Origin of the sequence: Rhizobium sp. FKL33 (assembly GCF_005222915.1) — a bacterium.
Classification (GTDB): Bacteria; Pseudomonadota; Alphaproteobacteria; order Rhizobiales; family Rhizobiaceae; genus Rhizobium_E.
This window is the reverse complement of the sequence record NZ_STFX01000028.1, coordinates 169,320-221,124: the sequence shown is the minus strand read 5'-3', so window position 1 is coordinate 221,124 and position 51,805 is coordinate 169,320. Positions and strand designations below refer to the sequence as shown.

Below are 51,805 nucleotides of genomic sequence, written 5' to 3'. Positions count from 1 at the left end.
AATAGCCAGATCGACGAACTGTTGCCGTGGGCATACGCCGCAAACGGCGAAATCAAAGCCGTGGCCTGAGAACATCGCTTACCGTATTTCGGCGGAACGGGACAGTCGGTTCACTAAATCGTGGACAGCAGTTTCACTAATTCCGGGACAGCCTGGTGTTGCCGATTTTCGCCTGCCTGGTTGATGTCATGCGTGTGTTTCGGCGTGGTATTTGACCCCACTATAGGCGTCGAACGGTGACCCCCAGGCGTTCTAAAGAAAAACAAAGTCACTCAGCATGTTAGTCTGCAACAACCGGGGTCATTCTTCCGCGCCGAAAGGGGTCAAAGTTCCGCGCTTGATCACAGCCGATTTTGCAAATGCGCCCGGCAAGCCAGCCTCCCTGGCATCTTTGACCCACTTGCGCAAAAGGTTCGCGTTGACACCATGCGCAAGCGCAAGGCCCGATATCGACACACCAGGCTCAAGGCAAGCCGCCACCAGCCGCGCCTTTGATTCCGGATCGTAACGGCGGCGACCGTCGCGCCCCACACGCCGCACACGCAGCTTTTGATCATCATCACTCATATTTGGTGTCCACCTATTTTAAATGGACATCTTCATGCCGCAGAGGCATCACCGAGAAGAGGCGCATGGAAATAAGCGCTTACAAGCCAAACTCAAAATTCCGACCACCCGTAGCGATGTAACGGGGGAACCTGGCGTCGCATCACCGCGCTGCGCTACACATCATCTCATCATCTCGCAGACAATATCGGCAGACGCTGAGTGTCATCGCCGGACGGCGCGATGGTTCTTAGCATCTCGTCAGCTAGACGACGGGTCGTTTTTGAAGGTCTCTCTATTCATTCTTTCCATACCGCCCGGAAATGGCCAATTTAAACTTAAAAAGATTCTGCCTTCATAACACCCGTATGATGGGCTGAGTTAGAATGGAAAAGTTTACCCATTCACAGAGCGTCTAAAATCCGGCTAACGCTCAAAGTCGGCACATATAGGCTTTTTCTCGCCGTTCATCCCGTCGAGACTCGGAGAGCTAGGCGACTTGAGATGCCCTGAGACTAGCTCATGAGGCCCGAAGCGGAAGATTGAAAAAGCTCTTTGCACTGGCCCGCAAACCACGCCTGATCATAGTTTAGCTCGGCGCGCAACAGCACGGTTAGTCGCCGCTCTGCCCTGTATTCATGGATAGAATGTGCCATGTCGGCAACGGAGCCCGAATTCCGAGCGAAGTCAGCAAGTTTTTGCCACCCGTTTTCGTCGACAGCTACAAGTGTCGTTGGCTCTTTGCCCTGCATGCTTTCGGGCAGAACGCTTAAGATGATATCCTCAGCCGGTATTCCTGACATATCGGCGATCTTCTGTTCCAACCGACTGCGTGCTCTCGCCTCATCGGCACTGTCGTGAGACCCTTCAAAGATTTTGAAGTTATCTGGAATCCTCATCTCGAATGCAGCTTGAAATAGCTTGCCTGTTGTCAGTTGGCTCATGATATTGCGGCAAGCGGGCTGATTTTCAACATTGGAAAGAAAGTCGTCGTCCCCCAGACAAGTAAGCTCGGAATAGGCGCCGAAGATGTTCAACTCAGACCCCTCCTCCTCAAGAACCCTTAATGCCTTATCCAGCATGGCATCGGCAGCGCGTTTCTTTATAGAGTAGGATCCAAACAAGATTACCTCAAGACGCGCACGGTAAAGCGATGTGAGTTGATAAAGCGCCCGCTTGCCGGAGCCGCCATTGTCCCGACAATCGATACCGTAACGATAGACAGGAAATGTGCTCGGGACGCGCTCTGGATATTCGGGGGAGCCTTTTTCAGCACGAAGTACCGCTCCGGACAGCAAAAGCAGGTCAACATTGACGGGATGTCCTCCGATCGCTGCCAAATCCCTCGCCGACCAATCGAACAAATCTGCCGCGCAAACACCATGCACCAGATCATGCACAAACATCAGGACTGGCAGCATTTTATTGAATTCGGCCTCCCCGATGATGTCATTGAATAGGAGCCCAGTCCTAGAGGCGTTTTGATCTAGCAGACGCGGCGCGAAAGCTGCCGCCTCTGCTAGCGCCAAGTGGAATTTTAAGCACGCAATTTTCGCTTTGGACGCTGTAGTTCCGTCAAGGTCCTGGCAGATACGACGAACCGAAAGTTGAAAGCACTTTTCGAAAGCGTTAGGCTCGAGTCGTTCAAGCTGGATGCGAAGTGTATGTCCGAGAGGCGGCAACCCAGCATCATGGACAAGAGCATATAGTCGGACAATCAGCTCCAGCGAGACTGTCGGACCAAGTGCCACGCCCATTGCGCGCAACATTTTTTGATTTGCTCTGAGTAACTCCCCAGAGGACATCTCCAGCCCCCTCAGCATCCTCGTCGCCCAATAGGCCGTCCCTAAGCTGTGCACCAATCTCGAATGCTCTGCCAGAGGATACTCGAAATAAGCCAAGCCCATCTGCCGAAGGCGTCGCATTCGCTGCATAACGCCTGTGGCGACAACGAGCTGTTCCGCGAGACATGTTTGATGAACGTGTCCGGGCAGTATCAACACCGAACTCGAAGGTGCGAGCAACTCCGAAGGATTCATTGGTTTTTCCTGTGCGCCTAGATTGATCTGGCTCTTGAGAATAAGCTTGACGGTCTGAGGTTTGCTTGCATAAGGATTACGACGACAACAGGTCGAGATCGCGTCTCGTCGGCGACCACTACGTCAATACAGTCTTCTGCGAGCAGCGGAGGTCTATCCTTCTTCGAACAATCTAAGACACAGAGGACCGATATCTTCCGACCGAGAGAGGAAGCGTAGCTTAATGTTTGATCGACATATTTTTTACAGTCCCTAAGCCCCAAGGTTTTATCGGCTAGGCATTTTAGCTCAATTGGAATTCCATTTACCAGGAGATCGGCTATACCGGCGCCAACATGGGGATGCTCCAGGAGTGTTTCCCCAATACCAGGATGCATCCGAAGAAACTGTCGCAACTGTGATTGGAACATTTCCTCGGAAATTGACCTGTCGATTAGGTTGTCCGAGAGGAGCTGGCCCGCAAAATTCAAAAGAGGAGACAAGACTTGCATAGCGTTGGAAATTTCCAGCGCGCTGAGATTGGGCTCCTCGTACAAACGATCCCGTATCTTTCGCAGTTTTAGGTCAAAGTCGGCAAAGCCGACCGGCGGGAGGTATCGCCTGGTAATAAGCGCTGATTGCCAGGTATCGCGGAACACGCCATTCGACGTAGCAGCTGAAAATGCCGCTTGCATCATCCACCTAGCGCCCTCGGTATAATGCGCTTTGGCGGATGGCAGCCTGAAAATTCCAGGCAGAGCGCCAGCGTACATGTATCGGGATATAAGCAAACTGGTCGCAGATCTGAGGGACTGCACCTTGTCCTGATCCACATTTGTCACTGAAAGCTCCGCCTTCGCCTGCGCAAAACAGGCCGCTATGAACGCATGAAGAGTCTCAACGAATAACCAGTGCTCATCGGAGTAATATTCCTGAAACAGCTCCTCTGGACGGTAATCGACCGTGACGGGTCTTGCTGAGAAGCCGAGTGCATTGAGGAACTGTGTGAGAACGGGGAGGTCGTAATGTGGGAAGAGCGATAAATCCTGTACGATAGCCTGCATTCCGGGGACACCAGTCATAGTGGCGGTGTGATTGTGATAACAGTAATGCTGATAATATAAAGAAGACAATACCCTCCTACCCGCTTGAATAAAATCATGACCAAAAGAGCTTAATTCGCCTAAGGATAACAAATTCTCGACAGTAATGGCGGCGTCTTTATTTTTAAATACTATTCCTTGCACTTGATCAATATCTAAAATAAAACTTCTTTTATCACCTTCAAGAGCCATTATGGCAAATTCCGATAAATTTCGCCCCGAAAATCCAAAAATGTCACTGCGGATACGGTCAGTCATGGAAAATGTGTTTGTCTTATGGACCTTGAACTTGAGGGTCGCTTCGACGTCACGAAAGAACATCGGAACTGAATCTTTAGACGCCGCATACATTTTCTGTCGACTGTGAACGAACGCTGCAGTGTCTGTATCACTGCTTGTGTTCAGCAGGATGTTATGGTCATTCAACTTCTCGACGAACAGGGCGAGTTCGGCTCGGCCAGAGAGGTACATCGTCAGCGGATGAAGGTTGATAGACATGCCGGCGACATGCCCGACCACCAACGTTTGCAGTATCCACCTATCGACATGTTCGGGCCTGCTGCCATCGCTCGATCTATCGATCTCTCGGTCGATGAAATTGAGAAAAACGGGCCGCGCAATTCGTTGCAAGTCGGTCATGACAATCTCGATCGAAACAGGACGCTAGAGTAGAGGAGATGGCGATATCGATGGCTATTATTAGGGTACAGACACTCTCCGCACAACTATTGATCCTCAGCACTCAGCTCGTCACGAATAACGTTCAGAACTGTCCAAACCAGTACGGTAGCCATGGATGCGTGTCTCAGTCGCTGGCGATCGTGGGATAATGTTCTTTAGAAAGGGATCTTCCGTCATTTCTCTCCGAATCAGTGTGTTTCGGCGTGGTCTTTGACCCCACTATAGGCGTCGAACGGTGCCCCCCCAGGCGTTCTAAAGAAAAACAAAGTCACTCAGCATGTTAGTCTGCAGCAACCGGGGTCATTCTTCCGCGCCGAAAGGGGTCAAAGTTCCGCGCTTAATCACAGATCTCCGCCGCGCCGCCAAGGTCGCCTCCCTCGCGGAGGCGTGGATCGAAACACGTAAGGAGAGCCGCGACATGCAATGCAAAAAAGTCGTCTCCCTCGTGGAGGCGTGGATCGAAACCGCGTCAGGGAGACATCGGTGTTGTCTAAACTACGCAAAATGTGGGAGCTGTTGCGAGGGAAGGTAATGTCCATATAATCATCCACAGTAAAATTTCGGATTGGATCTTGGGGCGAATCTACTTTGAATTGCATTCATCTCTAAAGTCGGTTTTGAAGTGGTTTTGAAGCCCCTTAAAGCAGCTGTTGAAACCAGCTGCAGTTTCAGAATTTCCGGCGCGCACGAGTTGAACGGATGGTCTCGCGGGCAATTGATCGCGACCCCGACTTCGCAAATCATTGGTGTCTGATTTGCTGATGTCTTGCGAGGTTAATCTGAATGAACATGCATTCGCCTTCGATTGAACTGCTGCCGGTCGGATCTTTGCGACCCTATGCCGGAAATGCCCGCACCCATTCCAGGAAGCAGATCGGCCAGATTGCCGAGAGCATCCGGCGGTTTGGATTCACCAATCCCGTTTTGATCGGCGATGACGGCGAGATCCTGGCGGGCCATGGCCGGGTGAGGGCGGCCAAGGAGTTGGGACTGACTGACGTGCCAGTGGTGCGGCTGTCGCATCTGACGCCGGCCGAGCGGCGCGCCTATGTGCTGGCGGACAACAAGCTGGCGCTGAATGCCGGCTGGGACAGCGAGGTGCTGGCCATAGAGCTGCAGGGGCTCATCGATCTCGACTTCGATGTGACGCTCACCGGTTTCTCGCTGGCGGAAGTCGATTTTGCGCTCGACCACGCGCGTGAGGCGTCTCCGGCGACGGTGGATGATGACGCCGATCGCATCGTTGCGCCATCGTCCGGGCCGGCGGTCAGCCGGACGGGTGATCTCTGGCGGCTGGGCCGGCATCGGCTGCTCTGCGGCGACGCCCGTTTGGGCGAGGATGTCGACCGGCTGGTCGGTGGAGAAAAGATCGATCTGATCTTCACCGATCCGCCTTACAATGTGGCGATCGACGGCAATGTCGGCGGACTGGGCTCTGTGCGCCATCGCGAATTCGCCTTTGCCTCCGGTGAGATGAGCAGGGAGGAGTTCACCCACTTCCTGACTGTCACTTTGAGCAACGCCGCCCGTGTCGCCAGGGACGGCGCGATCGCCTTTGTCTGCATGGACTGGCGTCACATGCGCGAGATGCTCGACGCCGGCGAGGCGGCGTTCACGGAGTTGAAGAACCTCTGCGTCTGGAACAAGACCAATGGCGGCATGGGCACCTTCTATCGCTCCAAGCATGAGTTGGTCTTCGTGTTCAAGGTTGGCTCTCAGCCGCACACCAACAGCTTTGGTCTGGGCGACAGCGGCCGCTATCGCACCAATGTCTGGGACTATGCCGGCATCAGCAGTCTCGGGGCCAAGCGCATGGAGGATCTGGCCATGCATCCCACCGTCAAGCCGGTGGCGCTGGTGGCGGACGCCATCAAGGATTGCTCGCGGCGCGGTGAAACGGTTCTGGATCTCTTTGGCGGCTCCGGCTCGACGTTGATCGCCGCCGAGCAATGCGGCCGCGCCGCTCGTCTCATCGAATATGATCCGCTCTATTGCGACACGATCATCGAGCGCTGGCAGCGCTATACCGGCAAGCAGGCGGCGCTGCAGGGCAGGGGAGATCAGGCGAGCTTCGAGAGAATGCGAGAAGAGCGGCTGGAGGGGCAGCCCCACAGCGGCGCCGGCGATAACACGCCCCATCGACCAACGACCATGTCACATCGCCAGCCGGCCGCCACAACAGTCAGCGCCCGCAAGCCCAGGAGCCGCCGCCATGGATGAAGAGGCCATCAAGCGGCAGATCCTGTTCGGCGAGGACAGGGAGCCCAAGCGCCCGTCCAATCGCGGCCAGTTCCAGAAGGGGCAGTCTGGCAATCCCAAGGGGCGGCCGAAGAAGGCCGTTACCGATCATTCGCTGTTCGACCAGCCGATGCTGTCGGCGGCCCTCAGTCTTGCCGATAGCCATGTGCCGGTGCGGGAGGGAGGGGAAACCCATTCAATGTCCTGGCGCGAGGCGATCATGCGCTCGATCTTCACCAATGCCGCCAAAGGCAATGCCCGCTCTCAAACGCTGGCCGTGCACACCATCATGCGCGCCGACGCGGAAAGGGCGCGCAAACGCGCCGAGGAGATCGCCTTCTGGCGGGACTACCAGCAGAAGACCTGGGCGGAGATCGAGACCGCCAAGAGGAAGGGGTTGCCGCCGCCAACGCCTTTGCCTCATCCCGACGATATCATTCTGGATGTCGAGGAGGGCGTCCGCTTCATCGGTCCTGTCGATCAATTCTGGCAGGCAAAGCTGGAAGAGACCATTCGCTACCGGGATGCTCTGATCATGCAAGACGCCCTCGACCAGCGCAGCGACAGCCGTCTCGACGGCGAGCCGATGCGCGACGCGGGAGCCGCCGGTCTGTGCGCCCATCTCCTGGAGAAGGGCATTCCGCCGCGGTTGAGGCTCACCGACACGGAATGGGTGCTGCGGATGATGAAATATGACGGCATGCCGAAGCGGGCGCTGAAGAAGGAGCTCTTCGCGGCCTGGCGCAGCCTCGGCAAAGACCTGCCGCGTGGCTATGTCTTTCCGGAGCGGACGGTCATGGTTGAGAACATGGAGATGGTCATGAACCAGGTCCATGAGATCCTCGCCGCCGAGGCATGATCGTTGCGCCGGCGGGGCGGGTGCGGAAACGAAAAGTTTTTCGCGCAGCAATGCAGGCTGTGCTGTCCCTACAGCCCGCGCCGCCGGCCCCGCCTCGCCACGAGGAGGCAGATGTTGGTCGGCTGAGGAATGAGCGAACTTCCCGCTCAGCTGACTGGACTTCACCTGCAAAGGAAGCATTGCTGTGCGGGCGGAGAGGAACTCGCCTCCGCCTGCCTACGCCCGCCACAACTATGCGGGCTTTCGTCAGTGCAAGCGCTGGATGGTCCGGCGCATGAACTCCGACGGAGGCCTAGATGTCGATCATCACCCATATCCGCAAATCGGTTCGCTCCCATATCGCTGGCGCAAGAGCTGCGCAGATGACGGCGCCGGAAGAAAAGCTCGTCTTATCATCCGGCGCTCCGATGGCGTCTGTAGAGGCCGACACGCCGCCATCTGCACCCCGGAAGGCCGGTAGGAAGCCGAAGAGACCCGCAAAGGACACCGCCGCCATCAGCGGCCAGGACCCCGCTCAAGAAATATTGGCGCCATCCGATGCCAGAACCGATGCCCAGGCAACTCAGGCAGCCCATGCAGACGGCGCCTCAGGGCTCAAAGCCCGCAAGACCGATCTCGTTCTCGACCTCCTCCATCGTGGCGCCGGCGCCTCGATCGCTGACCTGATGGCGGCAACCCAATGGCAGGCCCATTCGGTGCGCGCCTTCCTCTCCAGCGTCATCCGCAAGAAGCTCCAGCATCAGGTGATCACAGAGAAAGGGGAGAATGGCGTCAGCCGCTATCGGCTGGTTCGCGAAACTGCTGAAGGTGACGATGGTGACGCAGCCGAAGTTGATGGGGTTGCGTTGAGGGGAGACGCGAAGGCTGCGGCTGCCAAGACTGCGACTGCCAAGGCCGTGCAGGACACCGCCACGATCGAGGCCGTCTGACATGGCCAAGCGCAAGCCAATGCTGGAACACCAGCTGCAAGCCCTCGATCGCCTTTCCCGCGCCGATCTCATCGATCTCTGGCGTAAACGCTATGGCGCGCCCCCGCCGTCAGGCGTGCGTCAACCTTTGTTGATACGTTCGGCGGCATGGCGCATCCAGGAAGATATGCTCGGCGGACTGTCCGTCAGCGCTACGCGGCTTTTGAAAGCAGCCATCAGAGCTGCCGAGGCCAAGCTTGCCGCCCGACCGGCTGCTGCTTCGGTTGCGGTGACGTCTCCGGAACCTGAAGACGGTGCCTCTGCTGTTCTTGTCTCCGATTCTTCCGAGCGTCCGCCTCACATCCGATCCATTCCTGTCCCCGGCGCGCGGCTGATCCGCGAGTGGAATGGCAAGCGCTATGTCGTCGATGTCTTGCCGGAGGGATATCTGCTGGATGGCACGATCCACCGCTCACTGACGGCCATCGCCTATGCGATCACCGGGGCGAAGTGGTCTGGTCCGAGGTTCTTCGGGCTATGAGCGAAAAGGGCCGACTGCGCTGCGCCATCTACACCCGCAAATCGAGCGAGGAGGGGCTTGATCAGAGTTTTAACTCGCTCGACGCCCAGCGCGAAGCCTGCGCCGCCTTCATCACCTCGCAGGCCAGCCTGGGATGGCGTCTGATCCCGGAATTCTACGACGATGGCGGCATCTCCGGCGGCACGCTGGAGAGGCCGGCCATCCAGCGCCTGCTCCAGCATATCCGCGAAGGGCGGATCGACATCGTCGTCGTCTACAAGATCGACCGTCTGACCCGATCGCTGATGGACTTTTCCAAACTCGTCGATGTCTTCGACCGCCATTCCGTCTCCTTCGTTTCGGTCACCCAGCAGTTCAACACCACGACGTCGATGGGTCGCCTGACGCTCAATGTCCTTCTGTCCTTCGCCCAGTTCGAGCGCGAGGTCACCGCCGAACGCATCCGCGACAAGATCGCCGCCTCCAAACAGAAGGGCATGTTCATGGGCGGCCGCGTGCCGCTCGGCTACCGTCTCGACAATCGCAAGCTGGAGGTCGATGAAGACGACGCCGATTATGTCCGCCATCTCTTTCGTCGCGTGGTTGAGCTCAAATCGGTGAGCGCGGTCAAGCACGAGATCGACGCCGCCTGCAAATCCTATGCGAAGGGCAATACCGAGATGGAGACGCCGCGTCGCTGGCGAGCCATGACCCATGGCCAGCTGCGCTATCTTCTCTCCAACCCGACCTATATCGGCAAGATCACCCATAAGGGACGCATCCATGACGGGGAGCAGCAGGCGATTGTCTCCCAGGACCTCTTCGATGCGGTCCAGGCCGAGATCACCGAGATCCGCACCGCTGGCCGTCGCGGACGCGGGGCGCCTGACATCCATCTGCTCAACGGCATTGCCTTTGACGAAACCGGCGATCGCCTCAGTCCCTCAAGCGCTGCAAAGGGTTTGAGACGCTATCGCTATTATCTCTCCCATCGCCTGCAAAAGAGCTCGAGGGGCAGAAAAGACGGATGGAGACTTCCGGCCGATGAGTTCGAGCGCATCGCGCTCAGCCAGGCCAACGCCGTTGTTGAGAACGCCAACATAATCTCGACCTGGCTGGAACAGGCGGGAGCCGGAAACGCCATCGCCGCCGCACTGGACCGGCTCAACGGTCTCAAGGACGACCTCGCTTCGCCCGATCCGTTCCGTCGTCGGGATAGCTTCCGTCTGATCTTCAAGGCGATCACGATCTCTCCCAGCGACATCCGATTCGACGTCAACCGCGACGCGCTGATCAAGGCCTTGATTCCCGACGATCAACATGGCGCCGCAAAACCAACAGACTCCACCGACAACAACCATGATGATGACGAAACCTCCATCATCACAGTTCCGATGACCATGAAACGCCGCGGCGTCGAGATGCGCATGGTGGTATCGGCAGGCAATGGGCGAGAGCCGGATCAGGCGCTGATCGATCTCATCGCCAGGGCGCACATCTATCTCAACCGCCTCACCAACGGCTCGGCATCATCGATCGCCGAACTTGCCGATCAGCTCGGCGTGCATCGCGCCGATATCAGCCGCATTCTGCCGCTGGCCTTTCTGTCGCCGCAGCTGACCGAATCGATTCTCTCCGGTCGTCAGCCTGCCGATCTCACCGTCCGCACCCTCTCACGGCTGGTGGATATTCCCGCGAGCTGGACAGAGCAGGCCGCGCTGCTCGGCGGGTAAAAATACCAAGACACTGTCCCCAACGATCCTCCACAGTCCGTGTCGTCCTGGCGCGGGCTTTCTTCATTGCCGGCGGACGTATCCAGGCCACCACGCCCACCCGGCAAAATTAGTGGACGCAGGTGAGGGCCGACAGAGACTGCGGCCGGGAAAGGGCGGAAAGAGAGGAGATAACGCCAGGCGTCTGGGGGAGAAATAGAGACCGTAGGCGCTAACCCACGGGAATGTCGGGTCTCTTTGGAGCAGTGCAGTTTCGGGGAGTTCTGGGAAGAAAATTTGGTGGAGCTAAGCGGGATCGAACCGCTGACCTCTTGCATGCCATGCAAGCGCTCTCCCAGCTGAGCTATAGCCCCATCCTTGCCGTGTCCGGCGGGTGGTCCCGACCCCGTTTCCGTGTCGGTGGCCGCTGTATATTGTCGCTTATTCGGATTGGCAAGCGATAAAATGAATTCGGGCCGATTTTTTTTATCGGCCCGGAAAAGTCAGCAAAATCAAACTTCGTCTTCGTCCGAGCCGACGCCGATCAGGCCGGTCATGTCGTCTTCGTCCTCATCCTCGTCCTGTTCGAGGAAGGTGTCGTCGTCATCGTCGCCGATATCCACGTCGTCGTCGCCGAGATCCGGAATTTCCTCGGTGCCGGCTGCTTCGTCGTCGGCTTCCTCGAGCGAGACGAGCTCGACTTCCGTGGATTCGGTGTCGACTTCCGCCACATCCTCTTCCTCGTCCTTCTCCAGAACCTTGGCCACGGAATGCTCTTCGAAGAAGGAGAGCGGATAGGACTTGCCGGTATAGGGCGAGACGACCGGATCGCGGTTCAGGTCGTAAAATTTCTTGCCCGTTTCCGGGTCGATGCGCTTGGTTCCGAGTTCGGGTTTTGCCACGTCTAGACCTCTTGAGTGGTAAGCTTGAAAAGAAGCCGTCCGAAATGCCGGAAACGGCGGGCGCCATAGCGGCGATGGTCATTTTCAGGGATCACGCCCTTATCTTTCTTGGGCGCGTCTGTCAAAGCCTAATCGCCCCGCGAATCAGCGGCGCGCGCCGATTATGGCCGAAACACGGTTTGCGCGGATATGGCTTTGTCGTCGCCTGGAAAAGCTTTTCGTTGGAACGGCGGCTCTTGCCGAACGCTGCGGGTCGCGGGATAACGGAACCCCGTCCATCGCGAAAGCTGACCATGCTGAAACTCTTCTATGCTCCCGGCACCTGCGCGCTCGCCACCCGCATCGTTCTCGAAGAAATCGGGGCGCCCTACGAGCTTATACGGGTCGACTTCGCCAAGCAGGAGCAGACGTCGCCGGATTATCTCGCCATCAATCCGAAGGGTCGGGTGCCGGCGCTCGTCACCGAACGCGGTGTTCTCTCCGAAACGCCTGCTCTGCTCGCCTATCTGGCGCAGATGTTTCCGCAGGCCGGGCTCGCGCCGCTGGACGATCCCTTCGCCTTCGCCGAATTGCAGGCTTTCAATGCCTATCTGGCCGCCACGGTCCATGTCGCGCATGCGCATGGCCGGCGCGGATCGCGCTGGGCGTCAGAACCCGCTTCGTTCGACGACATGAAGCGCAAGGTGCCGGAGACCATGGCCGCCTGCATGGAATTGATCGAAAGAGAACTCTTTCGCGGCCCCTGGGTGATGGGCGAGATCTATACGGTGGCCGATGCCTATCTCTTCACCATCGAGACCTGGTTGGAAGGCGACGGCGTCGAGATCGGTGATTTTCCTGGCATCGCCGAGCATTTCGGTCGAATGGGGGAGCGAAAGGCCGTTCGCCAGGCGCTTGCGTGATGCGAAGAAGCGTCGCATCTAGGTAAAGTTTTGTAAGTCTTGGGACTTCGCCTTTGACGCGACCCATTGCTCTGCCTACATCGGTCTCATGACAGCTGCGGCGTCCCGTTCGGTCATGTCTTCGTGATGCTGCCTGCGGTCGAGCCCGCACGGCAGCCGGAGAGGCCTGGGAGCGACGCCAAACCGTTTGGAGTGAGACGATAATGAAGAGATGGGCGGGCTGGTTGACGCTGGCGATCCTGCTGGTCGCCGGGGCAGGCGGCTATATATGGCAGAGCCGGACGAAGGCCGATGATCCCCTCGCCAATGTCATCACTGCCAAGGCGACGCGGGGAGACATCGAGGTGGCCGTCCTGGCGACGGGAACGGTGCGTCCGTCGCAACTGGTCGCGGTCGGCGCGCAGGCGTCGGGCCGCATCACGGATCTCCATGTCAAGCTCGGCCAGAAAGTCTCGGAAGGCGATCTGATCGCTGAGATCGACAGTCTCACCCAGCAGAATGCGCTGAAGACGGCGCAGGCTGCGCTCGCCAATGTGAAGGCGCAGCGCGATGAAAAACGTGCCACGCTGACCTATGTCGAATCGGCGCTCCAGCGATCGCGGCAGGGGCTTTCCAGCCGCGCCACATCCCAGGATGCATTCGAAAGCGCCGAGACGAGCGTGGCGACCACCCGTGCGCAAATCGCCGCCCTCGACGCGCAGATCGCCGAGGCTGAAGTGGCTGTGGAAAACGCCAAGGTCGATCTCGGCTACACACGGATCACCGCGCCGATGGACGGGACCGTGTTGCTGATCGTGGCGCAGCAGGGGCAGACTGTGAATGCTGCCCAGACCGCCCCGACCATCGTTGTTCTCGGTCAGATCGACCGGATGCTGGTTCAGGCCGAGATCTCGGAGGCGGATGTCGTCAACGTCAAGCCCGGCCAGGACGTCTATTTCACCGTGCTGGGCGACGGCGCGCGCCGCTGGGACGCCCGGCTCGATTCGATCGACCCTGCTCCCGATAGCCTGCGCTCGGATTCGGAGATTGCGACCTCCAGTTCGTCGAGCAGCGCCAGCAGCACCTCGTCGACGTCGGAAGCCATCTACTATTACGGCCGTTTCACGACGCCCAACGCCGATGGCGTGCTCAAGACCTATATGACGGCGCAGGTGCACATCGTGCTGGGCCGCGCCGAGAACGTGATTCTCGTTCCCGCCTCCGCGATCCGTCCGCCAGCCGAGCCGGGCGGCAAGAGCCGCGTCGACGTGATCGGACCGAATAGGACGATCGTCACCCGCGAGGTCGAGACCGGCCTGAGCGACAGGTTGCGCACAGAAATCAAGTCTGGCCTGGAGGAAGGCGATGTCGTCGTGACGAGCCGCGGTTCGACTTCGGCCGCTGTCTCCAATGACTTCGGCCCCCCGCCGATGAGGCTGTGACCATGGCCGATCCGCTCATCTCGCTTCAGAAGGTCCGCAGGGAATTCCCGGCCGGCGAAGACGTGATCGCCGTTCTCAAAGATATCGACCTCGACATCGCCGCCGGTGAATTCGTCGCGATCATCGGTCCTTCGGGATCGGGCAAATCCACCCTGATGAACATCCTCGGATGTCTCGACCGGCCGAGCGCCGGCGACTACCGTATCGGCGGCCGGCTGACGTCGGATCTCGATCCGGATGAACTCGCCCAACTCCGCCGCGAGCATTTCGGCTTCATTTTCCAGCGCTATCATCTGCTCGGCGAACTCTCGGCCCTGTCCAATGCCGAGATCCCGGCGATCTATTCCGGCATGTCGGCGTCCGAGCGGCGTGACCGGGCCAAGGCTATGTTGCGGCGGCTGGGCATGGGCGAACGGCTCAGCCACCGGCCGGGCCAACTGTCAGGCGGTCAGCAACAGCGCGTTTCCATTGCGCGTGCGCTGATCAACGGAGCCGACGTCATCCTCGCCGACGAACCCACCGGGGCTCTCGACACCAGGACCGGCGAAGAGATGCTGAGGATTCTCGAGGAGTTGAACGCTGAAGGCCATACGGTGATCATCGTCACCCACGACATGGCGGTGGCCCGCCGGGCTCGTCGGGTGGTGGAAATCTCCGACGGGCGAATCGTCGCCGATCGCCGGACTGAATACAATGACGAGAACGAGGCGCCCAAGGCGGCGTCCGACGCCGTCTCGCGACGGAAGGTTTCGGCCGGAAACGTTGTGATGGCCGGGTTCGACCGCTTCGGCGAAGCGTTCCGCATGGCGCTGATCGCCATGAACGCGCATCGCCTCCGCACTTTTCTGACCATGCTCGGCATCATCATCGGCATTGCCTCGGTGGTCAGCGTCGTGGCGATCGGCGCGGGATCGCAGAAAATGGTGCTGCAGGAAATCTCCCGCCTGGGCGCCAATACGCTCGAGATCTTCCCCGGCAAGAATTTCGGCGATGTCCGCTCCGAAAAGGTCCAGACGCTGGTGCTCGCCGATGCGGAAGCGCTGGCGACCCAGCCCTATGCCGCCGGCGTCACGCCCACGGTGACCAAAAGCCTGACATTGCGGCGGGGATCGCAGGAGGCGTCCGCTTTGGTCAATGGCGTCGGTCCCGGCTTTTTCGGCGTCCGCAACGCCACGCTCGCCTCCGGACGTTTCTTCGACGGTTCGAGCGTCGATACGCTCGCTCAGGACGTCGTCATCGACGACAACACCCGCAAGACCCTGTTTCCCGATGAAGAGGCGGTCGGACAGATCCTGCTCGTCGGTTCGGTGCCCTGTCGCATCATCGGCGTGATCGAGCCGCAGGAGCAGAGCTTCGGAGGCTCCGGCAATCTCAATGTCTATCTGCCGTTCACCACGGTTCAGGCGCGGTTGACGGGCGAGACCAGCCTGCGCTCCATTCTGCTCAAGGTCTCCGACGACGCCAACACCACGCTCGCCGAACAGGCGGCGACCGAGTTCCTGACGGCCCGGCACGGAACCAAGGACTTCTTCATCTTCAACACCGACCAGATCCGCCAGACCATCACGGCGACAGCCCAGACGCTGACGCTGCTGGTGGCCGCTATCGCGGTGATTTCCCTGATCGTCGGCGGCATCGGCGTCATGAACATCATGCTTGTGTCGGTCTCCGAGCGGGTTCAGGAGATCGGCGTGCGCATGGCGGTCGGGGCGCGGCGTTCCGACATTCTCCAGCAATTCCTCACCGAGGCGGTGCTGGTCTGCTTTGTCGGCGGTTTCCTCGGTGTGGCGACGGCTTTCGGGCTCGGCGGTCTGGTCTCGCTGTTGACCGACAAATTCGCCTTCATCTATTCGACGCCGTCGATCGTCGGGGCCTTTGTCGTCTCGACGCTGATCGGCATTCTGTTCGGTTTTCTGCCGGCGCGGAATGCGTCCCGTCTCGATCCGGTGGTGGCGCTCAGCCGCGCATGACAAGACTGCGATCGGGACAAGGACGAAACGCGCGCGGCAATTCATCGGTGAGCGCTTGGCAAGGGCCGCGTCTCTGCCTATGAAAAAACCTCGCTGCGGTGCGACTGCTTTATGATTCTTGTCACGATCAGGATTTGGGAATGCCGACAATAGCCATTGATGGCCCAGCTGCCGCTGGAAAGGGAACGCTTTCTCGAAGGATTGCGGACGCCTATGGCTATCATCATCTCGACACCGGACTGACTTATCGCGCGGTCGCCAAAGCCATGCTGGATCAAGGTTTTGCCCTTGATGACGAGAGGCTGGCCGTCGACGCTGCGCGCGGTCTCGATCTCTCGCAACTGGACCGTGCCGTTCTCTCTGCCCATGCGATCGGCGAAGTGGCCTCCCGCATTGCGGTGATGCCTGATATGCGGCGTGAACTGGTCGAGGCGCAACGGCGCTTCTCTCGCCGATATCCCGGCGCGGTGCTCGACGGCCGCGATATCGGCACCGTTGTCTGCCCGGATGCGGAGGTGAAGCTCTATGTGACCGCGTCTGCGGACGTGCGGGCCCAGAGACGCCTCGACGAGATCCGGGCCAATGGCGGGTCGGGTGATTTCGATACGGTTTTGGCCGACCTCGTCAAGCGCGATGCGCGCGACATGGGGCGCGCTGACAGCCCGTTGAAACCAGCGGCTGATGCGCACTTGATTGATACGTCCGAAATGGGTATAGAGGCGGCGTTTCAGGCAGCGAAGGCTATCATCGACGCGCGCCTGAAATAGGTTTTCCTGTATTCCGCGCGCCGGATCTGCCCCGTTTTTGAGGGCCGGACTATGGGGAAAGCCTGTGTTTAACCACTAACCCCGGCGCTTTCGGCGACTTCTGGACAAGATGTCGCCCGTTTGGAGAACCAATGTCCGCAGCTAACTCCCTGAAGGAGGACTTCGCGTCCCTCCTCGAAGAATCCTTTTCCAAGGTCGACCTCGCCGAAGGTTATGTGACCAAGGGCATCATCACCGCCATCGAAAAGGACGTCGCCATTGTTGACGTCGGTCTGAAGGTCGAAGGTCGCGTTCCGCTCAAGGAATTCGGCGCCCGCGCCAAGGACGGCTCGCTGAAGGTCGGCGACGAAGTTGAAGTTTATGTCGATCGCATCGAAAACGCCATGGGCGAAGCTGTTCTGTCGCGCGAGAAGGCTCGCCGCGAAGAAAGCTGGACCAAGCTGGAAGTCAAGTTCAACGCCGGCGAACGCGTCGAAGGCGTGATCTTCAACCAGGTCAAGGGCGGCTTCACCGTCGATCTCGACGGCGCCATCGCCTTCCTGCCGCGCTCGCAGGTCGACATCCGTCCGATCCGCGACGTCACCCCGCTGATGCATGTCCCGCAGCCCTTCGAAATCCTCAAGATGGACAAGCGTCGCGGCAACATCGTCGTGTCCCGCCGCACGGTTCTCGAAGAGTCGCGCGCCGAGCAGCGTTCTGAAATCGTCCAGAACCTCGAAGAAGGCCAGGTTGTCGAGGGTGTCGTCAAGAACATCACCGATTACGGCGCATTCGTGGATCTCGGCGGCATCGACGGCCTGCTGCACGTCACCGACATGGCCTGGCGCCGCGTCAACCATCCGTCGGAAATCCTGTCCATTGGCCAGCAGGTCAAGGTTCAGATCATCCGCATCAACCAGGAAACCCATCGTATCTCGCTCGGCATGAAGCAGCTCGAGTCGGATCCCTGGGGCGATATTGGCGCGAAGTACCCGGTCGGCAAGAAGATCACCGGCACTGTCACCAACATCACCGACTACGGCGCATTCGTGGAACTGGAGCCGGGCATCGAAGGCCTCATCCACATCTCCGAAATGTCCTGGACCAAGAAGAACGTCCACCCCGGCAAGATCCTGTCCACCACGCAGGAAGTCGACGTCGTGGTTCTGGAAGTCGATCCGTCCAAGCGCCGCATCTCGCTCGGCCTCAAGCAGACCCTCGAGAACCCCTGGCAGGCGTTCGCCAACGCTCATCCGGCTGGCGCTGTCGTTGAAGGCGAAGTCAAGAACAAGACCGAATTCGGCCTGTTCATCGGCCTCGACGGCGACGTGGACGGCATGGTGCACCTCTCCGACCTCGACTGGAACCGTCCGGGCGAACAGGTCATCGAAGAGTTCAACAAGGGCGATGTCGTCAAGGCCGTCGTTCTCGATGTGGACGTCGACAAGGAGCGCATCTCGCTGGGCATCAAGCAGCTCGGCCGCGACGCTGTCGGCGAAGCCGCAACGTCTGGCGATCTGCGCAAGAACGCCGTCGTTTCGTGCGAAGTCATCGCGATCAACGATGGCGGCATCGAAGTGAAGCTGGTCAACCACGAAGAGCTGGTGTCGTTCATCCGCCGCGCGGACCTGTCCCGCGATCGCGACGAACAGCGCCCCGAGCGCTTCCAGGTCGGTCAGGTTGTCGACGCCCGCGTCACCAACTTCTCGAAGAAGGACCGCAAGGTTCAGCTTTCGATCAAGGCTCTGGAAATCGCTGAAGAGAAGGAAGCCGTCGCGCAGTTCGGTTCGTCCGACTCCGGCGCGTCGCTCGGCGACATCCTTGGCGCGGCTCTGAAGAACCGCGGCGAATAAGCCTCAGCGAGCTTAGACATGCGAACCCCGCCGGCTATGTCAGCCGGCGGGGTTTTCTTTTGTCGCAACATTTGTGTGACGAACGTGATGTCAGAAGCCGGCAAGCCGCTGATAATAGGCGAAGGCGCGATCCGCCTCGGTGGAATCACGGTTGACGTTCAGCGCGGGAGCCTGTTCCGGCTCCGGCTGCAACAGGCGGTCCACAGCCTCGCGCGCCAGGCGTTCCCGGCGTTGGTCGGGCGTTTCCGGATCCTCCTCGGCGTCCTCGCCGTTCGAATTCTCATCGCCGGAGCGGCGGCCGCTGTCCTCCGCTGTCTCGGCTTCGAACGCGTCGGTGAGCGGCGGGGTCGTGACATAGCCGAACGGCACGCCGAGATGGGGGGCCGCCGCAGCCCGTTGCGCGACATCCGCCTGCGACGTCGTCGACGATGGAAGCAACGTCGAGCCGATCACGTCGCGCGACCGGCTGGACCGTTCGGATGCGGCGTCGAACGCCTCCGTCGAATCCGCCAAGCTCGCAATGTCTTTCAGGTTGGCGGGGTTTCGGCCCTTCAAGGCTTGCTGCAGATCCGTCGTGAGAGCCGAGCCGTCCTCTGACGCAGACGGCGCGGGCGTCAGCATGCGGAACAGCTTCCGCTGCAGGTCGGCATCCTCCGCCTTCTCCCCGAACTCCGCAAGCGGATCGAGGGGTGGCGTCGCCGGCAGCCTTACGCGTTCGTTCGATTGGACTGCGTCGGATTTCTGCGGCCCTACTGTCTGCTTCGCCGAGCCCGCTGCGAGACTATCGGGAAGTCGCGCGAAGGCCGGTTGATCCTCCGAGGGCAACCTTGCCTGCAATCCCGGCTGCGCCGCTGCGGCGGTGGGTTTGGCTGTTGATGCAGCTTCCGCCTTTGCAGGGGCGTCGAGCCCATCGGCGCCATCCGTACCGGGCGCGGCAGAGCGCGCCGCCGGGGAAACGCCGTCGGCGGCGTCGTCCGGAATTTCTGGACCGACGACGAGTGGGCCTTCTAAGCCGTTCGCCGCCGGTCCTGCGCCCCTTCGCGCAACCGTGTCGTTCCTGATCATGTCTTCATTGGACGCCGTGCGTTCGAAGCCCGCCGCATCCGGTGCGAACAGAGTTCGAAACTGGGTTTGCGACGCGTTATCCGCTTCGATTTCGCCAGATTTCGGCGCAGTGCTCTGGAAAAGCAGATTGCCGCTGTCGATCGACAGCTTGTTGCGTTCGCCCATGGCGACGGTTTCGGCGCTGCGGGCCGGGGTGGAGCCGGTCTGCAGGTAAGAGTCCGTGATGCCCGCGGCCGCAGTCTTTTGCGGGGCAGCCATCGGCGCTTCCACCCTTGCGGTCAGGCGCGCGGCGACTGGACCGGATGGATCGCGCAGCGCCGGCGCCAGGTCCGAGAGCGGAATCTGCAAGGCCTTCAATCCGGCGCGCGCTTCGATCTTCCCCTGTTCGATCAGCGGTTTGCGTTCGATCGCCGCCGCAAGCCGAATGAAGAAGGCTTCGAGCAACTCGTCCGGCAGACGGTCTACGCCCATGCGCGCCGCCACCGCGGTGGCGAGGGTTTGCAGCACTGTTTGATTGAGCGCTGTTGCGGTTTCGGTTTTGACATTCGCCAGCAGGGCTTCGGGTTCCAGCCCGATCGTGGGTTGGAGGGCCGCAGCCGGCGTCTGTCCGTCGGCGAGCGGCTGCGCGCCCGCGAATGCCGGCGACATGCGCTGGTCCGAGCTGTTGGTCTTCAAACTGGCAGTGGGCGTCACGCCCGAACTGAAAGGCGTCAGCATCACATTGCTCCCGATGGAGAGGAAGGGAACATGGGGTGGGACAAAAGGCGGCTCATGTCGCCCTCGGCTGCCCCTCCTGCTGACTAGCGGCGGCGCAGTTGCATCGCGCCTGGGTAAGCCTATATCTGTCGGACAGACTAGCAGTTTATGCTTAATGGAACGCTAACGTCATGTCGGTTCGTCCACCGCAGTCTTTCACGCCGTCTCGCCAGGGCGAATCCGCTCTGGGGATGTTGGAATACGAGCTGATGTCGGAGCGCGCAGACAGCCTGGGGCGGGCGGGGCTGAAGGTCGAGGCCCTGATCGGGCGGCTTCGGAATGCGTCGGAAGCGGAGCGCGATGCGCTCGTCTATGATGCGGCGGATGCGGTGCAGGCGCTGTTCATTCAGCGCGAAGTCTGCGGATTGCGCAATGGACGCGACATCGTGGCGCGCTATGGCATACCGGGCGAGGTGATCGCCCGGCTCGGCGTCAGGCGCCCGACATCCCAGGACTTCAATAGGTAAGTTCGATCCAGGCGATCTCGCCCTGAGCGGGAATGCGCCCCGCCAGCGTTTCGTCGTTGAACCGGGCGATCACGCTCTCGCCGGGACCGCCGGAGACACGAGCTTTCCACACATGCGGAACCGGTTCGTTCCTGTCGATTTCGGCAAACGCAGCGCCATTTGCCGTGGCGATGTCGTCCGGACCGAAATATCCGCGCGGCCGCATCACGCCGATGCCAGGGCCCTCGCCGCCTTCCGCAGGATAGAGCCTGATATTGACGATGTCGGACGAACGGGGGAAGGCGGAGCGATAAATCCGGTGAACCGGCAACCCGGGCGCGCGGATCACGAATTCATAGGTTTGATCAGGCTTCGCATTGAACGGCCCCCAGCGCCCGTCCTCGCCCACTGTCACGTCATGGACGGGTTCTCCGGTTTCGCTCCCCGTCGCCTTGTCCGTCGCATAGATGGTGAGCTTTGCTCCGGTGAGCGGCATATTGGTGGGCGCGTTGTTGTCGAAGCCCGAAATCTTGCCGGAGAGAATCGGCGCTTCTTCGGGAGTCACCGTCGCAGTCTTCGGTTCCGCACCGGTGATCGCCTTGAACATGATTGCAAAGGCTTCCGGGGAATAGCCTGTCTCACGATGATCCGCGCCCGCGAGGACCCTGTTGTCGGCGCCCTCCAGCTCGGGCGATTCGAAACTGGCGCCCGTCGGCTTGCCCGGATTGCCGATGAACTTGCCGTCCGGCTGGGAATAAAGATCGAATTTGTCGGAGCGGATGATGGTGACCGGAATGCCGTCGGGGATTACGGGAGCCTCGTTCAGCGCTTTCAGGAAATGGCCGGCTCCATTGTATTCAGAACCCAGGGCGAAATCCGGAGCGACGAAAACCCCGTTGTGCACGCAGCCGGAGAGGATCATGGCGGAGACTTTGTCCTTGCCGCCGAAATTCTTCACATAGTTCCGCGAGGTCTGGCAGCCGCGCGAATTGGCGATCAGCACCACCTTGGCGGCCTTGGTCTTTGAAAGCGCCTCATCGACCTTGGCCGAGACCGCGCGGGCGGCGTCCTCAGTGGAGGAGCGATTGACCTCCGGCTGCGCGTCGTCGCCACGGGCCGAGGGATGGGAGATGTCGACGGGGAAAAGCCGGTCGCGCGGATAGCCGTTGCTCTCGAAGCGCCACATCTGCACCATCCAGATGCCGGCGGTGTCGCTGTCGCCATGGACGAAGACGATGGGAGGATAATCGGCGGAATGGGCTGTCATGGGAATGCCGAAAAGCATGACGATGGCGGCAAGGACTTGAAATAATTTGGAAAACATATCGACCTCCCTGATATGGAGCGCCGACTATAGCGTGTTCTCGGATTGCGATCTAACAAAAGTCAATTGCGGCGAGTTCCTTGCCCGGAGCCCGCCGCCCGGTCTCAGCTATGAGCGAAGATGTCTGTTTCTTCCCAACCCATGAGATCCAGCTTGGCGCGGGTCGGCAGGAATTCGAAGCAGGCTTCCGCATGCGCGATACGGCCGTCACGGGTCAGCCGATCGGTGAGCCGATCCCTCAGCGCATGCAGATAAAGCACGTCGGACGCCGCATATTCGAGCTGCGCTTGGGTCAGGTTTTCCGCAGCCCAATCCGAGGACTGCTGGACTTTGGAAATATCGACGTCGAGCATCTCCTTGAGATTGTCCTTGAGCCCGTGCCGGTCGGTATAGGTGCGGCAGAGGCGCGAGGCGATCTTGGTGCAGAACACGGGCGTCGTCGTCACCCCGAATGTGTGGAACAGCACCGCGATGTCGAACCGGCCGAAATGAAAGATCTTCTGGCGCGCGGGGTCGGCGAGCATTGCCGCGAGGTTCGGCGCTTGTGTCTGGCCCGCAGCGATCTGGATCACGTCGGCGCTGCCGTCGCCCGAGGAAAGCTGCACCACGCAGAGCCGGTCGCGGCGCGGCACCAAGCCCAGCGTCTCGGTGTCGATGGCGATGGCGCCGGTGAAGCGTGCGGCGGCTTCGGTGGAAATGTCGCCCTTGTGCAGGCGGATATCGGCGGACATGGCGGCTCCGGTTCTCTGTGTCATGATCCGGCTATAATCGATCGCTCGTCAAAACGGAATGCGGCTTCGGGCGGCAGCCTCACCGAAAGGTTATCGCTGTTGAACGGAAGCATATTGGATGGCGGCGTCTGGCGTCTTAGATAGAGATCAGAAACCGGAGTTTTTGCGCATGCGCGCCTTGCTGATTCTCGCTCTTGTGACCGCGGCGCCCGCCATGGCCGTCGCCGACGATTATCCCTTCGCCAACCTGCCCGGCGTGGTCGACCCCAAGGACAAGCCGCAGCCGTCCCTCAATTGCACCACCGCGCTCAGGGATGTGCATGACGATGTAGGCGTCAGGAGCTGGCGTTCCGGTCCCGTGGTCGAGCGCGTCTATCGCTGCGAGGAGAACGGCGTGACCGTGGAATCGCGCGAGCCTCCACGCCTTTACGACTGGAACGTCTACAAGGGCGCTGACGGGATCGTCAGAAGGCCTTGAACGTCATCGTGGTCAGCGAGCGTGAGATGCCCTCGATATCCAGGATATTGTTGTTGATGAAATGGCCGATATCCTGACCGTCGGGAATATAGAGCTTGATCAGCAGATCGAACTCGCCGCTGGTGGAATAGATCTCCGAAGCGATCTCGCGTTCATAGACCCGGTCGGCCACATCATAGGCTTTCCCCGGCTTGCACTGCAATTGGACGAAGACGCAAGTTGTCATGGATTCCTCTCCGGTCAGAGCGTGTCGCGCATGGGATGCGATTTGTACGTGCCGAGCAGCCGGACTTCGGTCGAGAAGAATTTCAGCTCTTCCATCGCCTGCCTGACATTCTCGTCGTCGGGATGGCCTTCGATATCCGCATAAAACTGCGTCGCAATGAACTTGCCTCCGAGCTGATAGCTTTCGAGCTTGGTCATGTTGATGCCGTTGGTCGCAAAGCCGCCAAGCGCCTTGTAGAGCGCCGCCGGTATGTTGCGGACATTGAAGATGAAGGTCGTGACGATTTTCTCGTCGCGGCTTTCCCGCACGATCGGCTTGGCCTTGCGCGACAGAACCACGAAACGCGTGACGTTGTTTTCCGCGTCCTCGACATTCTCCTGGAGGATGTCGAGTCCATAAAGCTCGGCCGCGAGCCGCGGCGCGAGCGCCGCCATGGAGCGATCGCCTTCCTCGGACACCAGCTTGGCCGCGCCGGCGGTGTCGCCGGCGACCACGGGCTTCCAGCCGTTGAGGCGCACGATCTTCCGGCACTGGCCCAACGCGTGGATATGGCTGTGCACGGTGCGGATCTCGTCATGCGACACGCCCGGCAACACCATCAGCTGGAAGCGGATCGGCATGAAATATTCGCCGACGATATGCAGCCGCGATTCCGGCAGCAACCGGTGAATATCGGCGACGCGGCCCGCAAGCGTGTTCTCGATCGGGATCATCGCGAGATCGGCGTCGCCTGTTTCGACAGCGATGAAGGCGTCTTCAAAGGTCGGGCAGGGAAGCGGACTCATCTCCGGGAACTGGTCCCGGCAGGCCATATCGGAATTGGCGCCGTAATCGCCCTGAAACGCGATGCGGTTGGTGGTGGTGATCATGATGCGCGCTTCCGCCCAATCTTCTTGCTGTTACTTTGCGGCGAGGATCGCCCGGGCCTTTTCGAGGTCGGCCGGAGTATCGACGCCGAGGGGAGCGGCGTCAACCATTTCCACGTCTATGCGCATGCCGGCCTCAAGCGCCCGCAATTGCTCGAGTGATTCCCGCTTTTCGAGCGGCGAGGGCGAGAGCGACACGAATTTTTCGAGCGCCGCGCGACGATAGGCGTAGAGGCCGATATGGTGATAGAGCGGACCTTTGCCATGCGGGGCGGTGGCGCGGGTGAAGTAGAGCGCGCGCAGCCGGCTGTCGGACAGGGGCGATCCCACGACCTTCACGACGTTGGGATTGGTCTTCTCTTCCTCGTCCTTGATCTCAACCGTCAGCGTGGCGATGTCGGTGGCTTCATCGGCGAGCGGACGTAGGCTGGCGCGGATCGATTCCGGCTCGATGGTCGGCAGGTCTCCCTGCACGTTGACGATAAATTCGGCTTTGCCTTCGGGATCGGCGTGGCCAAGCGCTTCGAAGATGCGGTCCGAGCCGGACTGATGGTCGACCCGCGTCATGACGACTTCATAACCTGCGGAGCGCACGGCTTCGAAGACATCCGGATGGTCGACGGCGACCGTGACGCGGCCCACGCCGCTTTCGGTCGCGCGGCGCGCAACCTGCACGATCATAGGGACGCCGGCGATGTCGGCGAGGGGCTTGCCGGGCAGTCGCGTCGAAGCCATTCGGGCGGGAATGAGGATCAGGGTGTTTTCATACGCAGGATTCGTCATGCCGGGCCTTCATTTTCCACGAGAATAGTGTCAATTAGTCTCACCGCTGAACGGTTGACTATAGTTGCGCATGGGGGCCAAAAGACATAGGTTCCGCGCGATTTCAAGGTGCGCCGGACGGGATCTGGCAATAGGGGAGCTCTGCGAGATGAATTCTTACGTGAATATGGGTATCGGCGCGTTGTTGGGGACCGTGTTCGTGCTGATGTCGGTTTCGATCGCTTCGGAGGGCCTGTTCCATTCGGAAGCGCCGGAAAAGCCGGGTTTCGAAATCGCCGCCGCCGAGCCCACCGAAGGCGGAGCCCCCGCCGCCGATGCCGCGCCTGCTATGGTTCCGATCGCGGACCTGATGGCCAGCGCCGATGCGGCGCGCGGCGAAGCCCTGTTCAAGAAATGCGCGAGCTGTCATAGCGCCGATAAGGATGGAGGCAATAAAGTCGGCCCCAACCTTTACGGCGTCGTCGGTCGTCCCATCGCTCATGTCGCCGATTTCAGCTATTCCGGCCCGATGAAGGAATTCTCGCAAGGCGGCAAGGAAGTCTGGAGCTTCGACCACCTGAACCACTTCCTGCTGGCGCCGAAGAAATACATCAAGGGCACGGCCATGGGCTTCGCCGGGGACAAGAAGGACCAGGAGCGCGCCGACATCATCGCCTACCTGAACTCGAAGTCCGACGCACCACTGCCGCCGCCGGCCAAGTAAGCCGTATCGGCTCACGACATGCTCGGAAATTTGGGCCTCGGCGGTTTGCCGGGGCCTTTTCTTTTCTCGCGCTTTGTTTTCCTATGACGTTTACGCAAACGGAAGATTTTGGGAGGCAGGGATGATCGAGGGCTATGACGATCTCGATGCGATCGACATTGCGGATGCTATTCGCCGAGGAGAATTCAGCGCATCAGAGGCCTTGGAGACGGCGATTGCGCGCACCGAGGCTCGAAACCCCGCGCTGAACGCCATCGTGACGCCTCTCTATGACAAAGCCCGTGCGGAAGCTGCCGCTCCACTCGGTGAAGGGCGTCTCGCTGGCGTGCCCTTTCTGGTCAAGGATCTGCTCGCCAATATCGCGGGCGAGCCGACCTCGATGGGAAACCGTTTCTGGAGAACACGGCCAGCGGCGCGCGACAGCGAAATGGTCAGGCGCTTCAGGGCGGCGGGTCTGACGATCTTCGGAAAGACCAATACGCCGGAATTCGGCCTGACGCCCTATACCGAGAGCCTGACGCTCGGGCCAGCCCGCAATCCCTGGGACGCCACCCGGTCGCCAGGCGGATCTTCCGGTGGTTCAGCGGCCGCAGTCGCTGCGCGCATCGTTCCCATGGCCTCAGGCGGGGACGGCGGCGGCTCGATCCGCATCCCGGCTTCCGCCTGTGGGCTCTTCGGACTGAAGCCCACGCGGGCGCGCACGCCGAGCGGACCCGATATCGGCGAAGGCTGGAACGGTTATGTCGTCGAACATGTGCTGACCCGATCGGTCCGGGATTCGGCGCTGATGCTCGATTTGACTCAAGGGTCGGATGTCGGCGCGCCCTATTGGGCGCCGCCCCCGGCGGACAGCTATCTCGCTTGCGTCGGCGCAGCCCCTGACCGTCTCAAGATCGCCGTCTCCGCTCGCCCGTTGATGGGCAAGACCGTCGATGCGGAGGTGATTGCGGGTTTCGACGAGGTGGTTTCGCTGCTCGCGGATCTCGGTCATGAGGTGGTCGAGGCGGCGCCGCCCTTGGATCGGGAGCGATTTTCCATCGATTTCGTCACAATTCTGGCTGCCGAGCTGCGCGCCGATCTCGAAGAAACCGCCGAGGCCGCCGGCTCGTCCCTGCGGCATCAGGATTTCGATCCGCAAAGTTTCGGGCTCGGTCTGTTCGGCAGTGCGCTCAGCGCATCGGATTACGCCCGCGCCTCTCGCCGGCTTCTGCTGGCGGCCCGCGGCGTTGTCGGCTTCTTCGAGGACTATGATCTTCTGCTGACGCCGACGCTCGCCAAGCCGCCAATCCCAGTCGGGTCGCTGTTGCCGACGGAGGCCGAAAAGCGATTGATCAAGCTGGTGAGCACGATCAGGGCCGGATGGCTTTTGAAGAAGATGGGGCTGGTCAAGCAACTTGCCGAAACCACCTTCGAATTCATGCCTTGGACGGCGGTGTTCAATGTCACCGGGCAACCCGCCATGTCCGTGCCGCTGTGCTGGAGTTCAGCCGGATTGCCGATCGGCATGCAGTTCGTGGGCCGGTTCGGAGACGAGGCGATGCTTTTCCGCCTCGCGGGCCAATTGGAAGCGGCGCGGCCATGGGCCGGACGAAAGCCAGATATGTTGAACGAGGGCGCCTAAGCGCCCTCGTTCAACAAGGGGTCAGGGCCGAATCTCGTCAGGACGATTTCGTCCTTCGGTCGTGTCGGCGGGAGATTCTTCCTCGGATCCGAAGGACGGCTCGCGGCGTTGCTGCGGCCCTGGGGCCTGCGCGGGCTCGGGCGCCGGCGACGTTGCAGCCGGAGCAGGAGCGGGGTGCGTTTCGGCCGGCGCTTCGTTTTCCGGCTCTGCGACCTCTGTCTTTGCAGACGGCTGCTGCGCAGAGGGTTTGAGCGGCACCGCGGGAACCGGTTCTTCCTCGATCGGCGCCCAGCGCTCCATCTTTCTCGTCCAGTAGTTTTCCCAGAGCCTGCCGAGCCGCGTGCGCGCGCGCGGGAAGGGCGCGAGCAACGCAAACAAAAGACCCAGCACCGCCGGCGAAAAGTCGAGCGCCAGTTGCAGCGCGATATAGCCCATGAGGCTGCCGGCATAGGACACCACCGACCAGAACGGCCGCATCGGCACGAAGACCGGCACGTCGCCCGCCGCCTGCTCTGGCGTCTGGATCGCCTGACCGCGATCGCCATGGAAATAGCGGTCGATGAAGGGAATGGTCTCGATGCGGTTCTCGGGCGGAATGCGGAATTCCGAGCTGTTCTTCTTGGCCCGGATTTCGTTTTCGGCGCTGCGCATCGCCTCCTCGACGGAATCGATCAGTGTGTTGATCTGGGCGAGGATGACGTCCTTCTTGGCCAGCGTGCAGGCCGACCAGCCGGAGAAGAAGGCGTCGGAATTCACCGTCGCGCGCGTCTCCGTAATGAAGGTGCGGACGCTCGGGATCGCCGAGGAATTGTCTGTCTCCATGATCTGCTTGCGGATCTGGTCGGCCTGGGCGGCGAGTTCAGGCTGGATGACCTCGATTTTGGCCTCCGGGCGGCGAATGCGGGCGCGCAGATCTTCAATCTTCGCCTTGATGTCCTGATTGGCGTTCTTGCGGGTGGTGACGATGTCGACGATCGTCTGGGTGCGTGAGGCGGAGTCGGTGTAGAAGGTCCAGAGAGAGCCCTTGCCGGCGCCGCAGCCCTGGCCGGTGCGCTCTTCGTTGAGCGCGGCGGCCTGAAGCTGGTTCGACATATATTGCAGCGCGCCCGCCAGCCGGTTGGCCTCGATGGCGCGCTCGCCGTCGACGCGCCGCTCATAGGCGTCGAGCACATCGGCGTACCAGAGATTATGGGCGCGGACGCCTTCTGCGCCGCCCACGCCGATGATGCCGAACACGGTATGGATGGCGAGCGTCAACGGCACCAGAACGATCAGGCCGACGGTGAAACCGAACAGGCGCGAGACCATGTTGGACGCGAGCCGGATGCGCAGGAAGACGAAGTTCCAGCCCGCCCAGATGATCAGCGCCGCCAGCGCCGACAGGCCCACCGGAATTCCGTATTGCACGAGCGGCGGATCGAGCGGATCGACGATTTCGTGATAGAAGCCGATCGCCGTCGTGGCGAAGGAGCCGATCATCGCCGCGCCAGTGACGAAGGATGCGATCTGATACCAGCCTTGCGAGGGCAGACTGCGAAGCTCGGCCTTGCGGCGCGTTTCCTCGCGGCGGACGGCGAGATACTCCTCGCGCTCTTCCGGCGTCATCCCTTCCAGCCGTCGCGACGGGCGGAACCAGGTCATGACGATATAATAGGAGCAGATGAAGATGGAGGTGAAGATCAGCCAGACCTGCCATTCCTCGATCGCCTGCGGGTCATCCTGAATGGTGCGCCAGATGGCGACCGCCAAAGCAAAGCCGCCGGCATAGACGGCGATCGTCGCCAGAACCGACAGAAAGCGCATCTCGCCGCCGCGGATCCAGAGCCCGATCGCCAGGCCGGCCAGGCAGAGAACGAGGAAACCTATTTCAACCCCGCCGAGCGGCGTGGCCAGCGATAAAATCCGCCAACTCAGGAAAATCCCGAGAAGAAAGGCCGAGACGGCATAGATGACGCCATGCCAGCGGGCGAAGAAGCCGTTGACCATCGCGACCCATCGGTCGATTTGCGCGTTCATTTCTTGATGCCCCCAAAAAAGAAAGTGAATCTCTATTTGAAACTCTTTTCGAGGTTTGCAATAGAATTCGTTTGGATAACGGCGGCGAGACGGTTATTCCGCAAGCTTGGCGCAAGGTTGAATAAACGGGAAGCGCCAGCCGTTCTGGACAAGAGCCGGAAATGAGCGGCGTCGGCGGTTCCATAGGGGAAAGTCCATGAGCTATACAGAAACAACCACGACCTCGTGGTTCACGCGCCTCAAGAATGGCGTCGTGGGCACGCTGATCGGCGTGGTCCTCATCCTGGTGTCGATCTATTTCCTGTTCACCAACGAGGGCAGGGCTATTAACACCTATCGCGCGCTGGTCGAAGGCGCGGGGCTCGTCGTATCCGTCGACGCCAACAGCATCGACAGCGCCAATGACGGAAAGCTAATCCATGTTTCCGGACCTGTTTCGGTGCAGTCCGATGTCGAGGATCCTGATTTCGGCATCGCAGCGCCCGGCGCCGTCGGCGTCGTCCGCCGTGTGGAAATGTATCAATGGGTCGAGAAGTCCGAATCCAAATCGGAGAAGAATGTCGGCGGCAGCGAAACGACCACCACGACCTATTCCTACGAGAAGGAATGGAAGGGATCGCCGGTGGATTCGGCGGACTTCAAGGTGTCCGGTCATGACAATCCGCCCTTTGCCGTCGAAGGCGCGCGTTCCGTGGTCGATCAGGCCGGTCTCGGCGCGTTCCGCTTCACCGGCGATCAAGCAGCCGATCTCGGCGACAGTTCGAAGATTGCCCTGACTGCAGATGATGCTGAGCGCATCGGCGCCAATATCGCCACCGACAGCCCGGCCAAGCTTAATCAGGGCGGCCTCTATCTCGGCAACTCCGTCTCTTCGCCTCAGGTCGGCGACATGCGTGTGACCTTCGAGCGCATCGATCTCAAGGAAGCAAGCTTCGTCGGACGTCAGCAGGGCGACGAGATCCTGCCTTACACCACCTCGAACGGTCGGGAAATTTTCCTGAGCGAGGCCGGACGCCAGGACGCCGCGACCATGTTCGATCATGCTCAGACCGAAAACACCGTCATCACCTGGATCATCCGGGTGGCCGGCATGCTCGGGCTGTTGATCGGCTTCAACCTGCTGTTCGGCCTGTTCAGCATCATCGCGGATATTCTGCCCTTCTTGGGATCGATCGTCGGCTTCGGCACCGGTCTCATCGCCTGGATTCTGACGCTGATCGTTGGACCCACGGTGATTGCGATCGGCTGGTTCGCCTATCGGCCGCTGCTGGCGCTCGCCATCATCGGCGGCGGCGTTGCGATCGCCTTCGGCATCGGCTATCTCCGGCGGAAATCGGCGGCCCCGTCTCAGGCGAGCTTCGGTCGCGCCTGAGACGCTGAAAGGGAGACGGGATGTTCGTTGCTGGAAAGATCCTCTGGCTCGTCGCTCAACCTCTGTCTCTGGCCTTTCTCTTCAAGATCGCAGCCATCGCCGCCCTTGCCATGGGCCGGCGATGGCTTGCTTTCACGCTCACGTCGATCGCGGCGACCATCATGTTCGTCACGCTGTTCACATCGACGGGGGCCTGGGCGCTCCAACGTCTTGAGGCGGTCTATTCACGGCCGGCGCTGCCGCAGCCGCTCGCCTGCATGATTGTGCTCGGCGGCGCTTTCGATCTGGAAGTCACCGCCGGTCGTGGCGGCATGGAAATGAACCAATCTGCCGACCGCTTCATCGAGGCCGCGCGTATCGCGCGGCTGAGGCCCGAGGCGAAGATTCTCGTGTCGGGTGGCGACGGTTCTTTTTCCGGCGATTACAAGGGCGACGCCGAGCTCGCGCCCGCATTCTTTTCCGCCATGGGCGTCGACCCCGCCAGGCTCCTGAGCGAAGACGCCTCACGCAACACATCGGAAAATGTTGCCTTCACCAAAACAGTGCTCGAACGTGAAGGCCTGTCGAACTGCCTGCTGATCACCTCGTCCTATCACATGCCGCGCGCTGTCTCGCTCTTTGAAGAGCAGGGAGTGGCGGTCACGCCCTGGCCGAGTGATTATCGCGCCAGCGGCCGGGTCGCACTCGGCCTCGATTTCACCCAGCCGACGCTGAATGCGCAATTGACCTCGACCGCGATTCGGGAATGGCTGGCTAACCTTAGAGCAAAAGTCTCGGGGTCGAGCCCGCGTCTGCACCCGGTCTGATCGCGTATTCCTGATGATTTCCTATTCGGTCGACAGCGTCACCAGCTTGCGGCCGTCGATACGTGCGACCATCAGGCATTTTGCGGCATTGACCTTCTGGCAGCGATTGCCGGCGATGCGGAATTCCAGAATGCGGATGCCATAGCGATAACCGACTTCGTAACCGAAGCCGCGCACCTGGCCGATATAGGCCATGCGACCGCCGTCTGTCTGCACATAGATGCGGATCGGGCAGCCCAGCGTGTTGCATTCGACGCCGAAGCTGTTGTCGCAGGCAATTGCCGAAGAGTTCACGATAGCGTCCGTCAAACCATCTTTGTTGACGTCGCCGGTCCAGATCGCCTCGGGCATGAATTTCACGTCCTGACAGGAGACGGCGTAGTCCTGGCGCTCGCGTTCGCGCACGGCGTCCACTTCGTCCGCGACGGCGGTCATGGGGGCGGTCAGCATGGAGGCGGCAATGGCCAGACGCTGCGCGATCCTCAATATTCCCGTTTTCGCCATCGATCAGATCTCCTCGGCTAGGCGACGCTATCAGATAGCATCGGCCTTGCGCGAAGCAATTGACATCGCGCAAGAGAAGCGCCTGATGAGATGGGGAGGCCTGCGATGTCGATTCTTGAATTTCTCGATTACCTGGCGATTGCGGTGTTTGCCGCGACCGGCGCGCTGTCGGCCAGCCGCAAAGAGCTCGATATCGTCGGCTTCATCTTTCTGGCTGCGCTGACCGGCATCGGCGGCGGGACGTTTCGTGATGTCATTCTCGGACAGTTGCCCGTCTTTTGGGTGAGGAACCCAAATTACATGCTGGTCTGCCTGGGGTCCGGCATTTTCGTCTATTTTACCGCCCATCTTCTGGAAAGCCGCTACAAGCTGCTGCTGTGGCTCGATGCGATCGGGCTTTCCGCCTATGCCGCGCTCGGCGCGGCCATGGGGTTGGCCGCAACGGGCTCTCCCGTGGTGGCGATCGTCACGGGCATGCTGACCTCGGCTTTCGGCGGAGTGCTGCGCGACATCGTCGCCGGAGAGCCGTCGGTGCTGCTGCGTCCGGAAATCTACGTTTCGGCGGCGCTGGCGGGCGCTGCGGTGTTTACCGGGGCTTCTGCGCTGGGGCTGAGCCAACTCGGCTGCTTTGCGGCGGCGATGGCGACCTGCCTCGTCATTCGCGGCGGCGCGTTGATCTTCGGCTGGACTTTTCCGGTCTATAAGGGACGACCGGGCCGAAATCCGAACGACATTCTCTGAAAAGAAAAAGCCGCCGAAGACGGCGGCTTGATCGTCTAAAACTCTCGGAGAAATCAGGTCTTGGTCTTCTCGCGCAGACGAATCACTACATCCACATGCGCGATTTCCATCCCCTCGGGCGGCGCCGGCAGATTGTTGATGGAAATGTTGTTCTGCGGAATGTCGAGCACCTCGTTGCGACCTTCCACGAAAAAGTGATGGTGGTCGGAGACGTTCGTATCGAAATAGGTGCGGCTGCCTTCGACGGCGAGCACGCGGATCATCCGGGCCTCAGTGAACTGGTGCAGCGTGTTATAGACCGTTGCGAGAGAAACATCGATGCCGGCGTCCTGCGCTTCGGCGTGCAGTTCCTCGACGGTCAGGTGGCGGTCGCCCTTGGCGTAGAGCAGAGAGGCGAGCGCGACGCGTTGCCGCGTCGGCCGAAGCCCCGCATCCCGCAATTTCGCTTCCGTCATCGTCTTTGCTTCCATGACCATCAATGCCTGCTCCGCGAGCCGCCTATATTTAGACTATTTTGGTCAACGATATAGCCTCTCGCCGCGTCGCTTTCAACAGGATTCGGGGCTCAAGCCCCTGCCGCACCCGGGAAAGCCGTGTTTTGGGTTGGCTTTTTATCCTCTCTTCCTATATTGGCGGCAGCAAGATCGGCCCGGGCGTCTGTCGTCCGGCCATGAAGACTTGGAATTGCAAAGGGGGGATAGCCTTTAATGGCCGTTCAGAAATCAAGCTACACCTATGAGGAAATTCTCACTTGCTCGCATGGGACCATGTTCGGGCCCGGCAATGCGCAGCTGCCCTTGCCGCCGATGCTCATGTTTCATCGCATCACCGAGATTTCCGAAACCGGTGGTCCCAACGACAAGGGCTTCATCCGCGCCGAATTCGACATCACGCCGGATCTCTGGTTCTTCCCTTGCCATTTCGAAGGCGATCCCGTCATGCCCGGCTGCCTGGGCCTCGACGCCATGTGGCAGCTGACCGGCTTCTTCCTTGGCTGGCTCGGCGAGCCCGGCAAGGGCCGCGCCATTTCCACCGGCGAAGTGAAGTTCACCGGCATGGTGACGCCGAAGACCAAGCTCGTGGAATATGGCATCGACTTCAAGCGCGTCATGCGCGGCCGTCTGGTGCTGGGCATCGCCGACGGCTGGATGAAGGCCGACGGCGAAGTGATCTACAAGGCAAGCGACCTGCGCGTGGGTCTCTTCCAGGAAAAAGCGGCCTGAGCGAATTCCTCGCTCCGGCTCCAAGACCAATAGATGAAGGTTTGAAATCATGAGACGTGTCGTCGTCACAGGACTGGGAATCGTGTCGTCCATCGGCAGCAACGCCGCTGAGGTCACCGATTCCCTGCGCAACGCCAAGTCCGGCATCACCCATGCGCCCGACTTCGCCGAACATGGTTTCAAATGCCAGGTCTGGGGCGCTCCCAAGATCGATCTGACCGGCATGGTCGACCGCCGCGCCACCCGCTTCCTGTCCACCGGCGGCCAGTGGAACCACGTGGCCATGCTGCAGGCGATCGCCGATTCCGGTCTGGAAGAGGGCGACATCACCAATGAGCGCACCGGCATCATCATGGGCTCCGGCGGCCCCTCGACCAAGCAGATTGTCGAAGCCGCCGACATCACCCGCAACAACAATAGCCCCAAGCGCGTCGGCCCCTTCGCCGTTCCCAAGGCGATGTCGTCCACGGCGTCCGCCACGCTGGCGACCTGGTTCAAGATCCACGGCGTCAACTATTCGATCTCGTCTGCCTGCTCGACCTCGGCGCATTGCATCGGCAACGCCGCCGAAATGATCCAGTGGGGCAAGCAGGACGTGATGTTCGCCGGTGGTCATGAAGATCTCGACTGGTCGATGTCCAACCTGTTCGACGCCATGGGCGCGATGTCGTCCAAGTTCAACGACACGCCTGATCTCGCCTCGCGCGCCTATGACGCCAATCGCGACGGCTTCGTCATCGCCGGCGGCGCGGGCGTGCTGATCCTCGAGGAACTGGAACACGCCAAGGCCCGCGGCGCGAAGATCTATTGCGAACTGACCGGCTACGGCGCGACCTCCGACGGCTACGACATGGTGGCTCCGTCGGGCGAGGGAGCGATCCGCTGCATGCGTCAGGCGCTGTCGACCGTGAAGAACAAGGTCGATTACATCAACACCCACGGCACCTCGACGCCGGTGGGCGACAGCAAGGAAATCGGCGCCATCCGCGAAGTGTTCGGCGCCGACGCCCCGCATATCCAGTCGACCAAGTCGCTGACCGGCCATTCGCTCGGCGCAGCTGGCGTACAGGAAGCGATTTATTCGATCCTGATGATGCAGAACCGCTTCATCGGCGAAAGCGCCCATATCGAGACGCTGGACCCGGAATTCGAAGGCATGCCGATTGTGCGCAAGCGCATTGACGACGCCAAGATCGATACGGCGCTGTCCAACTCCTTCGGCTTCGGCGGCACCAATGCCACGCTCGTTTTCGAACGCTTCAACGGATGAATGCGATGACGGGGATCATGCAGGGCAAACGCGGCCTCATCATGGGGGTCGCCAACAATCACTCGATCGCCTGGGGCATTTCCAAGGCGCTCGCCGCCCAGGGAGCCGAACTGGCTTTCACCTTCCAGGGCGAGGCTCTCGGCAAGCGCGTCCGGCCGCTCGCCGCTGAAATCGGCTCCGATTTCCTGTTGGAATGCGATGTCGAAAATGTCGCCTCGGTGGACGCCGTCTTCGATGCGTTAGCGCAGCGCTGGGGCAAGCTGGACTTTATCGTCCACGCCATCGGCTTTTCCGACAAGTCGGAGCTCAAGGGCCTCTACGCGAATACGACGCGCGAAAATTTCGTGCGCACCATGGTCATCTCCTGCTTCTCCTTCACGGAGATCGCTCGCCGGGCGGCGGACATGATGAATGACGGCGGCTCGATGCTGACGCTCACCTATGGCGGCTCCACCCGCGTCATGCCGAATTACAATGTGATGGGCGTGGCCAAGGCAGGGCTGGAAGCGTCGGTGCGCTATCTCGCCAACGATTACGGCCCGCGCGGCATTCGCGTCAACGCGATCTCTGCCGGTCCCGTGCGCACGCTGGCCGGCGCCGGCATTTCCGACTCGCGCGCCATGTATAGCTGGCAGCAGAAGCATTCGCCGCTGCGTCGCACCGTGACGATCGACGAGATCGGCGGCTCTGCGCTCTATCTTCTGTCAGACCTCTCCACCGGCGTGACCGGCGAGATCCACTATGTGGACTCCGGTTACAACATCACTTCGATGCCGGTGCTGGAGCAGCTGCGCAGCGCCGATCAGGAGCCCTGATCGAAGACTGCCTCGTCACTCTTCAAGGGTTGAAAAGGAGAACCCGGCCCGCCGGGAGGCGCGAGCCGGGTTCTTTATGGGCGCGTGGGCGGTCCGCCGCCTTCGGAACTTCCTGTCGCCGTCCGGAGGAGTGGATGCGATAGGGAAGGCGCCCACGGCGCCAACTGGATTGATGGTTGCTGAGCTCAGCGACGCTCCATGCCGATATAGCCGCACCGTATGGCGATGCTTACCGCCTGCAGGCCGGTGGCCGCGCCGAGCTTGATCTGAGCGGACTGCATCGCAGCCTTCACGCGATCGAACTCCATGCCGGTTTCCTCGGCGATGCGGTCGGTGTTGTAGCCATTCGCGGCGAGACGCAGAATATTCAGTTCGGCGTCGTTCAGGTCGGGCATGGTGCGCGTGGAAAATGCGCTGTTCTGACTGCTCATAACTCTACCATCTACTTTGTCTGTTTTAAGTCCTCCCCAATGCGGCGCTGGCGAGCTGGGCTCGACAGCTGGAAACGATCGACTTGTTGGTGAATGCGTAAGCGTCCCGTTTCGATACGGGTTGTCCTAATTCAAGACGGCCCGCATTTCATTGACTGCGCGCGCCATAAATTTGAGCTTCTGCTAAAGGATTGGGCTCGGATGGTAAGTTCAGCCGGGGCTTGCTTGCTGCTTCCGGTAGTCGCGCGGCGTCTGCCCGAACCAACGGACGGTCGAACGCGAGAAGGCGCTGGGGGCGGAATAGCCGAGACGATGCGCGATTTCGCCGGCGCTCAACTCGGTCTGGGACAGCAGCCGACCAGCGAGTTCCCGTCGAACCTCGTCGCGCAGATCATTGATGCTCGTGCCGGCCTCGGCAAGCCTGCGCTGCAGCGTCCGCTCGGAAACGCGGAAATAGGCCGCCGCTTCCGTAAGCCCGATGGCATTGTCGGCCACCCGCGCGAGGATGAAGCTCTTGAGTTCGTCACGGAAACTCTGGGTGTCCGTGCGCTCCGGACGAAGGCTCCGGCATTGCAGGTCCATCAGCCGGAAAAGCTTCTCGTCTCCGGCCGGGTTGCGAACATCGAACAGATCGGCCGGAAGGCGCAGCCAGTTCATTCTCTGCCCAAAGACGATTTTGCGAGAGATCTTTTCCCGATAAAGTGATGGATCTGAAGGCTTATTCCTCTCGAGCCCAACTTCGACCATGTCGGTTTGAGGTCCCAGAAAAGCGCGCAACCGCTGCACCACAAGAGCGAGGCCCATATCCACATATTGATCCCGCTTCACGATCAGCGGAGAGAATGAATAGGCGAGCTCGGCGCAATTGCGGTCGACGACGAACCGGAAATAGGATGTGTCCGAAATAAACTGCTGATGCGCGCCCATGAAGCGGAAGAAATCCAGTGCGGTCGGCGCCACCATAAGGCCATAGCCATAGGGGCCGGTCGAGCCCGGCACGAATTTGTCGGTAACCTTCAGACCGAAGGCTTGGTCATTGGCGAGCAGCGCACAGGTCTCCAGCAGTCGACAGAGTCGGTCGATGCTCACGCGTCCAGTGAGATCGGCGAAGGAATGGGGGTCGAGTTCGAGCGCCTTGCAGATCGGAGCAATATCAATGCCATACTCCGCCGCCGTCGCTCCGACCGAAGAGGCGAGGCCGGAAGGGGCGGAATATTTGTCCACTTCGGTGGGAATTCCCCGATTCATGGCGTCTTCTGCTAATTTATTGGCGTAAGAAGAAAATATCCTGATTTAGAAACTCTGTCCATGTCTGATTTTTGCCCGATAGGACAAATCGAATAACTAAATCAAATAGATATATTAATGGGCAAATGAAAACGGGCTCGGATTTCTCCGCGCCCGTCCGGTTTCGTGCCTAAAAATTTTGCGAGCCTGTCTGTGGACAAAACTCGCACTTTGGCGTCGCCGCGTTAGCGCCGCGCCTTCAGAACCTTGTAGCGGGCGTTTCGAGCCACTTCTTCGGAGGTTTTGAACAGTTCGGCCAGCAGCGATTCGTAGGGAAGGCCGCGATTGGCGACCAGAATGAGTTCGCCGCCGCCCTTCAGCGCCTTCGCCGCCGTCTTGATAAAGGCCTGCCCGAGACCCGGCTCGGTGGCGTGTCCTTCATGGAAGGGCGGGTTCATGATGATCAGGTCATAGTGATGCTTGACCTCTTCGCGGGCCAGATCGTGCCAGAAGAAGCGAACGTTCGATTGAGAGCCGACGCCGGTGAGATTGCGCCGCGCCGCTGCAAGCGAGGCGAAGTCCGCTTCATAGAGATCGACGCGCTCGACACCGGGCGACTTCTGCAGCAGCGCATCCGAGAGGAAGCCCCAGCCAGACCCGAAATCGGCGACAGCCTTGCGGTAGCCCTCCGGCAGATATCGCGCCAGAAACCGCGATCCTGCGTCGACTTCGGCATGCGAGAACATGCCGGGCGCAGTGACGAATTTGCCGTCCACCACCACATCCGGCGTCGCCATCGCGGTCGACAGCGCGGCGATGTCGTCGGGGCGGGTGAACCAGAAGGCCTGGGCGTGGTGCTTGGCCAGATGCTGGGTTTCGACGCCGAGGCCGTTGAGACGCTTGCGCAGCGACTGCGAGCCATCCTCCTTGGCGCCGGCGAGGATGATGCGGGCGCCGGGCTTCGACCGGCGCATCGCGTCGACGATATAGTTTTCGTTTGCGCCCCGATGCCGGCTCATCAGGATCAGCACATAGTCATAATCCTCGCCGTCCACTTCCGCCTGCACATTCACGCCACGGCGTTTCAGCGCCTCGTAGAGCGGTTTGAACGGCTGAACCGCGACGATGTCGGGGTTGAAGCCCTCGGGGAGTTCATAGCCGGTTTCGGCTCCGAGAAAAAGCGTGCGTTCGCCCTCCGCCGGCGGCGTCAGTTCTTCGATTGCAAAGGGGTGAAAGAGAGTTTTGACGGCGTCTCGTGTCATGTCGGTTCCTGGCCTCCGGGGGCTTCACGCTTGCGCCCCGTGTTCAGGCATAGCGCGACGATAGATAGCAAAAGGGCGCGAGACGAATCCCGCGCCCGAAATCATGAAAGGGTCGGACGCTTATTCGGCGTCTTCGCCGTCCTTCTTCTTCTCGGCGACGACTTCCTTGCCGGTCGCCTGGTCGACGACCTTCATGGAGAGACGCACCTTGCCGCGTTCGTCGAAGCCGAGCAGCTTGACCCAGACCTTCTGGCCTTCCTTGACGACGTCGCCGGTCTTGGCGACGCGCTCGGAGGCGAGCTGGGAAATGTGCACGAGGCCGTCGCGCGGACCGAAGAAGTTCACGAAGGCGCCGAAATCGGCGATCTTCACCACGGTGCCTTCATAGATCTGGCCGACTTCCGGCTCGGCGACGATCGAGTGGATCCACTTGCGGGCCGCTTCGATTTCCTTGCCGGAGGACGAGGCGATCTTCACGGTGCCGTCGTCTTCGATGTTGATCTTGGCGCCGGTCTTTTCGACGATCTCGCGGATCACCTTGCCGCCCGTGCCGATGACTTCGCGGATCTTGTCGACCGGAATGCTCATCGTCTCGATGCGCGGGGCGAATTCGCCGAGCTGGCCACGGCTCTCGGAGATGGCCTTGGCCATTTCGCCGAGAATGTGGATGCGGCCGCCCTTCGCCTGGTTGAGCGCGATGCCCATGATCTCTTCGGTGATGCCCTCGATCTTGATGTCCATCTGCAGCGAGGTCACGCCGTTTTCGCTGCCGGCCACCTTGAAGTCCATGTCGCCGAGGTGGTCTTCATCGCCCAGGATGTCGGAGAGAACCGCAAAACGGTCGCCTTCCTTGATCAGGCCCATGGCGATACCAGCCACCGGACGCGAAATCGGCACGCCGGCGTCCATGAGAGCGAGCGAGGTGCCGCAGACGGTCGCCATCGACGACGAGCCGTTGGACTCGGTGATTTCAGACACGACGCGCAGCGTGTAGGGGAAGGCTTCCGGGGCGGGCAGCATCGGATGCAGCGCGCGCCAGGCGAGCTTGCCATGGCCGATTTCGCGGCGACCGGGCGAACCCATGCGGCCGGTTTCACCGACCGAGTAGGGCGGGAAGTTGTAGTGCAGCATGAAGGTTTCCTTGTACATGCCGGTCAAGGAATCCACATACTGTTCGTCTTCGCCGGTGCCGAGCGTGGCGACAACGATCGCCTGGGTCTCGCCGCGGGTGAAGAGCGCCGAACCATGCGTGCGCGGCAGCAGGCCGACTTCGGCGACGATCGGACGAACGGTCTCGAGATCGCGGCCGTCGATGCGGCTCTTGGTGTCCAGGATGTTCCAGCGGACGATCTTCGCCTGCAGTTCCTTGAACACGGCGCCGATCACGTCGGCGGGGTAGGAGCTTTCGCCGGCTTCATTGATGAAATGCGCCTTCACCTTCGACTTGACGGCGTCGACGGCGGCGTAGCGCTCGGCCTTGTTGGTGATCTTGTAGGCGGCGCGGAGTTCGGATTCCGAAATCTTCAGCATTTCCGCTTCGAGAGCGGAATGATCCGGAGGCGTGAAGTCGCGGGGTTCCTTGGCGGCGGCTTCGGCGAGCTTGATGATCGCGTCGATGACCGGCTGGAAGCCGCGGTGACCGAACATCACGGCGCCCAGCATCACGTCTTCGCTGAGTTCCTTGGCTTCGGATTCGACCATCAGCACGGCGTCGGAGGTGCCGGCGACGATCAGGTCGAGGGCGCTTTCATCCATCTCGTCGAGATGCGGGTTCAGCACGAATTCGCCGTTGATATAGCCGACGCGCGCGCCGCCGATCGGGCCCATGAAGGGAACGCCCGACAGCGTCAGCGCCGCCGAGGTGGCGACCATGGCGAGCACGTCCGGATCGTTTTCGAGGTCATGCTGCATGACGGTCACGACGACCTGGGTGTCGTTCTTGTAACCATTGGGGAAGAGAGGGCGGATCGGACGGTCGATCAGGCGCGAAACCAGCGTTTCGTTTTCGCTCGGACGGCCTTCGCGCTTGAAGTAGCCGCCCGGGATCTTGCCGGCGGCATAGGTCTTTTCCTGGTAGTTCACGGTCAGCGGGAAGAAGTCCTGGCCGGGCTTCGGTTCCTTGGCGGACACGACGGTGGCGAGAACGACGGTTTCGCCATAGGTGGCGAGCACGGCGCCGTCAGCCTGGCGGGCGATCTTGCCCGTTTCCAGGATGAGCGGGCGGCCTGCCCATTCGATTTCGACCTTGTGGGTTTCGAACATAGTTTGTCCTTCGTGTGTGCGGCCTTTCGCGTCATGCGCGGCGGGACGCCAGTAGTGCACATCACGGGCAAGACAGCGGCGGGTTTCCGGATAGGGCGAAACCGACTGCAATCCTGCCCCATGATGGGCGGTGAGTGTGCCGGACGGCAGCCTATCTGCGCCCGGTGGATCCAGCCGATGCGGCCGGAAAAGACGTCGGCGGAAGGCTTGCGCCTCCCGCCGAATATTTTAGCGGCGAATGCCGAGGGCCGAAATCAGCTTCTGATAACGGGCCGCGTCCTTCTTCTTGAGGTAGTCGAGAAGCGAACGGCGGCTGGAAACCAGGGTCAGAAGGCCACGACGGGAGTGGTTGTCCTTCTTGTGGCCCTTGAAGTGTTCGGTCAGGTTGTTGATGCGCTCGGTCAGGATCGCGACCTGGACTTCCGGAGAGCCGGTGTCGCCTTCCTTGGTGGCGTATTCCTTGATGAGGGCGGCCTTGCGCTCAGCAGTGATCGACATCGGTAAATCCTTTCATATGTTGGATTTGAAAGACGCCCAAAGCCGGGATGTCGTCCAGCATTGGCCAGTGAACAGGAGCGGGAGTTCCCCAAACCTGCGCGGCCTATAAACGAAAACGTCACAAAAGGGAAGAGCCGCTTGCGCGGCCCTTCGATCACCGTGATTTCTCAGCCGAACACGCGTTTCGGCCTGAACTCGCCTTCCTCGATCGCCCCGATCGCCAGCAACTCGCCTTTAATGGTCGCATAGGCCTCGGGCGCGGGAAGCGGGGCATCGCGACCGCGCAGGATGATCGGATTGCCGGACTTGATGCGGCGCGCCTGATCCTCGTTGACGGGGAGATGCGGGAGCGCGGCAAGCGCCTCCGCGGTGTCGATGAGATGGGCGTCGAGCGCCGCGAGGCGTTCGTCCATGTCCTCGATTTCCTCGAGCGCGACGAGATCGGCGAGCGGCGTCATCTTGTCTTCGTCGAAGGGCGCGACATAGGTGCGGCGCAGTTCAGAAATATGGCCGTAGCAGCCGAGGTCGCGGCCGAGATCGCGGGCGAGCGAACGCACATAGGTGCCCTTGCCGCATTCGACCTCGAAATAGGCGCGGTCCGTCTCGGCCTTCAGAAGCGTCAGCCGGTGGATTTCCACTTCACGCGCCGGGATTTCCACGGTCTCGCCGTCGCGGGCGAGGTCATAGGCGCGCTCGCCGGCGATCTTGATGGCGGAGAACTGCGGCGGGATCTGTTCGATGACGCCGGTATAGTTCGGCAGAAGCGCGAGAATGTCGGCTTCGTTCGGACGGTTGTCCGATGTCTTGGAAACCTCGCCTTCGAGGTCGTCCGTGGTCCGCTCTTCGCCCCAGGACACCGTGAACTCATAGATCTTCCGACCGTCCATGACATAGGGAACGGTCTTGGTGGCGTCGCCGAGCGCGATCGGCAGCATGCCGGAGGCCAGCGGATCGAGCGTGCCGGCATGGCCCGCCTTTTGCGCCTTGAACAGCCATTTGATCTTGGAAACGGCTTCGGTCGAGCCGAAATCCACCGGCTTGTCGAGAATGAGCCAGCCGGAAATCGGCCGGCCCTTGGGCTTTCTGGGTTTGGACATGGAAGGCTTACTCGTCTGCTTCGGCGTCGTCATGGTCGAGATCGCGCGCGACCTCGGGCGATTTCAGCAGTTGGTCGATCTTGCGGAAGTTCTCGAAGCTGGTGTCGTCGCGGAAACGCACCTCCGGCATGTATTTCATCTGGCGGAGCGCCGGCGACAGCCTGCCGCGGATGAAGCGGGCGTTGCGGTTGAGCGCGGCGACGACGGCGTCGTGGTTGGCGGCGCCGAGCGGCGCGACGAAGGCTGTGGCGATCTTCAAATCCGGCGACATGCGGACTTCGGTGATCGAGACGACGGCGCCGTCGATCACGGGATCGAGCACGTCACCCCGCTGGAGGATCTGCGTCAGAGCGGAACGGACTTGTTCGCCCACTCGCAGCATTCTCTGCGAGGGAGCCGATGATGTGGCTTTGGTCATGGTGTTTCCGGCTAGCGGGCGATCTTGGTCGCCACTTCTTACAAGCCCGGTGCAATGAACCTTTTGCGACGAAAGGTCAAGGGTCACAGGACTTTTGCGCCGACGCGCCTTATCCGTTTATGGCGATCACTCCGCCGGGGCGAGGTCAAAAGTCGGTTCTGCGCGCTCTTCCGGCGTCCTTCGGGCGGCGCGGTGAAGTTTCGAGAATGTCAGCAGAGCTTTACTATAAGCTGCCTTGTCGGAGAAGGCCCTTTCCGGGAAATAGGCGGTGAAGCCGTCGCCCACCAGTTCGATCCGCTTCTTTCCGACATTGATCTCGCGGATTGAGGTCCAGGGCATCCATATGGTCGTTTCATCCGAGGAGGTCTCAACGCCATTCTCATAGATATCGGTGTCAATGAAGGCGCCTGCCGCTATCTCCGAGGCGAAGGACGCTTTTTTCAACGTTTCGAGATAGTAGGCGCGACCCAGGATCAGCGCGGAAATGAGCAGCAAAAACGGCAAGATCTGCAACAGGATGACCGAAAGAGGCGGTACGGAATCCAGCCCTACGATCTCCGGAAGGATCAAGCGCCGGTAGGCTTCCAGCGCAGCGCCGATTGCCAGACCGAAAGCAGTGGCAACTGCGATGGTGAAGAGGTTGAGGCGAGGGGGCCGAATAGATGTCAGGCGATTGCCGAAGGAGAGGATGACATCTGCATGCTCTTCGGGTTGACGCTCGAACGAAACGGACAAAACCCGCTGGGAGGCATGATAGCGCATCTGATGATTACCCCTGCACAGTGAATTGGCGGCGTCAGGCTTTGAGTGGGGTGGATCATCATGTTCCAGGCGCCAGACGCCGCAAGAGCTACATTAGGTCCGCTGCGTGGCGCGAAGCTTGCGCCGGGATTGCAAGATCTTGCAGTGCGTCAAGATCAGGGGCCGCCGACGCGGATGGGGGTGGGTTTGTAGGTTTCGATCTCGATTGTGCTCATGAGATCGACGGGTTTACCGTTTTTCAGCGCCCGTGCGTCGACGACCGTGAAGCCTTCGACATTGCAGTCGGTGTCTGCGCTCGCGGTCTTGCCCCAGTTGAATCGCGCCCCGCCTATACTGTCGACCTTCAAGACCAGTTCGTCGAGTTCCCTCTTGCCCGATGCGGTCGCGGTCGGGTCAAATTGGGGCGCCAGAGTTAATTCGAGGTTGGTGAGTTCTTCATCGGATTCATGCAGCGCGAAGTCATAGGCGCACACGCCCTGGCCTCCCATCCAACTGTACGTATTGACGACCACCAACGTGAGAAATTCAGCGATCACGGTTTCCTCCTTTTGGGTGATGAGGAGGAAACGCGGCCGCAGCGGCTGTTATTCGCTTGGCCCCAAAAGAAAATGGCGGCCGAAGCCGCCATTTCCCGTAATCGTGCGCAGCTTGTTACAGCGTGCGGGTGATGTGCTCCACGCGGAAGCATTCGATAACGTCGCCGGCGCGAATGTCTTCGTAGTTCTCGAAGGCCATGCCGCACTCCTGACCGACCTGCACTTCGGAGACTTCGTCCTTGAAGCGCTTGAGGGTCTTGAGCTTGCCTTCGTGGATAACCACGTTGTCGCGCAGCAGGCGCACGCCGACGCCGCGCTCCACCTTGCCTTCGGTGACCTGGCAACCCGCGACCTTGCCGACCTTGGTGATGTTGAACACTTCCTTGATGGAAGCGTAACCAATGAAGGTTTCGCGACGTTCCGGCGACAGCAGGCCGGACATGGCCGCCTTCACGTCGTCGGTCAGGTCGTAGATGATGTTGTAGTAGCGGATCTCGATGCCGGCCCGTTCGGCGGCGTCGCGCGCCTGCGGATTGGCGCGAACGTTGAAGCCGATGATGGCTGCGTTCGATGCTTCGGCGAGCGAGATATCCGATTCCGTGATGGCGCCTGCGCCGGAATGAACGATGCGGGCCCGGACTTCGTCGGTCGAGATCTTGTCGAGCGCGCCGGCAATGGCTTCGATAGAGCCTTGCACGTCGCCCTTGATCACGAGCGGGAATTCCTTGACGCCGGCAGCCGTCAGCTGTGTCATCATCTGCTCGAGCGAACCGCGCTGGCCGGCGCTGCGCGCCACAGCCTTTTCACGCGTCAGACGCTGACGATATTCAGCGATTTCACGCGCACGGCTTTCATTCTCGACGACCGCGAACTTGTCGCCGGCCTGGGGCGTGCCCTGCAGGCCGAGGATTTCGACCGGCATGGCCGGACCGGCTTCCTTGATGTGATCGCCGCGATCGTTGACGAGGGCGCGCACGCGGCCCCACTGGTCGCCCGCGACGATGATCTGACCCGGCTTCAGCGTGCCCTTCTGCACGAGCACGGTGGCGACGGAGCCGCGACCGCGATCGAGCTTGGCTTCCACCACCGAGCCTTCGGCCGTGCGGTTCGGATTGGCCTTGAGGTCGAGGATTTCCGCCTGCAGCAGGATGGCTTCGAGAAGCTTGTCGAGGTTGAGGCCGGTCTTGGCCGACACTTCGACGTCAAGCACTTCGCCGCCCATGCTTTCCACGAACACTTCATGCTGAAGCAGTTCGGTGCGAACCTTCTGGGCGTTCGCCGTCGGCTTGTCGATCTTGTTGATCGCCACGACGATCGGCACGCCGGCCGCCTTGGCGTGATTGATGGATTCGATGGTCTGCGGCATGACGCTGTCGTCCGCCGCCACCACGAGAACCGCGATGTCGGTCACCTGGGCGCCGCGGGCGCGCATCGCCGTAAAGGCGGCGTGGCCGGGCGTGTCGATGAAGGTGATCTTGTGACCGTTCTTCTCGACCTGGTAGGCGCCGATATGCTGGGTGATGCCGCCGGCTTCGCCAGAGACAACATTGGCGTTACGAATCGCGTCGAGCAGCGAGGTCTTGCCGTGGTCGACGTGACCCATGATCGTCACGACAGGAGCGCGAGGCAGCATTTCGTCCTGCTCGTCTTCACGGTTGAAGATGCCGGTTTCGACGTCGGATTCGGAAACGCGCTTGACCGTGTGGCCGAATTCAACCGCGATCAGTTCCGCGAGATCAGCTTCAATGATGTCGCCTGGCTTCATCATCTGGCCTTCCTTCATCAGGAACTTGATGACGTCGACCGAACGTTCCGACATACGCTGAGACAGTTCCTGAATGGAGATCGTCTCGGGCAGAATGACCTCGCGCATGACTTTTTCGCGAGTTTCCTGCATCTGGCTGCGGCGGAACTTTTCCTGCCGACGGCGCATGGCCGACAGTGAACGGCCGCGCTGCGAGCTGTCTTCGTCATCACCGGTCACGACGACCTTGGCCGGAGCGCGACGATTGTCCTCGACCTTACGGGTCGGCTTGGGGGCTTCGACGCGCGAGGCGACCTTGCCGCGAGCGGGACCGCCGCGACGTTCTTCCTCGTCGTCATCGGCGCGGCCACGGCCAGCAGGACGCGCGGCACCGGCCGGAGCCTTGGCGGGAGCGGCGGGCTGCGGCGCTGCCGGAGCGCGATTGTCGGGGCGGCGCGCCTGCGGCGCGTCCGTGCGGCGCACGACTGGCTCTGCGGACGGCTGCGCAGCACGCGCGGCGACCGGCGCAGGCTGAGCCGGCGCGGCGACTTCCGCAGCCGGAGGAGCCTTGGCTTCCTCGACGGCGCGCTCGGCCTCAATTTTTGCGCGCTCTGCATCTTCGACGGCACGGCGGGCGGCTTCCTCAGCCAGAGCCTTTTCGCGGCGAGCGGTTTCTTCGGCGCGCTGGCGCGCTTCCTCGGCGTCGCGGATCGCAGCCTCGGCGAGCGCGCGGCGGCGTGCTTCGATCTCGCCAGGCGACAGATCGTTCAGCACATTGCCGGTACGCTGCTGCGGACGACCCTGATCGGGGCGACGCTGCTGGTTATCGGGACGGCGCTGCTGATTATGCTGGTCAGGGCGACGCTGCTGACCCTGGTCGGGACGGCGCTGCGGCTCTGACTGCACGCGCGGCGCGGGCTGTTGTGCGGCGGCCTGCGGCTGCGGCGGGCGCGGAGCAACCGGAGCGGCGGCGACAACGGGCGTCACCGGCTTTTCGTCTTCGGGACGGGTGGGACGGCGCTTGCGCGTTTCCACGACAACAGCCTTAGTGCGGCCGCGACCCATGTCCTGGCGCACCGTTCCCTGGCTCAGGCCCGACGGTTTCAGCGTCAGAGTCTTCTTGCCTGTTACATGGAGGGTCTTGTCGTCGTTGTTGTCCGTCATTCCGGTCCCGTTTTTCCAGAGCAAACCCGTGCGTTCACGGGCGCCCTTCGCCTTACTGATATCGCGGCATCATTCGATTGAAGCAATAGGCCGACTGCCGCCACGATAGGTATCGAGCAGTTTCGCGCGCTTCACTACACCCTCACCGGCCTGCCCTGCAAGCGCTACGGCGTGGATAAATGCATTATCGCCCAAGAGTTCCTGCATTTCCTCGTAAGAAAGCAACTGGAAGACGGGGGGCTCCTCCTCTTCCATCGTCATTGCCCAGGCCTTGCGCGCCTGGGCGATTTTGCGCACGCCGTCGGCGGCCGCATCGGTGGCGTGGAACACGGCCAGCGCCTCGCCGGAGCGTACGGCGTTGTCCACACGCGTGGCGCCGGACAGGAATTTCCCCGACTTGCGCGCCATGTTCATCATGCCCGTCATATGGGTCACGAGCAGGCGATCGACAAGATCGGCGAGTTCAGGGCCGGCCTTGACGTCCTTCTTGAAGGCGCGCGCAAAGAGTCCCTTGCGCGCGGCTTTTTCCACCAGCGCCCGCTCGGCCTTGATCGAGCAGCCGCGTCCCGGAAGCGCCCTTTTGAGATCCGGTGTCACCGTCCCGTCAGGGGCGACGACGAACCGGATCATCTCTTCAGCCGGCAGGGTTTCGCGGGTTACGAGGCACATGCGCTCGCTCACGAAACCATCGTCCTTTTCGGCGCTGTCGGCCTTCATCGGCTGTCGTTCCTTCGGCTTCAGCCTTCGAGCTGTTCTTCGGCGTCGTCATCGCCTTCATCGCCGCTTTCGGCGGCGAGCGCTTCCTGCTCGCGAGCAAGATCTTCTTCGGTGATCCAGCCGGCGGCGAGGCGCGCCTGCACGATCATCGCCTCGGCGTCGGTGCGGGAAATGTCGAGCTTCGAGAACAGGCCCTCATAGCGCTTGGTCTCGCCGTTCTTCTTTTCCGTCCAGCCAACGAGGTCGTCTGCGGCGCAGCCGGCGAAGTCCTCGATGGTCTTGATGCCGTCCTGTCCGAGCGCGACCAGCATGCTCGCATTGAGGCCGTCGATTTTGTAGAGCTCGTCTTCGACGCCGAGTTCACGACGCTTGGCGTCCATTTCCGCTTCGAGCCGGTCAAGGAAATCGCGGGCGCGGCTCTGGATCTCTTCGGCGGTTTCGTCGTCGAAGCCGTCGATGGAGGAAATTTCCGACGAGTCGACGAAAGCGAGTTCCTCGACCTGGGCGAAGCCTTCCGACGCAAGCACCTGACCGACCATTTCGTCGACATCGAGGGCGTCCATGAACAGCTTGGTGCGTTCGTTGAATTCCTTCTGACGACGCTCGGATTCTTCCGCTTCCGTCATGATGTCGATGTCCCAGCCGGTGAGCTGCGAAGCGAGGCGGACGTTCTGGCCGCGACGGCCGATGGCCAGCGACAGCTGCTCGTCCGGCACCACGACTTCGATACGCTCGGCGTCTTCGTCGAGCACCACCTTGGCGACTTCCGCCGGCTGCAGCGCGTTGACGATGAAGGTGGCGGGGTCGTTCGACCAGGGAATGATGTCGATCTTTTCGCCCTGAAGCTCGCCGACGACGGCCTGGACGCGCGAGCCGCGCATACCGACGCAGGCGCCGACCGGATCGATCGAGGAATCGTTGGAGATCACGGCGATCTTGGCGCGCGAGCCCGGGTCGCGCGCGACCGAACGGATCTCGATGATGCCGTCGTAGATCTCAGGCACTTCCATGGTGAAGAGCTTGACCATGAACTGCGGATGGGTGCGTGACAGGAAGATCTGCGGACCGCGCTGTTCGCGGCGGACGTCGTAGACGAAGGCGCGGACGCGGTCACCCGGACGCATGGCTTCGCGCGGGATCATTTCATCGCGGCGGATGATGCCTTCGCCCTTGCCGAGATCGACGATCACGTTGCCGTATTCGACGCGCTTGACGGTGCCGTTGATGATCTCGCCGATGCGGTCCTTATACTCGTCGAACTGCTTGTCGCGTTCGGCTTCGCGAACCTTCTGGACGATGACCTGCTTGGCGGACTGGGCGGCGATGCGGCCGAAATCCATCGGCGGCAGCGGGTCGGCGATGAAGTCGCCGATCTGGGCGTCGGGGTTGCGGTCGCGGGCGAGCAGAAGCGGGATCTCGCGGGAGTAATCCTCCGCATGTTCGACCACTTCCAGGAGACGCTGCAGCTTCATCTCGCCCGTCTTGGGGTTGATGTCGGCCTTGATGTTGGACTCCGTGCCATAGCGCGAGCGCGCCGCCTTCTGGATCGCATCCGCCATCGCGGCGAGCACGATCTCGCGGTCGATCGACTTTTCACGCGCAACCGCGTCGGCGATCTGAAGGAGTTCCAGCCTGTTTGCACTCACTACCATCGTCTTAAGTCTCCGTTCTGATGGTCAGTTTCTATCGAGGCGAAGGCGATCAGCCCTCGTCCTCCATGTCTTCATCGTCTGCGTCGTTCTGATTGGCGGCGGCGCGGGCGGCCTTGTCGGCCTTGAGCGCGTCGCGGATCAGCTCGTCGGTGAGAATGAGCCGGCCTTCGGCGAGCGAGGCGAAGGGAATGGTCACCTGCGGCTCCTCGCCATAGCCGATCTGGTCGCGTTCGAGCACGAAGCCTTCGTCGGTGACCTCAAGGATCTTGCCCTTGAAGCGTTTGCGCCCCTCGACCATCACCGAGGTTTCGCACTTGATGATATGGCCCTGCCATTTCAGGAAGTCGCCCTTGCGGACCATCGGACGGTCGATGCCGGGCGAGGAGATTTCGAGATTGTACTGCTTGTCGATCGGGTCTTCGACGTCGAGCACCGGCGAGATCGCCATGGAAATCGCTTCGCAGTCATTGACGGTCATGGTGCCGTCGGGGCGCTCGGCCATGATCTGCAGGGTCAGGCCGTTCTGGTTGGACAGCTTTACCCTCACGAGCTGGTAGCCCAACTCCCCGATTACCGGCTCGATGATCTGCGCCACGCGCGCATCAATGCCTGTTTCGACTATCAGTCTCGGTTCGATAACCGTATCGTTCATAAGCGCTCGTTTCCCCCGGCAGACCGGAGCTAACAAAAAAGAGCGGGTCCTTGCGGGGCCCACTCTTCATCGAAGTGATCAAGATTTGAAGTTTGTTTACTCTTTCGCGGGGGCAAATGCAAGAGGCGGCCCGATCGCGCGGTCTGGCGGGATCAGCGGATCTTCTTGAGCAGCGTTTCGTCCGGATAGCATGTGGGCGTCAGGCCCGCCTTTTGCTGCCACATGCCGATCGAGCGTCGGGTCTTGTAGCCGGGCAGGCCGTCCACCTTGCCGACGTCATAGCCCTTGGCGGCAAGCCGCTTCTGCATGGCGAGCACATCGGAGCGCAGCATATGCCCCACCGAGCCCCATTCGCCACGGAACGCGCCCGAGCCATAGGCGATGCGATCGGCGAGATTGCCGATGAACAGCGCATAGAGGTCGGAATTGTTGTATTCCTTGATGACGTAGAAATTGGGCGTGACGATGAATTCCGGGCCGTGGCGTCCGGCGGGGACCAGCATCATGCCGGTCCGTTTCGTCTCATCGCGGGGGAAGTCCTTGCCGGTGACGCGTTTAATTCCCGTGGCCGCCCATTCGGCGATCGGCTTGGCGAGATCGGGGCCTTCCTGGGCGCAGGAGACCTCAGCCGGAATGGACGCTTCATATCCCCAGCCGCGATGGGCCTCCCAGCCTTTGAGACGCAGATAATTGGCAATCGATCCGAGCGAGTCGGGCACGGAATTCCAGATGTCTTTCCTGCCGTCGCCGTCGAAATCCACCGCATATTTGAGGTAGGATGACGGCATGAATTGCGGCTGGCCCATCGCGCCCGCCCAGGAGCCCTTCATCACGGAGGGATCGACGCCCTGTTCGACCATCAGCAGCGCCGCGATTAGCTCCTTGCGGAACAACGGCTTGCGCTCCGACATGAAGGCCATGGTCGCCAGCACGTCGATTTCCGAGGCGGTGATCTTCGCTTTGCCATAGCCGGTTTCGCGACCCCAGATCGCCAGCACGATTTCGCCGGGCACGCCGAACTCGCGGTCGATGCGCGCGAGAAGCCGTTTGTGCGAGCTTGCATAGGCGCGGCCCGTGGCGGCCAGCCCAGCCAGTCGCTTTTCGTTGAAGTAGGGGCCAGGGCTCGAAAATTCCGCCTGGGTCTGCGCCTTCTTCTTGGGCGGCTTGGTTCCCGGCGGCACGAGATCGGGCAGTTTCCAGTTGATGCGCACGCCGGCAAAGGCGCGTTCGAAGGATTGCCGGGAGATTCCCTGTGCGG

Annotated in this window: 46 protein-coding genes, 1 tRNA gene and 1 pseudogene (1 of these 48 running past the window's edge); 20 read left to right on the top strand and 28 right to left on the bottom strand. The window is 61.0% G+C overall.

The window, feature by feature from the left end; translation table 11 throughout:
* Window positions 1-375: 375 nt before the first annotated feature.
* The 3 genes and pseudogenes from E8Q41_RS18065 to E8Q41_RS18055 all read right to left on the bottom strand — a co-directional run.
* A pseudogene (locus E8Q41_RS18065) lies at window positions 376-567 on the bottom strand (transposase); the annotation flags it as partial.
* A 494-nt stretch (window positions 568-1,061) separates the two neighbouring features.
* Entirely contained in the window at window positions 1,062-2,585 is a 1,524-nt protein-coding gene (locus E8Q41_RS18060; protein WP_137156945.1) for a hypothetical protein, read from the bottom strand.
* A gap of 17 nt (window positions 2,586-2,602) precedes the next feature.
* Entirely contained in the window at window positions 2,603-4,306 is a 1,704-nt protein-coding gene (locus E8Q41_RS18055) for a hypothetical protein (protein ID WP_137156944.1), read from the bottom strand.
* 831 nt (window positions 4,307-5,137) lie between these two features.
* On the opposite strand from E8Q41_RS18055, the gene E8Q41_RS18050 reads away from it, so the two are divergent.
* The 5 genes from E8Q41_RS18050 to E8Q41_RS18030 all read left to right on the top strand — a co-directional run bounded on the left by E8Q41_RS18050 (window position 5,138) and on the right by E8Q41_RS18030 (window position 10,606).
* Window positions 5,138-6,568 (top strand): site-specific DNA-methyltransferase, encoded by a 1,431-nt coding sequence (locus tag E8Q41_RS18050; RefSeq protein ID WP_137156956.1) that lies wholly within the window; start codon window positions 5,138-5,140, stop codon window positions 6,566-6,568.
* A complete protein-coding gene (locus E8Q41_RS18045; RefSeq protein WP_137156943.1) occupies window positions 6,561-7,445 on the top strand; it encodes a DUF5681 domain-containing protein in 885 nt (294 codons plus the stop codon). Before E8Q41_RS18050 ends, E8Q41_RS18045 begins: the two co-directional genes overlap by 8 nt.
* A gap of 296 nt (window positions 7,446-7,741) precedes the next feature.
* Window positions 7,742-8,374, top strand: coding sequence for a DUF3489 domain-containing protein (locus E8Q41_RS18040; RefSeq protein WP_137156942.1), 633 nt, complete (start codon window positions 7,742-7,744; stop codon window positions 8,372-8,374).
* Between the two features lies 1 nt (window position 8,375).
* Window positions 8,376-8,894 (top strand): DUF2924 domain-containing protein, encoded by a 519-nt coding sequence (locus E8Q41_RS18035; protein ID WP_205910398.1) that lies wholly within the window; start codon window positions 8,376-8,378, stop codon window positions 8,892-8,894.
* Window positions 8,891-10,606 (top strand): recombinase family protein, encoded by a 1,716-nt coding sequence (locus E8Q41_RS18030; protein ID WP_137156941.1) that lies wholly within the window; start codon window positions 8,891-8,893, stop codon window positions 10,604-10,606. Before E8Q41_RS18035 ends, E8Q41_RS18030 begins: the two co-directional genes overlap by 4 nt.
* Before the next feature lie 277 nt (window positions 10,607-10,883).
* Here the strand turns inward: E8Q41_RS18030 and E8Q41_RS18025 are convergent.
* Both E8Q41_RS18025 and E8Q41_RS18020 read right to left on the bottom strand, forming a co-directional pair.
* Window positions 10,884-10,959 (bottom strand) — tRNA-Ala (locus E8Q41_RS18025).
* Window positions 10,960-11,097: 138 nt separating this feature from the next.
* Window positions 11,098-11,487, bottom strand: coding sequence for a TIGR02300 family protein (locus E8Q41_RS18020; RefSeq protein ID WP_137156940.1), 390 nt, complete (start codon window positions 11,485-11,487; stop codon window positions 11,098-11,100).
* A gap of 293 nt (window positions 11,488-11,780) precedes the next feature.
* On the opposite strand from E8Q41_RS18020, the gene E8Q41_RS18015 reads away from it, so the two are divergent.
* The 5 genes from E8Q41_RS18015 to rpsA all read left to right on the top strand — a co-directional run bounded on the left by E8Q41_RS18015 (window position 11,781) and on the right by rpsA (window position 18,379).
* Window positions 11,781-12,389, top strand: a complete 609-nt coding sequence (locus E8Q41_RS18015; protein ID WP_137156939.1) for a glutathione S-transferase family protein — start codon at window positions 11,781-11,783, stop codon at window positions 12,387-12,389.
* A gap of 203 nt (window positions 12,390-12,592) precedes the next feature.
* Window positions 12,593-13,810: an efflux RND transporter periplasmic adaptor subunit gene (locus E8Q41_RS18010; RefSeq protein WP_137156938.1), complete on the top strand. Its 1,218-nt coding sequence runs from the start codon at window positions 12,593-12,595 to the stop codon at window positions 13,808-13,810.
* A gap of 2 nt (window positions 13,811-13,812) precedes the next feature.
* The gene (locus E8Q41_RS18005; protein WP_137156937.1) at window positions 13,813-15,780 is read left to right on the top strand and encodes a MacB family efflux pump subunit; all 1,968 of its coding nucleotides are present in this window, start codon (window positions 13,813-13,815) and stop codon (window positions 15,778-15,780) included.
* Window positions 15,781-15,920: 140 nt separating this feature from the next.
* On the top strand, window positions 15,921-16,547 hold the full coding sequence (gene cmk, locus E8Q41_RS18000) for a (d)CMP kinase (protein ID WP_137156936.1): 627 nt from the start codon (window positions 15,921-15,923) through the stop codon (window positions 16,545-16,547).
* Between the two features lie 131 nt (window positions 16,548-16,678).
* The gene (gene rpsA / locus E8Q41_RS17995) at window positions 16,679-18,379 is read left to right on the top strand and encodes a 30S ribosomal protein S1 (RefSeq protein ID WP_137156935.1); all 1,701 of its coding nucleotides are present in this window, start codon (window positions 16,679-16,681) and stop codon (window positions 18,377-18,379) included.
* Window positions 18,380-18,469: 90 nt separating this feature from the next.
* Here rpsA and E8Q41_RS17990 read toward each other — a convergent pair whose 3' ends face one another.
* Window positions 18,470-20,161 carry a hypothetical protein gene (locus E8Q41_RS17990; protein WP_137156934.1) on the bottom strand — a complete coding sequence of 564 codons (1,692 nt, stop codon included), beginning with the start codon at window positions 20,159-20,161 and terminating at the stop codon, window positions 18,470-18,472.
* A 170-nt stretch (window positions 20,162-20,331) separates the two neighbouring features.
* Here E8Q41_RS17990 and E8Q41_RS17985 point away from each other — a divergent pair, with 170 nt between their 5' ends.
* Window positions 20,332-20,667, top strand: a complete 336-nt coding sequence (locus E8Q41_RS17985; RefSeq protein ID WP_137156933.1) for a DUF6665 family protein — start codon at window positions 20,332-20,334, stop codon at window positions 20,665-20,667.
* Here E8Q41_RS17985 and E8Q41_RS17980 read toward each other — a convergent pair.
* Window positions 20,657-21,970: a hypothetical protein gene (locus E8Q41_RS17980; RefSeq protein ID WP_137156932.1), complete on the bottom strand. Its 1,314-nt coding sequence runs from the start codon at window positions 21,968-21,970 to the stop codon at window positions 20,657-20,659. The genes E8Q41_RS17985 and E8Q41_RS17980 overlap by 11 nt on opposite strands.
* Window positions 21,971-22,074: 104 nt before the next feature.
* Window positions 22,075-22,701 (bottom strand): ribonuclease D, encoded by a 627-nt coding sequence (locus tag E8Q41_RS17975; RefSeq protein ID WP_137156931.1) that lies wholly within the window; start codon window positions 22,699-22,701, stop codon window positions 22,075-22,077.
* Between the two features lie 169 nt (window positions 22,702-22,870).
* Between E8Q41_RS17975 and E8Q41_RS17970 the strand changes: the two genes are divergently transcribed.
* Entirely contained in the window at window positions 22,871-23,179 is a 309-nt protein-coding gene (locus tag E8Q41_RS17970) for a hypothetical protein (RefSeq protein WP_137156930.1), read from the top strand.
* Here E8Q41_RS17970 and E8Q41_RS17965 read toward each other — a convergent pair.
* From E8Q41_RS17965 to E8Q41_RS17955, 3 genes are read right to left on the bottom strand one after another with little or no spacing between them, the layout of a single operon-like run.
* The gene (locus E8Q41_RS17965; protein ID WP_137156929.1) at window positions 23,166-23,405 is read right to left on the bottom strand and encodes an Lrp/AsnC ligand binding domain-containing protein; all 240 of its coding nucleotides are present in this window, start codon (window positions 23,403-23,405) and stop codon (window positions 23,166-23,168) included. The two genes, E8Q41_RS17970 and E8Q41_RS17965, sit on opposite strands and share 14 nt — an antisense overlap.
* A gap of 14 nt (window positions 23,406-23,419) precedes the next feature.
* The gene (locus E8Q41_RS17960; RefSeq protein WP_137156928.1) at window positions 23,420-24,274 is read right to left on the bottom strand and encodes a prephenate dehydratase; all 855 of its coding nucleotides are present in this window, start codon (window positions 24,272-24,274) and stop codon (window positions 23,420-23,422) included.
* A gap of 30 nt (window positions 24,275-24,304) precedes the next feature.
* The gene (locus tag E8Q41_RS17955) at window positions 24,305-25,054 is read right to left on the bottom strand and encodes a 3-deoxy-manno-octulosonate cytidylyltransferase (protein ID WP_137156927.1); all 750 of its coding nucleotides are present in this window, start codon (window positions 25,052-25,054) and stop codon (window positions 24,305-24,307) included.
* A gap of 148 nt (window positions 25,055-25,202) precedes the next feature.
* On the opposite strand from E8Q41_RS17955, the gene E8Q41_RS17950 reads away from it, so the two are divergent.
* Window positions 25,203-25,757 carry a cytochrome c family protein gene (locus E8Q41_RS17950; protein ID WP_137156926.1) on the top strand — a complete coding sequence of 185 codons (555 nt, stop codon included), beginning with the start codon at window positions 25,203-25,205 and terminating at the stop codon, window positions 25,755-25,757.
* A gap of 121 nt (window positions 25,758-25,878) precedes the next feature.
* The gene (locus tag E8Q41_RS17945; RefSeq protein WP_137156925.1) at window positions 25,879-27,378 is read left to right on the top strand and encodes an amidase; all 1,500 of its coding nucleotides are present in this window, start codon (window positions 25,879-25,881) and stop codon (window positions 27,376-27,378) included.
* Between the two features lie 21 nt (window positions 27,379-27,399).
* Here E8Q41_RS17945 and E8Q41_RS17940 read toward each other — a convergent pair whose 3' ends face one another.
* Window positions 27,400-29,394, bottom strand: a complete 1,995-nt coding sequence (locus E8Q41_RS17940; protein WP_137156924.1) for a hypothetical protein — start codon at window positions 29,392-29,394, stop codon at window positions 27,400-27,402.
* A gap of 196 nt (window positions 29,395-29,590) precedes the next feature.
* Between E8Q41_RS17940 and E8Q41_RS17935 the strand changes: the two genes are divergently transcribed.
* Both E8Q41_RS17935 and E8Q41_RS17930 read left to right on the top strand, forming a co-directional pair.
* Entirely contained in the window at window positions 29,591-30,766 is a 1,176-nt protein-coding gene (locus E8Q41_RS17935) for a TMEM43 family protein (RefSeq protein ID WP_137156923.1), read from the top strand.
* A gap of 20 nt (window positions 30,767-30,786) precedes the next feature.
* On the top strand, window positions 30,787-31,572 hold the full coding sequence (locus E8Q41_RS17930; protein WP_137156922.1) for a YdcF family protein: 786 nt from the start codon (window positions 30,787-30,789) through the stop codon (window positions 31,570-31,572).
* Window positions 31,573-31,593: 21 nt separating this feature from the next.
* Here the strand turns inward: E8Q41_RS17930 and E8Q41_RS17925 are convergent, their stop codons facing one another.
* Entirely contained in the window at window positions 31,594-32,076 is a 483-nt protein-coding gene (locus E8Q41_RS17925) for a hypothetical protein (protein WP_137156921.1), read from the bottom strand.
* 105 nt (window positions 32,077-32,181) lie between these two features.
* Between E8Q41_RS17925 and E8Q41_RS17920 the strand changes: the two genes are divergently transcribed.
* Complete coding sequence (locus E8Q41_RS17920; protein WP_137156920.1) at window positions 32,182-32,817, top strand: trimeric intracellular cation channel family protein; 636 nt, start codon at window positions 32,182-32,184, stop codon at window positions 32,815-32,817.
* A gap of 53 nt (window positions 32,818-32,870) precedes the next feature.
* On the opposite strand, the gene irrA is transcribed toward E8Q41_RS17920, so the two are convergent.
* Window positions 32,871-33,293 (bottom strand): iron response transcriptional regulator IrrA, encoded by a 423-nt coding sequence (gene irrA, locus E8Q41_RS17915; RefSeq protein ID WP_137156919.1) that lies wholly within the window; start codon window positions 33,291-33,293, stop codon window positions 32,871-32,873.
* Between the two features lie 231 nt (window positions 33,294-33,524).
* Between irrA and fabA the strand changes: the two genes are divergently transcribed.
* From fabA to fabI, 3 genes are read left to right on the top strand one after another with little or no spacing between them, the layout of a single operon-like run.
* Window positions 33,525-34,040 (top strand): 3-hydroxyacyl-[acyl-carrier-protein] dehydratase FabA, encoded by a 516-nt coding sequence (gene fabA / locus E8Q41_RS17910; RefSeq protein WP_137156918.1) that lies wholly within the window; start codon window positions 33,525-33,527, stop codon window positions 34,038-34,040.
* Between the two features lie 49 nt (window positions 34,041-34,089).
* Window positions 34,090-35,310, top strand: a complete 1,221-nt coding sequence (fabB, locus tag E8Q41_RS17905) for a beta-ketoacyl-ACP synthase I (RefSeq protein ID WP_137156917.1) — start codon at window positions 34,090-34,092, stop codon at window positions 35,308-35,310.
* A gap of 5 nt (window positions 35,311-35,315) precedes the next feature.
* A complete protein-coding gene (gene fabI, locus E8Q41_RS17900) occupies window positions 35,316-36,125 on the top strand; it encodes an enoyl-ACP reductase FabI (RefSeq protein WP_137156916.1) in 810 nt (269 codons plus the stop codon).
* Window positions 36,126-36,310: 185 nt separating this feature from the next.
* Here the strand turns inward: fabI and E8Q41_RS17895 are convergent, their stop codons facing one another.
* From E8Q41_RS17895 to E8Q41_RS17830, 14 genes are all read right to left on the bottom strand, one after another.
* A complete protein-coding gene (locus tag E8Q41_RS17895) occupies window positions 36,311-36,556 on the bottom strand; it encodes a hypothetical protein (protein ID WP_137156915.1) in 246 nt (81 codons plus the stop codon).
* Window positions 36,557-36,766: 210 nt separating this feature from the next.
* Window positions 36,767-37,804 carry an AraC family transcriptional regulator gene (locus E8Q41_RS17890; protein ID WP_137156914.1) on the bottom strand — a complete coding sequence of 346 codons (1,038 nt, stop codon included), beginning with the start codon at window positions 37,802-37,804 and terminating at the stop codon, window positions 36,767-36,769.
* 224 nt (window positions 37,805-38,028) lie between these two features.
* Window positions 38,029-39,045 carry a class I SAM-dependent methyltransferase gene (locus tag E8Q41_RS17885; RefSeq protein ID WP_137156913.1) on the bottom strand — a complete coding sequence of 339 codons (1,017 nt, stop codon included), beginning with the start codon at window positions 39,043-39,045 and terminating at the stop codon, window positions 38,029-38,031.
* 120 nt (window positions 39,046-39,165) lie between these two features.
* Complete coding sequence (gene pnp, locus E8Q41_RS17880) at window positions 39,166-41,307, bottom strand: polyribonucleotide nucleotidyltransferase (RefSeq protein ID WP_137156912.1); 2,142 nt, start codon at window positions 41,305-41,307, stop codon at window positions 39,166-39,168.
* A gap of 228 nt (window positions 41,308-41,535) precedes the next feature.
* The gene (gene rpsO / locus E8Q41_RS17875; RefSeq protein WP_137156911.1) at window positions 41,536-41,805 is read right to left on the bottom strand and encodes a 30S ribosomal protein S15; all 270 of its coding nucleotides are present in this window, start codon (window positions 41,803-41,805) and stop codon (window positions 41,536-41,538) included.
* A gap of 167 nt (window positions 41,806-41,972) precedes the next feature.
* Window positions 41,973-42,902, bottom strand: a complete 930-nt coding sequence (gene truB / locus E8Q41_RS17870; RefSeq protein WP_137156910.1) for a tRNA pseudouridine(55) synthase TruB — start codon at window positions 42,900-42,902, stop codon at window positions 41,973-41,975.
* A 7-nt stretch (window positions 42,903-42,909) separates the two neighbouring features.
* Window positions 42,910-43,320 (bottom strand): 30S ribosome-binding factor RbfA, encoded by a 411-nt coding sequence (rbfA, locus tag E8Q41_RS17865; protein ID WP_137156909.1) that lies wholly within the window; start codon window positions 43,318-43,320, stop codon window positions 42,910-42,912.
* A 126-nt stretch (window positions 43,321-43,446) separates the two neighbouring features.
* Complete coding sequence (locus E8Q41_RS17860) at window positions 43,447-44,082, bottom strand: hypothetical protein (RefSeq protein ID WP_137156908.1); 636 nt, start codon at window positions 44,080-44,082, stop codon at window positions 43,447-43,449.
* Between the two features lie 155 nt (window positions 44,083-44,237).
* Complete coding sequence (locus E8Q41_RS17855) at window positions 44,238-44,618, bottom strand: hypothetical protein (RefSeq protein ID WP_137156907.1); 381 nt, start codon at window positions 44,616-44,618, stop codon at window positions 44,238-44,240.
* 115 nt (window positions 44,619-44,733) lie between these two features.
* Window positions 44,734-47,526, bottom strand: a complete 2,793-nt coding sequence (infB, locus tag E8Q41_RS17850) for a translation initiation factor IF-2 (RefSeq protein WP_137156906.1) — start codon at window positions 47,524-47,526, stop codon at window positions 44,734-44,736.
* Window positions 47,527-47,595: 69 nt separating this feature from the next.
* Complete coding sequence (locus E8Q41_RS17845; protein ID WP_137156905.1) at window positions 47,596-48,243, bottom strand: RNA-binding protein; 648 nt, start codon at window positions 48,241-48,243, stop codon at window positions 47,596-47,598.
* 20 nt (window positions 48,244-48,263) lie between these two features.
* A complete protein-coding gene (gene nusA, locus E8Q41_RS17840) occupies window positions 48,264-49,895 on the bottom strand; it encodes a transcription termination factor NusA (RefSeq protein ID WP_137156904.1) in 1,632 nt (543 codons plus the stop codon).
* Between the two features lie 49 nt (window positions 49,896-49,944).
* Window positions 49,945-50,547, bottom strand: coding sequence for a ribosome maturation factor RimP (gene rimP / locus E8Q41_RS17835; protein ID WP_137156903.1), 603 nt, complete (start codon window positions 50,545-50,547; stop codon window positions 49,945-49,947).
* 152 nt (window positions 50,548-50,699) lie between these two features.
* Window positions 50,700-51,805 carry the 3' portion of a lytic murein transglycosylase gene (locus E8Q41_RS17830; RefSeq protein WP_137156902.1) on the bottom strand. It continues 169 nt past the right edge of the window, so 1,106 of the gene's 1,275 nt are visible here — the last part of the coding sequence; the start codon falls outside the window, past its right edge; the stop codon is at window positions 50,700-50,702.

Bases quoted from the DNA above. Each gene is read 5' to 3' on its own strand.
- E8Q41_RS18060 (WP_137156945.1), bottom strand. From the start codon at position 2,585: ATGAATCCTTCGGAGTTGCTCGCACCTTCGAGTTCGGTGTTGATACTG.
- E8Q41_RS18055 (WP_137156944.1), bottom strand. From the start codon at position 4,306: ATGACCGACTTGCAACGAATTGCGCGGCCCGTTTTTCTCAATTTCATC.
- E8Q41_RS18050 (WP_137156956.1), top strand. From the start codon at position 5,138: ATGCATTCGCCTTCGATTGAACTGCTGCCGGTCGGATCTTTGCGACCC.
- E8Q41_RS18045 (WP_137156943.1), top strand. From the start codon at position 6,561: ATGGATGAAGAGGCCATCAAGCGGCAGATCCTGTTCGGCGAGGACAGG.
- E8Q41_RS18040 (WP_137156942.1), top strand. From the start codon at position 7,742: ATGTCGATCATCACCCATATCCGCAAATCGGTTCGCTCCCATATCGCT.
- E8Q41_RS18035 (WP_205910398.1), top strand. From the start codon at position 8,376: ATGGCCAAGCGCAAGCCAATGCTGGAACACCAGCTGCAAGCCCTCGAT.
- E8Q41_RS18030 (WP_137156941.1), top strand. From the start codon at position 8,891: ATGAGCGAAAAGGGCCGACTGCGCTGCGCCATCTACACCCGCAAATCG.
- E8Q41_RS18015 (WP_137156939.1), top strand. From the start codon at position 11,781: ATGCTGAAACTCTTCTATGCTCCCGGCACCTGCGCGCTCGCCACCCGC.
- E8Q41_RS18010 (WP_137156938.1), top strand. From the start codon at position 12,593: ATGAAGAGATGGGCGGGCTGGTTGACGCTGGCGATCCTGCTGGTCGCC.
- E8Q41_RS18005 (WP_137156937.1), top strand. From the start codon at position 13,813: ATGGCCGATCCGCTCATCTCGCTTCAGAAGGTCCGCAGGGAATTCCCG.
- cmk (WP_137156936.1), top strand. From the start codon at position 15,921: ATGCCGACAATAGCCATTGATGGCCCAGCTGCCGCTGGAAAGGGAACG.
- rpsA (WP_137156935.1), top strand. From the start codon at position 16,679: ATGTCCGCAGCTAACTCCCTGAAGGAGGACTTCGCGTCCCTCCTCGAA.
- E8Q41_RS17990 (WP_137156934.1), bottom strand. From the start codon at position 20,161: ATGCTGACGCCTTTCAGTTCGGGCGTGACGCCCACTGCCAGTTTGAAG.
- E8Q41_RS17985 (WP_137156933.1), top strand. From the start codon at position 20,332: ATGTCGGTTCGTCCACCGCAGTCTTTCACGCCGTCTCGCCAGGGCGAA.
- E8Q41_RS17980 (WP_137156932.1), bottom strand. From the start codon at position 21,970: ATGTTTTCCAAATTATTTCAAGTCCTTGCCGCCATCGTCATGCTTTTC.
- E8Q41_RS17975 (WP_137156931.1), bottom strand. From the start codon at position 22,701: ATGTCCGCCGATATCCGCCTGCACAAGGGCGACATTTCCACCGAAGCC.
- E8Q41_RS17970 (WP_137156930.1), top strand. From the start codon at position 22,871: ATGCGCGCCTTGCTGATTCTCGCTCTTGTGACCGCGGCGCCCGCCATG.
- E8Q41_RS17965 (WP_137156929.1), bottom strand. From the start codon at position 23,405: ATGACAACTTGCGTCTTCGTCCAATTGCAGTGCAAGCCGGGGAAAGCC.
- E8Q41_RS17960 (WP_137156928.1), bottom strand. From the start codon at position 24,274: ATGATCACCACCACCAACCGCATCGCGTTTCAGGGCGATTACGGCGCC.
- E8Q41_RS17955 (WP_137156927.1), bottom strand. From the start codon at position 25,054: ATGACGAATCCTGCGTATGAAAACACCCTGATCCTCATTCCCGCCCGA.
- E8Q41_RS17950 (WP_137156926.1), top strand. From the start codon at position 25,203: ATGAATTCTTACGTGAATATGGGTATCGGCGCGTTGTTGGGGACCGTG.
- E8Q41_RS17945 (WP_137156925.1), top strand. From the start codon at position 25,879: ATGATCGAGGGCTATGACGATCTCGATGCGATCGACATTGCGGATGCT.
- E8Q41_RS17940 (WP_137156924.1), bottom strand. From the start codon at position 29,394: ATGAACGCGCAAATCGACCGATGGGTCGCGATGGTCAACGGCTTCTTC.
- E8Q41_RS17935 (WP_137156923.1), top strand. From the start codon at position 29,591: ATGAGCTATACAGAAACAACCACGACCTCGTGGTTCACGCGCCTCAAG.
- E8Q41_RS17930 (WP_137156922.1), top strand. From the start codon at position 30,787: ATGTTCGTTGCTGGAAAGATCCTCTGGCTCGTCGCTCAACCTCTGTCT.
- E8Q41_RS17925 (WP_137156921.1), bottom strand. From the start codon at position 32,076: ATGGCGAAAACGGGAATATTGAGGATCGCGCAGCGTCTGGCCATTGCC.
- E8Q41_RS17920 (WP_137156920.1), top strand. From the start codon at position 32,182: ATGTCGATTCTTGAATTTCTCGATTACCTGGCGATTGCGGTGTTTGCC.
- irrA (WP_137156919.1), bottom strand. From the start codon at position 33,293: ATGGTCATGGAAGCAAAGACGATGACGGAAGCGAAATTGCGGGATGCG.
- fabA (WP_137156918.1), top strand. From the start codon at position 33,525: ATGGCCGTTCAGAAATCAAGCTACACCTATGAGGAAATTCTCACTTGC.
- fabB (WP_137156917.1), top strand. From the start codon at position 34,090: ATGAGACGTGTCGTCGTCACAGGACTGGGAATCGTGTCGTCCATCGGC.
- fabI (WP_137156916.1), top strand. From the start codon at position 35,316: ATGACGGGGATCATGCAGGGCAAACGCGGCCTCATCATGGGGGTCGCC.
- E8Q41_RS17895 (WP_137156915.1), bottom strand. From the start codon at position 36,556: ATGAGCAGTCAGAACAGCGCATTTTCCACGCGCACCATGCCCGACCTG.
- E8Q41_RS17890 (WP_137156914.1), bottom strand. From the start codon at position 37,804: ATGAATCGGGGAATTCCCACCGAAGTGGACAAATATTCCGCCCCTTCC.
- E8Q41_RS17885 (WP_137156913.1), bottom strand. From the start codon at position 39,045: ATGACACGAGACGCCGTCAAAACTCTCTTTCACCCCTTTGCAATCGAA.
- pnp (WP_137156912.1), bottom strand. From the start codon at position 41,307: ATGTTCGAAACCCACAAGGTCGAAATCGAATGGGCAGGCCGCCCGCTC.
- rpsO (WP_137156911.1), bottom strand. From the start codon at position 41,805: ATGTCGATCACTGCTGAGCGCAAGGCCGCCCTCATCAAGGAATACGCC.
- truB (WP_137156910.1), bottom strand. From the start codon at position 42,902: ATGTCCAAACCCAGAAAGCCCAAGGGCCGGCCGATTTCCGGCTGGCTC.
- rbfA (WP_137156909.1), bottom strand. From the start codon at position 43,320: ATGACCAAAGCCACATCATCGGCTCCCTCGCAGAGAATGCTGCGAGTG.
- E8Q41_RS17860 (WP_137156908.1), bottom strand. From the start codon at position 44,082: ATGCGCTATCATGCCTCCCAGCGGGTTTTGTCCGTTTCGTTCGAGCGT.
- infB (WP_137156906.1), bottom strand. From the start codon at position 47,526: ATGACGGACAACAACGACGACAAGACCCTCCATGTAACAGGCAAGAAG.
- E8Q41_RS17845 (WP_137156905.1), bottom strand. From the start codon at position 48,243: ATGAAGGCCGACAGCGCCGAAAAGGACGATGGTTTCGTGAGCGAGCGC.
- nusA (WP_137156904.1), bottom strand. From the start codon at position 49,895: ATGGTAGTGAGTGCAAACAGGCTGGAACTCCTTCAGATCGCCGACGCG.
- rimP (WP_137156903.1), bottom strand. From the start codon at position 50,547: ATGAACGATACGGTTATCGAACCGAGACTGATAGTCGAAACAGGCATT.